43 protein-coding genes and 1 rRNA gene (1 of these 44 only partly in view) are annotated in these 41,729 nt (G+C 31.8%); 39 read left to right on the forward strand and 5 right to left on the reverse strand.

What is annotated here, in order from left to right; genetic code table 11:
- From rpsM to rpsI, 10 genes are all read left to right on the forward strand, one after another.
- Positions 1 to 246 carry the 3' portion of a 30S ribosomal protein S13 gene (rpsM, locus tag BB045_RS06645; RefSeq protein ID WP_011275142.1) on the forward strand. 120 nt of this gene lie to the left of the window's left edge, so the window shows 246 of its 366 coding nt (coding positions 121-366); its start codon lies off the left edge, out of view; it ends in the stop codon at positions 244 to 246.
- Between the two features lie 22 nt (positions 247 to 268).
- Positions 269 to 658, forward strand: coding sequence for a 30S ribosomal protein S11 (gene rpsK / locus BB045_RS06650; RefSeq protein ID WP_000101625.1), 390 nt, complete (start codon positions 269 to 271; stop codon positions 656 to 658).
- A gap of 83 nt (positions 659 to 741) precedes the next feature.
- A complete protein-coding gene (locus BB045_RS06655) occupies positions 742 to 1,686 on the forward strand; it encodes a DNA-directed RNA polymerase subunit alpha (RefSeq protein WP_011275143.1) in 945 nt (314 codons plus the stop codon).
- A 21-nt stretch (positions 1,687 to 1,707) separates the two neighbouring features.
- Complete coding sequence (rplQ, locus tag BB045_RS06660; protein WP_011275144.1) at positions 1,708 to 2,079, forward strand: 50S ribosomal protein L17; 372 nt, start codon at positions 1,708 to 1,710, stop codon at positions 2,077 to 2,079.
- A 445-nt stretch (positions 2,080 to 2,524) separates the two neighbouring features.
- Entirely contained in the window at positions 2,525 to 3,337 is an 813-nt protein-coding gene (locus tag BB045_RS06665; RefSeq protein WP_070442774.1) for an energy-coupling factor transporter ATPase, read from the forward strand.
- Positions 3,334 to 4,197 (forward strand): energy-coupling factor transporter ATPase, encoded by an 864-nt coding sequence (locus BB045_RS06670; protein ID WP_070442771.1) that lies wholly within the window; start codon positions 3,334 to 3,336, stop codon positions 4,195 to 4,197. Before BB045_RS06665 ends, BB045_RS06670 begins: the two co-directional genes overlap by 4 nt.
- Positions 4,187 to 4,993, forward strand: coding sequence for an energy-coupling factor transporter transmembrane component T family protein (locus BB045_RS06675; RefSeq protein ID WP_070442768.1), 807 nt, complete (start codon positions 4,187 to 4,189; stop codon positions 4,991 to 4,993). The genes BB045_RS06670 and BB045_RS06675 overlap by 11 nt, the downstream gene beginning before the upstream one ends.
- A gap of 4 nt (positions 4,994 to 4,997) precedes the next feature.
- A complete protein-coding gene (gene truA / locus BB045_RS06680; protein ID WP_075140604.1) occupies positions 4,998 to 5,801 on the forward strand; it encodes a tRNA pseudouridine(38-40) synthase TruA in 804 nt (267 codons plus the stop codon).
- Positions 5,802 to 6,053: 252 nt separating this feature from the next.
- Positions 6,054 to 6,491, forward strand: coding sequence for a 50S ribosomal protein L13 (gene rplM, locus BB045_RS06685; RefSeq protein ID WP_070442762.1), 438 nt, complete (start codon positions 6,054 to 6,056; stop codon positions 6,489 to 6,491).
- 19 nt (positions 6,492 to 6,510) lie between these two features.
- A complete protein-coding gene (gene rpsI, locus BB045_RS06690; protein WP_011275150.1) occupies positions 6,511 to 6,903 on the forward strand; it encodes a 30S ribosomal protein S9 in 393 nt (130 codons plus the stop codon).
- 166 nt (positions 6,904 to 7,069) lie between these two features.
- Here the strand turns inward: rpsI and BB045_RS06695 are convergent, their stop codons facing one another.
- Positions 7,070 to 7,801 carry an NAD-dependent protein deacylase gene (locus BB045_RS06695; RefSeq protein WP_080497799.1) on the reverse strand — a complete coding sequence of 244 codons (732 nt, stop codon included), beginning with the start codon at positions 7,799 to 7,801 and terminating at the stop codon, positions 7,070 to 7,072.
- Positions 7,802 to 8,049: 248 nt separating this feature from the next.
- On the opposite strand from BB045_RS06695, the gene BB045_RS06700 reads away from it, so the two are divergent.
- The 9 genes from BB045_RS06700 to BB045_RS06740 all read left to right on the forward strand — a co-directional run bounded on the left by BB045_RS06700 (position 8,050) and on the right by BB045_RS06740 (position 16,536).
- Positions 8,050 to 8,805, forward strand: a complete 756-nt coding sequence (locus BB045_RS06700; protein ID WP_070581234.1) for a DeoR/GlpR family DNA-binding transcription regulator — start codon at positions 8,050 to 8,052, stop codon at positions 8,803 to 8,805.
- A 232-nt stretch (positions 8,806 to 9,037) separates the two neighbouring features.
- Complete coding sequence (gene lacA, locus BB045_RS06705; RefSeq protein ID WP_002455017.1) at positions 9,038 to 9,466, forward strand: galactose-6-phosphate isomerase subunit LacA; 429 nt, start codon at positions 9,038 to 9,040, stop codon at positions 9,464 to 9,466.
- Positions 9,467 to 9,481: 15 nt separating this feature from the next.
- Positions 9,482 to 9,997 carry a galactose-6-phosphate isomerase subunit LacB gene (lacB, locus tag BB045_RS06710; RefSeq protein ID WP_002448324.1) on the forward strand — a complete coding sequence of 172 codons (516 nt, stop codon included), beginning with the start codon at positions 9,482 to 9,484 and terminating at the stop codon, positions 9,995 to 9,997.
- 12 nt (positions 9,998 to 10,009) lie between these two features.
- A complete protein-coding gene (locus BB045_RS06715) occupies positions 10,010 to 10,942 on the forward strand; it encodes a tagatose-6-phosphate kinase (RefSeq protein ID WP_075140605.1) in 933 nt (310 codons plus the stop codon).
- A gap of 3 nt (positions 10,943 to 10,945) precedes the next feature.
- Positions 10,946 to 11,923, forward strand: a complete 978-nt coding sequence (lacD, locus tag BB045_RS06720) for a tagatose-bisphosphate aldolase (protein ID WP_070581235.1) — start codon at positions 10,946 to 10,948, stop codon at positions 11,921 to 11,923.
- Between the two features lie 19 nt (positions 11,924 to 11,942).
- Complete coding sequence (locus BB045_RS06725) at positions 11,943 to 12,257, forward strand: PTS lactose/cellobiose transporter subunit IIA (protein WP_002448512.1); 315 nt, start codon at positions 11,943 to 11,945, stop codon at positions 12,255 to 12,257.
- A 5-nt stretch (positions 12,258 to 12,262) separates the two neighbouring features.
- Positions 12,263 to 14,014, forward strand: a complete 1,752-nt coding sequence (locus BB045_RS06730; RefSeq protein ID WP_070581236.1) for a lactose-specific PTS transporter subunit EIIC — start codon at positions 12,263 to 12,265, stop codon at positions 14,012 to 14,014.
- 15 nt (positions 14,015 to 14,029) lie between these two features.
- Entirely contained in the window at positions 14,030 to 15,442 is a 1,413-nt protein-coding gene (gene lacG / locus BB045_RS06735) for a 6-phospho-beta-galactosidase (RefSeq protein ID WP_141751064.1), read from the forward strand.
- 245 nt (positions 15,443 to 15,687) lie between these two features.
- Positions 15,688 to 16,536, forward strand: coding sequence for an alpha/beta hydrolase (locus BB045_RS06740; RefSeq protein WP_070581238.1), 849 nt, complete (start codon positions 15,688 to 15,690; stop codon positions 16,534 to 16,536).
- A 42-nt stretch (positions 16,537 to 16,578) separates the two neighbouring features.
- Here the strand turns inward: BB045_RS06740 and BB045_RS06745 are convergent, their stop codons facing one another.
- Positions 16,579 to 17,580, reverse strand: coding sequence for an LLM class flavin-dependent oxidoreductase (locus BB045_RS06745; RefSeq protein WP_070581239.1), 1,002 nt, complete (start codon positions 17,578 to 17,580; stop codon positions 16,579 to 16,581).
- Between the two features lie 144 nt (positions 17,581 to 17,724).
- Between BB045_RS06745 and BB045_RS06750 the strand changes: the two genes are divergently transcribed.
- The 5 genes from BB045_RS06750 (at position 17,725) to BB045_RS06770 (ending at position 21,955) form a co-directional block, all read left to right on the forward strand.
- Positions 17,725 to 18,735, forward strand: coding sequence for a zinc-binding alcohol dehydrogenase family protein (locus BB045_RS06750; protein WP_070581240.1), 1,011 nt, complete (start codon positions 17,725 to 17,727; stop codon positions 18,733 to 18,735).
- A gap of 120 nt (positions 18,736 to 18,855) precedes the next feature.
- Positions 18,856 to 20,406, forward strand: coding sequence for a BCCT family transporter (locus BB045_RS06755; protein ID WP_070860899.1), 1,551 nt, complete (start codon positions 18,856 to 18,858; stop codon positions 20,404 to 20,406).
- Positions 20,407 to 20,582: 176 nt separating this feature from the next.
- Positions 20,583 to 21,119, forward strand: coding sequence for an alkaline shock response membrane anchor protein AmaP (gene amaP / locus BB045_RS06760; RefSeq protein WP_037536063.1), 537 nt, complete (start codon positions 20,583 to 20,585; stop codon positions 21,117 to 21,119).
- A 12-nt stretch (positions 21,120 to 21,131) separates the two neighbouring features.
- Complete coding sequence (locus BB045_RS06765) at positions 21,132 to 21,371, forward strand: DUF2273 domain-containing protein (protein ID WP_011275167.1); 240 nt, start codon at positions 21,132 to 21,134, stop codon at positions 21,369 to 21,371.
- 56 nt (positions 21,372 to 21,427) lie between these two features.
- On the forward strand, positions 21,428 to 21,955 hold the full coding sequence (locus BB045_RS06770) for an Asp23/Gls24 family envelope stress response protein (protein WP_070581242.1): 528 nt from the start codon (positions 21,428 to 21,430) through the stop codon (positions 21,953 to 21,955).
- Positions 21,956 to 22,033: 78 nt separating this feature from the next.
- Here BB045_RS06770 and BB045_RS06775 read toward each other — a convergent pair whose 3' ends face one another.
- A complete protein-coding gene (locus BB045_RS06775; protein ID WP_075140606.1) occupies positions 22,034 to 23,983 on the reverse strand; it encodes an IucA/IucC family protein in 1,950 nt (649 codons plus the stop codon).
- A gap of 114 nt (positions 23,984 to 24,097) precedes the next feature.
- Here BB045_RS06775 and BB045_RS06780 point away from each other — a divergent pair, with 114 nt between their 5' ends.
- The 7 genes from BB045_RS06780 to BB045_RS06810 all read left to right on the forward strand — a co-directional run bounded on the left by BB045_RS06780 (position 24,098) and on the right by BB045_RS06810 (position 32,927).
- Positions 24,098 to 25,267: an MFS transporter gene (locus BB045_RS06780; RefSeq protein ID WP_070581244.1), complete on the forward strand. Its 1,170-nt coding sequence runs from the start codon at positions 24,098 to 24,100 to the stop codon at positions 25,265 to 25,267.
- Between the two features lie 3 nt (positions 25,268 to 25,270).
- Positions 25,271 to 27,031: an IucA/IucC family protein gene (locus BB045_RS06785; protein ID WP_070581245.1), complete on the forward strand. Its 1,761-nt coding sequence runs from the start codon at positions 25,271 to 25,273 to the stop codon at positions 27,029 to 27,031.
- Positions 27,032 to 28,099 carry an alanine/ornithine racemase family PLP-dependent enzyme gene (locus tag BB045_RS06790; protein WP_070581246.1) on the forward strand — a complete coding sequence of 356 codons (1,068 nt, stop codon included), beginning with the start codon at positions 27,032 to 27,034 and terminating at the stop codon, positions 28,097 to 28,099.
- Positions 28,100 to 28,337: 238 nt separating this feature from the next.
- A complete protein-coding gene (locus BB045_RS06795; protein ID WP_070442714.1) occupies positions 28,338 to 29,336 on the forward strand; it encodes an ABC transporter substrate-binding protein in 999 nt (332 codons plus the stop codon).
- 11 nt (positions 29,337 to 29,347) lie between these two features.
- Positions 29,348 to 30,379, forward strand: a complete 1,032-nt coding sequence (locus BB045_RS06800; protein ID WP_070581247.1) for a FecCD family ABC transporter permease — start codon at positions 29,348 to 29,350, stop codon at positions 30,377 to 30,379.
- The gene (locus BB045_RS06805; RefSeq protein ID WP_037549677.1) at positions 30,376 to 31,341 is read left to right on the forward strand and encodes a FecCD family ABC transporter permease; all 966 of its coding nucleotides are present in this window, start codon (positions 30,376 to 30,378) and stop codon (positions 31,339 to 31,341) included. The genes BB045_RS06800 and BB045_RS06805 overlap by 4 nt, the downstream gene beginning before the upstream one ends.
- A 269-nt stretch (positions 31,342 to 31,610) precedes the next feature.
- Positions 31,611 to 32,927 carry a YjiH family protein gene (locus tag BB045_RS06810; RefSeq protein WP_276311122.1) on the forward strand — a complete coding sequence of 439 codons (1,317 nt, stop codon included), beginning with the start codon at positions 31,611 to 31,613 and terminating at the stop codon, positions 32,925 to 32,927.
- Between the two features lie 75 nt (positions 32,928 to 33,002).
- Here BB045_RS06810 and BB045_RS06815 read toward each other — a convergent pair whose 3' ends face one another.
- Positions 33,003 to 33,317 carry a heme oxygenase gene (locus tag BB045_RS06815; RefSeq protein ID WP_053025024.1) on the reverse strand — a complete coding sequence of 105 codons (315 nt, stop codon included), beginning with the start codon at positions 33,315 to 33,317 and terminating at the stop codon, positions 33,003 to 33,005.
- 154 nt (positions 33,318 to 33,471) lie between these two features.
- Entirely contained in the window at positions 33,472 to 33,732 is a 261-nt protein-coding gene (locus tag BB045_RS06820) for a SunI/YnzG family protein (protein WP_037549668.1), read from the reverse strand.
- A gap of 176 nt (positions 33,733 to 33,908) precedes the next feature.
- Here BB045_RS06820 and BB045_RS06825 point away from each other — a divergent pair, with 176 nt between their 5' ends.
- The 8 genes from BB045_RS06825 to BB045_RS06860 all read left to right on the forward strand — a co-directional run.
- Positions 33,909 to 34,427 (forward strand): metal-dependent hydrolase, encoded by a 519-nt coding sequence (locus BB045_RS06825; protein ID WP_070442702.1) that lies wholly within the window; start codon positions 33,909 to 33,911, stop codon positions 34,425 to 34,427.
- Between the two features lie 55 nt (positions 34,428 to 34,482).
- Positions 34,483 to 35,670 carry a UTP--glucose-1-phosphate uridylyltransferase gene (locus tag BB045_RS06830; protein ID WP_037549662.1) on the forward strand — a complete coding sequence of 396 codons (1,188 nt, stop codon included), beginning with the start codon at positions 34,483 to 34,485 and terminating at the stop codon, positions 35,668 to 35,670.
- 16 nt (positions 35,671 to 35,686) lie between these two features.
- Entirely contained in the window at positions 35,687 to 36,370 is a 684-nt protein-coding gene (gene trhA / locus BB045_RS06835) for a PAQR family membrane homeostasis protein TrhA (RefSeq protein WP_070581249.1), read from the forward strand.
- 138 nt (positions 36,371 to 36,508) lie between these two features.
- Positions 36,509 to 37,837 (forward strand): multidrug efflux MFS transporter SdrM, encoded by a 1,329-nt coding sequence (gene sdrM, locus BB045_RS06840; protein ID WP_070485054.1) that lies wholly within the window; start codon positions 36,509 to 36,511, stop codon positions 37,835 to 37,837.
- A gap of 124 nt (positions 37,838 to 37,961) precedes the next feature.
- On the forward strand, positions 37,962 to 38,429 hold the full coding sequence (locus BB045_RS06845; protein WP_070442693.1) for a SepA family multidrug efflux transporter: 468 nt from the start codon (positions 37,962 to 37,964) through the stop codon (positions 38,427 to 38,429).
- A gap of 75 nt (positions 38,430 to 38,504) precedes the next feature.
- Complete coding sequence (locus BB045_RS06850; RefSeq protein WP_070581250.1) at positions 38,505 to 39,956, forward strand: MDR family MFS transporter; 1,452 nt, start codon at positions 38,505 to 38,507, stop codon at positions 39,954 to 39,956.
- Between the two features lie 144 nt (positions 39,957 to 40,100).
- Positions 40,101 to 41,168 carry a P-loop NTPase gene (locus BB045_RS06855; protein ID WP_037536100.1) on the forward strand — a complete coding sequence of 356 codons (1,068 nt, stop codon included), beginning with the start codon at positions 40,101 to 40,103 and terminating at the stop codon, positions 41,166 to 41,168.
- 455 nt (positions 41,169 to 41,623) lie between these two features.
- Positions 41,624 to 41,729: ribosomal RNA gene (locus BB045_RS06860) — 16S ribosomal RNA — on the forward strand; the annotation flags it as partial.

A 41,729-nucleotide genomic window follows, 5' to 3' on the forward strand; every position in this document is an offset into this window, starting at 1 on the left:
GCAGACACACGTGTAAAAGATTTAACAGATGATGAATTAGGTCGTATTCGTGAAGTTGTTGACAGTTATAAAGTTGAAGGTGACTTACGTCGTGAACAAAACTTAAACATTAAACGTTTAATGGAAATTTCTTCATACCGTGGTATCCGTCACCGTCGTGGTTTACCAGTTCGCGGTCAAAAAACTAAAAACAACGCACGTACTCGTAAAGGCCCAGTAAAAACTGTAGCTAACAAGAAAAAATAATAGGTAAAGGAGGCAAATATAAATGGCACGTAAACAAGTATCTCGTAAACGTAGAGTTAAAAAGAATATTGAAAATGGTGTGGCTCACATCCGTTCAACATTCAACAATACAATCGTAACTATCACTGATGAATTTGGTAATGCTTTATCTTGGTCATCAGCTGGTGCATTAGGTTTCAAAGGATCTAAAAAATCAACACCATTCGCAGCTCAAATGGCTTCTGAAACTGCTTCAAAATCTGCAATGGAACATGGTTTAAAAACTGTTGAAGTAACAGTAAAAGGACCTGGACCAGGTCGTGAATCAGCTATCCGTGCATTACAATCAGCTGGTTTAGAAGTAACTGCAATCAGAGACGTTACTCCAGTACCTCATAACGGTTGTCGTCCACCAAAACGTCGTCGCGTCTAATTTATAATAGATTGTTATTGTTACAGGTCACTGAGCGAAACAGTTTAAAATTAAGTCGACGTAATTAAGGAGGATTTTTGTAAATGATAGAAATTGAAAAACCTAGAATTGAGACAATTGAAATTAGTGAAGATGCTAAATTCGGTAAGTTCGTTGTTGAACCACTAGAACGTGGCTACGGTACTACACTAGGAAACTCCTTACGTCGTATCCTACTATCTTCATTACCAGGTGCAGCCGTTAAGTACATTGAAATCGAAGGTGTTTTACACGAATTCTCAGCTATAGATAATGTTGTTGAAGATGTTTCTACAATTATTATGAACATCAAAAAATTAGCACTTAAAATTTATTCTGAAGAAGATAAAACATTAGAAATCGATGTTCGAGATGAAGGCGAAGTTACTGCAAGTGACATTACTCACGATAGTGATGTAGAAGTTCTAAATCCAGAACTTAAAATCGCAACAGTGTCTAAAGGTGGACATTTAAAAATTCGTCTAGTTGCTAATAAGGGTAGAGGTTACGCATTAGCAGAACAAAATAATACTAGTGATTTACCAATCGGTGTAATTCCTGTTGATTCACTATACTCACCAGTTGAACGTGTTAACTATACAGTTGAAAACACACGTGTCGGTCAAAGTAGTGATTTTGATAAATTAACTTTAGATGTTTGGACTAATGGTTCAATCACTCCACAAGAGTCAGTATCATTAGCTGCTAAGATTTTGACTGAACATTTAAATATTTTTGTAGGTCTTACAGATGAAGCTCAAAATGCTGAAATCATGATTGAAAAAGAAGAAGATCAAAAAGAAAAAGTACTTGAAATGTCTATTGAAGAATTAGACTTATCAGTACGTTCATACAACTGTTTAAAACGTGCAGGAATCAATTCAGTTCAAGAGTTAGCTGATAAATCTGAAGCTGATATGATGAAAGTTCGTAATTTAGGTCGTAAATCTCTAGAAGAAGTTAAATATAAATTAGAAGATTTAGGATTAGGATTAAGAAAAGAAGATTAATAAGTTAAAGGAGGTCAACTCATGGGTTACAGAAAATTAGGTCGTACTTCTGATCAACGTAAAGCTATGTTACGTGACTTAGCTACTTCACTTATCGTTAGTGAGCGCATTGAAACTACAGAAGCTCGTGCAAAAGAAGTTCGTAGTGTTGTTGAGAAATTAATCACTTTAGGTAAAAAAGGAGATTTAGCTTCTCGTCGTAATGCTGCAAAAACATTACGTAATGTTGAAATTTTAAATGAAGATGAAACTACACAAACTGCACTTCAAAAATTATTCGGTGAAATTGCTGAACGTTATACAGAACGTCAAGGTGGTTACACTCGTATTCTTAAAGTAGGTCCTCGTCGCGGAGACGGTGCTGAATCAGTTATCATCGAATTAGTAGATTAATTCAAGATATAAATACACTAACTACTTATATGTAAAGCAAATGAGTGCAACGATAATGTTTGCCACATACAAATATTGTCTAGCTCAGAGTGCCCCATCAATTAAATATATTTCAAAGCGTGAACTCAACTAAAATATGATGGGGTGCGCGCTTTTTTATTTTCAAAGAAGCAATTAGCTTCTATTCAACCAATAAATTATTATATATAATACTAAGAACTCAAATGGTCATAGTTTATATTGAAAAATCGCATTAGTTGACCGAAATGAAAGTTTTTATTTAGTTTTTCAGTTTTAGTCATCTTTAATAGGGGGCGGGACAATGGATTCAAAATGAATTCTGTCCGGTCCTTTTTTATTTTGAAAAAATGAAATAAAACAATAATATACATGCAATTCATATTCATGTAAACTATACTAGTACAAAGTTTTAGGAGGGATTCTAGTGAAGGCGAATAACACTAATATTATTGAACTTAAGCAAGTTGACTTTCAATATCAAGGCGATGCAGCCTTCACATTAAATAATGTATCCTTTAAGATTCCTAAAAATCAATGGACTTCAATTGTTGGACATAATGGGTCAGGAAAATCAACAATAGCTAAATTAATAGTTGGTATTGAAATTGCGACCAATGGTACGATTTTTTTCAATCAATCACCAATCTCCAATAATAATTTCAAAGATATACGAGAACACGTTGGAATTGTCTTCCAAAATCCAGAAAATCAATTTGTAGGTTCGATTGTTAAATACGATGTTGCGTTTGGTTTAGAGAACTACGCTGTTCCAACTGAAAAAATGAAAGAAATAGTAGCACAATCTATTAGTGACGTTGGAATGACCGATTATGCTGATAGTGAACCACATTCATTATCAGGAGGACAGAAGCAACGAGTAGCTATTGCAGGTGTGTTAGCATTAAGTCCTTCAGTCATTATATTAGATGAAGCGACATCTATGTTAGATCCTCAAGCCAAGAAATCATTGATAAGTTTAATACAAGAAGTTAAAGCAACTAAAGATGTAACAATTATTTCGATTACGCATGACTTAACTGAGGCGCTTGAAGGTGATCATGTCATAGTAATGAATCAAGGAACAGTTTATAAAGAAGGAAATCCACAAACAATATTTAAAGATATAAAAATGTTACAAGAAATTGGACTAGATTTACCTTTCTCAATGAAAATTAATCAACTTTTAGGATTTGATGACCACTTTATTACTTACGAAGGGTTGGTCGAAAAGCTATGAAAATTAAGTTTAATGATGTTACATACACCTATCAACAGGGTACACCATATGAGTATAAAGCATTAGACCACATTAATTTAACTATTGAGCAGGGGAAATACTATGCAATTGTTGGACAAACTGGAAGTGGAAAATCAACTTTAATTCAGCATTTCAATGGGTTATTAAAACCTACTAATGGCAATATTGAGCATGATGAACTTATGATTCATTCTAAAACTAAAGATAAATTTATTAGACCAATCAGACAAAAAATTGGACTAGTTTTTCAATTTCCTGAATCACAATTATTTGAAGATAATATTGAAAGAGAAATTGAGTTTGGACCTAAGAATTTTGGAATGAATGTTGAAGAAGTGAAAGAAAGAGCTTTTGATTTATTGTTAGAGTTAGGTTTTCCAAGAAATGTTATGTCTTTGTCACCATTCCAGATGTCTGGTGGCCAAATGCGTAAAATTGCAATTGTTTCAATCTTAGCTATGAACCCGGATGTCATTGTTTTAGATGAACCTACTGCTGGATTAGACCCAAAGAGCCGTCAACAAGTAATGGAGCTATTTAAAGAAATACAGCTAAAACAAAATAAAACAATCATACTTGTATCTCATGATATGAATGAAGTTGCGAAATATGCTGAAGAAATTATCGTGATGAATGATGGAAATATTATCGAGCAAGTCACACCAAAAGAGTTGTTTAGACAAGGTAGTAAACTTGAAGAGTGGCATATAGCCTTACCAGATATTGTTCAGTTACAACGTGATATTGAAATTAAACATGGTATTAAATTTAAGACAACCGCACTTACTGAGAAAGAATTTGTAAGTATGTACCAGGAGTGGCAACATCATGAAGAATAAATTAATTATAGGTAGATATTTACCAAATAACTCTGTAATTCATCATCTAGATCCACGAGCTAAAGTTTTATTTGTATTTATGTTTATTATTTTAATATTTTTTGCTCATTCTTTTGCAACGTTTGGGTGGATTATTTTATTAATTCTAATGTTTATGTTTTTAGCGAAGATTAAATTATGGTTTTTAATAAAAGGGTTAACACCAATATTTATTTTTACTATATTCACATTCTTCATGCATATCTTCTTCACACATGGTGGTACAAGATTAGTTGATTTTGGAATTATTAAAATTGATAGTGCTGGTATTTTAGAAGGTATCTTTATTTCATTACGTCTCATCACAATTGTTATGGTTGCAACAATAATGACGCTATCAACGAGTCCAATCGATTTAACAGATGCTTTTGAAAAATTGCTAACGCCATTAAAATGGTTTAAATTGCCTGTGCATCAATTAAGCATGATTATGTCAATCGCTTTAAGATTCATTCCAACTTTAATGGATGAATTAGATAAAATCATACTAGCTCAAAAATCACGAGGTTCTGAGTTAAGTTCGGGTGGCTTAATGACACGTATAAAAGCATTTATTCCTTTAATGATTCCATTATTTATCTCAGCTTTTCAAAGAGCGGAGGAATTAGCAATCGCTATGGAAGTACGTGGTTATGATGCTAATGTAAAACGAACAAGTTATAGAAAGCTACAATGGCATATTGGAGACACGATGTGCTTAATAAGTATCATCCCAATAGCCATAGTATTATTAGTATTAAAATATATTGGAGTGTAATACAGTGCGTATACTCGTTAATATTTCTTATCAAGGAAGTCAATTTCTAGGGTTTCAAATTCAACAGCAAGGGAGAACTGTGCAACAACAATTTGAAAAGATATTGAAGCGTATGCATCGGCGACATGTTCGCATTCATCCTTCTAGTCGTACGGACAGAGGTGTACATGCATATGAACAATTTTTTCATTTTGATACAGACTTAAATATTGAACCACAGCAATGGAAGTATGCGATGAATAGTGCTCTACCTGAAGATATATACGTCAAAGAAGTTCAACAAGTCGATGATCATTTTCATTGTCGTTATGACTGTCTAGGCAAGCGATATCGTTATAAAGTATATCAAGCAACACATCGTAATCCTTTTGAAAGTGGCTTAAAGACATTTATTAAGGAAGATTTAAATTATTCAAAAATGAACGAAGCTGCAAAACACTTCATTGGAACACATGATTTTACAGGATTCTGCTCTCAAAAGACTGAAGTCAAAAGCAAAGTACGTACGTTATATCAAAGTGAGATCATCCAAACAGATGTAGGGTTTGACTATGTTGTGACAGGGTCAGGCTTTTTATATAATATGGTTCGCGTGTTAGTAGCGTTTCTAATTGAAGTAGGAAAAGGTAAGCGTCATCCAAGTGAAGTGTCAACGCTATTAAATGAAAAAAATAGAGATAGTGTACCATTTACAGCACCTGCAGAAGGTCTCTATTTAGAGAAGATATATTTAACAGAAAAAGAATTAACAACAGACTTTGGAGACAATATTAAAATTCATCGTAAAAAATCATTACAAAATGACTAAATTGCATTGACAAACGGAGCTATAAAATATAACATAGTTAACGGTATTGTTTTATATCCACCCCATGATAAGCCCCGGAAACTTATTGTGTTACAAGATATATAAGCAAATTATACAGGAATAAAATAAATGAACATTTACGCTTTGAAAATCGTAACAGAATGAATAGATTGCAGGCCTCGTTCGTAGGTTCGACTGCGATACGTACCTGTAATCTAAAACGAAGCATTTATTTTTAGGAGGACAATTATTATGCGTCAAACATTTATGGCAAATGAATCAAACATTGAGCGCAAATGGTATGTTATTGATGCTGAAGGCCAAACATTAGGTCGTTTATCATCTGAAGTAGCATCTATCTTACGCGGTAAAAATAAAGTAACTTATACACCACACGTTGACACTGGTGATTATGTAATCATCATTAACGCTTCTAAAATCGAATTAACTGGTAAAAAAGAATCAGATAAAATTTATTATCGTCACTCAAACCACCCAGGCGGTATCAAATCAGTTACAGCTGGTGAGTTAAAACGTAATAATCCAGAACGTTTACTTGAAACTTCAATCAAAGGTATGTTACCAAGTTCACGTTTAGGTGAAAAACAAGGTAAAAAATTATTTGTATATGGTGGCGCTGAACATCCACACGCTGCACAACAACCAGAAAACTACGAGTTACGTGGTTAATTAGAAGGAGGAAATTACATTGGCACAAGTTGAATATAGAGGCACAGGCCGTCGTAAAAACTCAGTAGCACGTGTACGTTTAGTACCAGGTGAAGGTAATATCACAGTTAACGAACGTGACGTACGTGAGTACTTACCATTCGAATCATTAATCTTAGACTTAAACCAACCATTTGATGTTACAGAAACTAAAGGTAACTATGATGTATTAGTTAACGTACACGGTGGTGGTTTCACTGGACAAGCACAAGCTATCCGTCACGGAATCGCACGTGCATTATTAGAAGCAGATCCTGAATACAGAGGTTCTTTAAAACGCGCAGGTCTATTAACTCGTGACCCACGTATGAAAGAACGTAAAAAACCAGGTCTTAAAAAAGCACGTCGTTCTCCACAATTCTCAAAACGTTAATGCTGGAATTGTTGCAAACTTGTTTGCTTACAAGTTCTGTATGCAAATTGCGTTAGCAATTTGTGTTCAACTGAAATGTTTAAAGCACTTCTCAATTTCGAGAAGTGCTTTTTGTATGCAATAAAAGCTAGAGATTCATAAAACCTCTAGCTTTTGAACTTTATATTTATTTTTTAAATACTTCTTCAACAACTTCTGTCATGTCATTATGAATAACTAAACTTGCTTGTCTATCATACGGTGTAGCGTCTCTATTAATAATTACAAGATTATCTCCTGTAAAGTTAGAAATAAAGCCTGCAGCAGGTTGTACGACTAAGGATGAACCTAACACAATGACAGTATCTGCTTTTTGGATTTTATCTAATGCTCTAAAGACAGTAGGTTGATCGAGCATTTCACCGTATAATACGATATCAGGGCGAATCACATCACCACAGTTCTCACAATATCTTAATTTGTGTCCCATAACATATGATTTCGTATATTCTTTTCCACAATTGATGCAATAAAAGCGATTCAGTGTACCATGAATTTCATCAATCTGTTCACTTCCGGCATCTTCATGTAACCCATCGATATTTTGGGTAATCACACCTAAAGATTTGCCTTCTTTTTCTAACTCTGCAATCCACTCATGGACGATGTTAGGTTTTTTATCTGCTACTAGTAGTCGTTTATGATAAAAGTCGATAAAGCTTTCTTTATTATCATTTAAATGATCAACACTTAATAAATATTCAGGTGAATAACCTTCTTTTGAAATTTCATCAAATAATCCACCCATTGAACGGAAATCAGGTATACCACTTGCAACCGATACACCTGCACCAGTAAAGAATACAATTTTGTTTGATTTATCAACAATTTCTTTTAATTTTTCGATTTTATTACCCAATCGGAGCACCTCATTTATCATCAATACTGTATAGTTTTTTTTAAAAATAAATCTTATACTATTATTACAACATATTTTGCTATTTATTTTCTAGTTTTCAAGAAGCAATGAATGTTGAAAAACAATAAATAATAGTGTTAAAACATATAATAGTATAGAATGAAATTGCGTTTAAAATCTTTATAAAAAATCAATTGTTCTTATAAAAAGAACTTTTTAATAAAATAGAGTTGGATGTGAGAATTTGAATGAATAAATACGATCGTTTAGAAGAAATTACTAAACTCGTAAATCAAAAAGGAACGGTTAGGACGAATGAAATCGTTGAGGAACTTAACGTATCTGATATGACAGTACGTCGTGATTTAGCTGAACTAGAAGAAAAAGGATTACTAACTAAAATACATGGCGGTGCACGTAGTAATTCAGCTTTTCAAATTAAAGAAAAGTCTCATCAAGAAAAGCACACAGAGAATATTGAAGAAAAACGTGCTGTCGCAAGGAAAGCTGTTAACTTAATTGAAGAAAACGATACGATTTTTTTGGGACCTGGAACAACAATCGAGTTACTGGCTCAATTAATAGATCGAGAGTCATTAACAGTGATTACGAATTGTTTTCCAGTATTTCAAATATTATTTGAAAAGCGTTCGCTAAATTTTAAAGTTTACTTATTAGGTGGAGAAATGAGAGAACTTACTGAATCATTTGTAGGTGAAATGACGAATACGCTTCTTAAAACAAAACGATTTAGTAAAATGTTTTTTAGTTGTAATGGAATAAAAGATGCAGATGTGCTCACTTCTACAATTGACGAAGCGTATACACAACAACTTGCACTTCATCGTTCACTTGAAAAATACTTATTAATTGATACTTCAAAAATTGGAAAAGAAGATTTTACCCAATTATGTCATTTAGAAGATTTAACAGCAGTTGTTGTAGATAAAAATTATGAAGATAATGTACAAAAATTAAAAGCTTATACAGAAGTGATACATTAATTGAATGATACCAAGATTGTTTATTTAAACAATCTTGGTATTTTTTTAGATAATTGAACGTAATTAAACATAAAAATGAAATGTTTTGTTTAAAAAAACAAAATTTTAAACAACATTCGAACATTTATTGTTGATTATTTGTTTATTTATGTTTATAATTTAGGTGTAAATATTTGAAAGCGCTTTTTCAAACACATGTGTTTAATTATCTTATTTTCAAAGGAGAATCATTATGACAATTTTTATTGGTTCAGATGTCGCTGGTCAACGTCTTAAAGATGTTATAAAAACATTTTTAAAAGAAAATAACCATGATGTAGTAGATGTAACAGAAGGAAAAGAATTAGACTTTGTTGATTCAACATTAGCAGTTGTACACGAAGTACAAAAGAACGATGATAATTTAGGAATTGCAGTGGATGCTTATGGTGCAGGTAGTTTTATTGTCGCTACAAAAGTAAAAGGAATGATTGCTGCTGAAGTATCAGATGAACGTTCAGCATATATGACACGTAGTCACAACAATGCACGCATGATTACAATGGGCTCTGAAATTGTAGGCGATACATTAGCAAAAAATATTGCTAAAGAATTTGTAAATGGACACTATGATGGCGGACGTCACCAAATCCGTGTAGATATGTTAAATAAAATGTGCTAATTGGAGGAATAAATAATGAAAATTGCTATAGGTTGCGATCACATTGTAACTGATACAAAAATGGAAGTTTCACAACATTTAAAAGCTCAAGGACATGAAGTTATTGATGTAGGTACGTATGATTTTACACGTACACATTATCCTATCTTCGGTAAAAAAGTAGGAGAAAAAGTAGCTAGTGGAGAAGCAGATTTAGGCGTATGTATTTGTGGTACAGGCGTTGGTATTAGTAATGCAGCAAACAAAGTCCCAGGTGTAAGAACAGCATTAGTACGTGATATGACATCAGCACTTTATTCAAAAGAAGAATTAAATGCTAATGTTGTTAGTTTCGGCGGTAAAGTAGCAGGCGAATTATTTATTTTCGATATCGTTGATGCATTTATTAAAGCGGAATACAAACCTACTGAAGAAAATAAAAAATTAATTGCTAAAATTAATCATTTAGAAGCACATAACGATAATCAAGCTAATCCTCATTTCTTTGATGAATTCTTAGAAAAATGGGACAAAGGTGAATATCACGATTAAGGAAGATGTGAAATGATTCTAACATTAACTTTAAATCCTTCAGTTGATATCTCTTACCCATTAGAACAGTTTCATCTAGATACTGTGAATAGAGTTAAAAAGACGAGTAAAACTGCTGGAGGAAAAGGATTAAATGTAACACGTGTATTATCAGAATTTGGCGAAAATGTGTTAGCAAGTGGCTTTTTAGGTGGCGCATTAGGTCAATTTATTGAAGAACAATTAACGGATGCTCAAATTGAACAGTCTTTCTTCAAAATAAAAGGAGAAATACGAAATTGTATCGCTATTCTACATGAAGGACAACAAACTGAAATACTTGAACAAGGACCAACTATTGGCAAGGAAGAAGCAGAGAGCTATAAAACACATCTTTTAGAACTATTTAAAAGAGCTAATGTTATAGCGATGTCTGGAAGTTTACCTAAAGGTCTTAATACAAATTACTACGCTGATATTGTGAAATTAGCAAATAAACAAGGTCTACCTACGATTTTAGATAGTTCTGGTCAATCATTAATGGATGTATTGTTAAGCGAGAATAAGCCTTCAGTGATAAAACCTAATATTGATGAATTATCTCAATTATTACACACTACTGTCACTACAGATATCGATAGTTTAAAAGAAGCGGTTACTCAACCCATATTCAAAGGTATTGAATGGATTATTGTTTCTTTAGGTGGCGATGGCGCTTTCGCTAAACATCATCAAACATTTTATAAAGTAAATATTCCAAAAATAGAAGTCGTTAATCCTGTAGGGTCTGGTGATTCTACAGTGGCAGGTATTGCATCAGGTCTTGTTCATCAACAATCCGATGAAGATTTACTGAAAAAAGCTAATGCATTTGGAATGTTAAATGCAATGGAGCATCAAACAGGTCATATTAATGTAGATAAATTTAAAGAACTATTCAAACAAATTGAAGTTATAGAGGTGTAATTCATGACAAAATCACAACAAAAACTAGCATCAATCGAACAATTAAGTAATCAAGATGGGATTATTTCAGCTTTAGCATTTGATCAACGTGGAGCATTAAAAAGAATGATGGCTGAACATCAAACAGAACCTCCTACAGTTGAACAAATTGAACAATTAAAAGTACTTGTATCAGAAGAGTTAACACAATATGCATCTTCTATTCTTTTAGATCCTGAATATGGCTTACCTGCTTCTGATGCACGTAATAAAGAGTGTGGTTTATTACTTGCATATGAAAAAACTGGATATGACGTGAATGCAAAAGGTCGTTTACCAGATTGCTTAGTAGAATGGTCTGCTAAACGTTTAAAAGAACAGGGTGCCAATGCAGTTAAATTCTTACTTTATTATGATGTAGATGATTCAGAAGAGATTAACATTCAAAAGAAAGCTTATATTGAACGAATTGGTTCAGAATGTGTTGCTGAAGACATTCCATTTTTCTTAGAAGTGTTAACTTATGATGATAATATTCCAGATAATAAAAGTGCTGAATTTGCAAAAGTAAAACCTCGTAAAGTAAATGAAGCAATGAAGTTATTCTCTGAAGATCGATTCAATGTTGATGTGCTTAAAGTTGAAGTACCCGTAAATATGAATTTTGTTGAAGGATTTACAGAGGGTGAAGTTATATACACAAAAGAAGAAGCAGCACAACATTTCCGTGATCAAGAAGCAGCGACACATTTACCTTATATTTATTTAAGTGCTGGTGTATCAGCTGAATTATTCCAAGAAACATTAACATTTGCACATGATGCAGGTGCACATTTCAATGGTGTGTTATGTGGGCGTGCGACATGGTCTGGTGCAGTTAAAGTTTATATTGAACAAGGAGAACAAGCTGCAAGAGAATGGTTACGTACAACTGGATATAAAAACATTGATGATTTAAATAAAGTACTAAAAACAACTGCAACATCTTGGAAAGCAAAATAACTTAGGGGAGGTTATTCATATGAACAGAGAAGAAGTACAATTACTTGGTTTTGAAATTGTCGCATATGCAGGAGATGCACGTTCGAAATTATTAGAGGCATTAAACGCTGCTAATGAAGGTGATTTTGATAAAGCTGAACAACTTACGGAGGAAGCAAATGAATGTATTGCAAATGCACATAAAGCTCAAACAAACTTATTAGCTCAAGAAGCGCAAGGTGATGACATTGCATTTAGTATTACAATGATTCACGGTCAAGACCATTTAATGACAACGTTATTATTAAAAGATTTAATGAAGCATTTAATTGAATTATACAAAAAAGGGAGCTGACCCCTATGAATAAGTTAATAGCATGGATAGAAAAAGGAAAGCCGTTCTTTGAAAAAATATCTCGTAATATTTATTTAAGAGCGATTCGTGATGGATTTATTGCAGCAATTCCAATTATCTTGTTCTCAAGTATATTTATTTTAATCACATATGTACCTAACGTGTTTGGCTTCACTTGGAGTAAAACGATGGAAGGTATATTGATGAAACCATATAACTATACCATGGGAATTGTTGGTTTGATTGTAGCTGGAACAACAGCTAAGTCTTTAACCGATTCCTACAACAGGAAATTAGATAAAACCAATCAAATTAACTTTATTTCTACAATGATGGCTGCGATGAGTGGATTTTTATTCTTAGCAGCAGATCCTATTAAAGAGGGTGGATTTTTAAGTGCATTTATGGGCACTAAAGGATTATTAACAGCCTTTATTTCAGCCTTTATTACCGTAATTGTTTATAATTTCTTTATTAAAAGAAATATTACAATAAAAATGCCTAAAGAAGTGCCACCAAATATTTCTCAGGTATTTAAAGATATCTTCCCGTTGTCAGCGGTTATTATCATTATTTATGCATTAGATTTATTATCAAGGAAATTTATTCATACAAATGTAGCGAACGCCGTATTAAAAATCTTTGAACCATTATTTACTGCGGCAGATGGCTGGATTGGTGTCACACTTATCTTCGGTGCTTTCGCATTCTTCTGGTTTGTAGGTATACATGGTCCATCTATTGTTGAACCAGCAATCGCTGCAATTACTTATGCAAATCTTGAAACAAACTTAAATTTGATTCAAGCAGGAGAACATGCAGATAAAATTATTACCCCTGGTACACAAATGTTCGTTGCAACTATGGGGGGTACCGGTGCTACATTAGTCGTGCCATTTATGTTTATGTGGTTAACTAAATCAAAAAGAAATAAAGCAATTGGTAGAGCATCAGTTGTACCAACATTCTTTGGAGTAAATGAACCAATTTTATTTGGTGCACCACTCGTATTAAACCCAGTATTTTTCATACCATTTATTTTTGCACCAATAGCAAACGTATGGATCTTTAAATTCTTTGTTGATGTACTTAAAATGAATAGTTTTAGCATCTTCTTACCATGGACGACACCAGGTCCTCTTGGTATTGTGATGGGCACAGGATTTGCATTTTGGTCATTTGTGTTAGCAATTGTATTAATTGTAGTTGATGTTATGATTTATTATCCATTTTTAAAAGTATATGATGAACAAATTCTTGAAGAAGAACGAGGTAATAAAGAAGTAAATAATGAATTAAAAGAAAAAGTATCAGCAAACTTTGATACGAAAAAAGCAGATGCAATTTTAGCAACTGCTGGTGCAAATGAAACGACAACAACTGAATCAGCACCTTCAGATGAGGAAGTATCGGCTAAAAATTCATCAAATTCAATTAACGAACAAACTAACGTTTTAGTCTTATGTGCCGGTGGCGGTACAAGTGGATTACTTGCAAATGCGTTAAACAAGGCTGCAGAAGAATATCAGGTACCTGTAAAAGCGGCAGCTGGTGGTTATGGTGCACATATGGATATTATGAAAGACTATCAATTAATTATTTTAGCGCCTCAAGTTGCTTCTAACTATGAAGATATAAAACAAGATACAGATCGACTAGGTATTAAATTAGCTAAAACACAAGGTGTTGAATACATTAATTTAACTCGAGATGGCAAAGCAGCATTAGACTTCGTTCAACAACAATTTGAAATATAATTAGGAGATGAAAGTATAATGAAAAAATTACCAGAAGATTTTATATTCGGTGGTGCAACAGCAGCTTATCAAGCAGAAGGTGCGACTCAAACAGATGGAAAAGGTCGCGTAGCATGGGACACTTATCTTGAAGAAAACTATTGGTATACAGCTGAACCAGCAAGTGATTTTTATAATAAATATCCTATTGATTTAGAATTAAGTGAAAAATTTGGTGTGAATGGCATTCGTATTTCGATTGCATGGTCACGAATATTCCCTAAAGGATATGGTGAGGTTAATCCTAAAGGTGTTGAATACTATCATAATTTATTTAAAGAATGTCATAGAAGACATGTAGAACCATTTGTAACGTTACATCACTTTGATACACCAGAGACACTACATAGTGATGGTGATTTCTTAAATCGTAAGACAATTGAGTACTTTGTTGAGTATGCAAAATTCTGTTTCGAAGAATTTGAAGAAGTAAATTATTGGACTACATTTAATGAGATTGGCCCTATCGGTGATGGCCAATATTTAGTAGGTAAATTCCCTCCTGGAATTAAATACGACTTTGCTAAAGTGTTTCAATCACATCACAACATGATGGTCGCACATGCGAAAGCAGTTAAATTGTTTAAAGATAATGGCTATAGTGGTGAAATAGGTGTCGTGCATGCTTTACCAACTAAATATCCTTATGATCCAACTAATCCAGAAGATGTTAGAGCGGCTGAATTAGAAGATATTATTCATAACAAATTCATTTTAGATGCAACTTATCTAGGTAAATATTCTCGTGAAACTATGGAGGGCGTTCAACACATTTTATCAGTAAATGGTGGTAAATTAGACATACCAGAAGAGGATTATAAAATATTAGAAGCGGCTAAAGATTTAAATGACTTCCTTGGTATCAATTACTACATGAGTGATTGGATGAGAGGTTACGATGGCGAATCTGAAATTACACATAATGCTACTGGTGATAAAGGTGGTTCTAAATATCAACTTAAAGGTGTAGGTCAACGTGAATTTGATGTTGATGTACCACGTACTGATTGGGACTGGATGATTTATCCTAAAGGCTTATATGATCAAATTATGCGAGTAGTTAAAGATTATCCTAATTACCATAAAATTTATATTACTGAGAACGGACTTGGTTATAAAGACCAATTTGATGAGGAACGTAAAACTGTAGATGATGATGCACGTATAGATTATGTGAAAAAACATTTAGAAGTCATTTCTGATGCTATTCGTGATGGTGCGAATGTGAAAGGGTACTTCATTTGGTCACTCATGGATGTATTTTCTTGGTCAAATGGTTATGAAAAACGATACGGTCTATTTTATGTCGATTTTGAAACGCAAGAACGTTATGCTAAAAAGAGCGCATATTGGTACAAAGAACTAGCGGAAAGTAAGGAAATAAAATAATTGCATTTAATATAACTTTGTAACAAACAGCAATGATAAATACAATTGTAAGGTAGGATTGGGAAATGCTAAAATTTAGCTTTTCTCAGTCCTATTTATTTTTTCTTGGCTTGATCACATGAAAAAATAATTCAAAAATATATATTCAAATTATTACCACATATGCTTAAACGTACAATTTAACTTAATTTTCATTTTTGTAATTACATCATTTATACTTAAAGAAAACAAATTGGAGTATTATTATGAGAATTTTTAAAAAGATAATATTTAGTTTGATTATTAGCCTAATGATTTTTACATTAGTAGGATGTCAATCAAAGAGTAACAATTCATCTCATTATCAAAGTAATGATAAAAAGAAAGTTGCAACTTTATTTATGCATGGATATGGTGGAACCAATAATTCTGAAAAATATATGGTCAATCAAGCTGTAAAAAAAGGTGTCATCAAGGATGTAGTTACAGCATATGTTTTATCAAACGGAAAAGTACAGTTTAGTGGCAAAATTTCAAAGAAGTCTAGGAATCCAATTATAAAAATATTATTTGAAGATAATAAAAATGGTGACATTATGCAAAATGCTCAAAACATAAAAAATGTACTTACAAAAATGAAATCAAAATACAATATAGATAATTATAATTTTGTAGCGCATTCAATGGGAAACTTATCTTTTGCGTATTTTATGAAATATTATGGAAATGATAAACAATTACCTCAACTTCAAAAAGAAGTAAATATAGCTGGTACATATAACGGTGTTTTATATTTAAATGAAAAAGTAAATGAAATTACTGTCGATAAAGATGGTAAGCCTAGTAAAATGAATGCTGATTATGAAAAATTATTAAATCTAAAAGATGTCTATAAAAATAAAAACATAGAAGTACTAAATATTTATGGTGATTTGAAAGACGGAACACACTCTGATGGAAGGGTATCTAATAGTTCGTCTCGCTCCTTAAAATACTTGTTGGGCAATAGTCCTAAAACATATAAAGAATCTGAATATAAAGGGGAGAAAGCGCAACATAGTGCGCTACATCATAATAAAGAAGTGTCAGATGAAATCATAAATTTTTTATGGTAGTAGTAAGTAATAACATAACTTGAACACTAAAATAATCAAAGTTTAAAGTGAATTATTGGCGACTAATTGAATCAATTCCAATCTTGCTTGTTCCCCATATACATGAGGCATTATTATGATTTCATCCACTTGATACGTATTTAATAAAGAAGTTAATTTTAGATGAATATCTTTAGGCAATCCACTTATGACACGACTTTTATTTTGCTCAATTTTATTACGTTCACTAGTGCTATAATTACGTTGTTGAGCAGTATTAATAGAAGGATATGATTTAGGTTGGTTGAGATAATTAATGCGTAAAAGCCATAAATGTAATGCATCTAATAAATCATCAACTTTATTAAGCGTGTTTGCAGTAACTACAAATGTCGACATAATTACATATGGCTCATTAGATTTTGAAATGTCATTCAATTGTTTGTATCGTTTTCGATAATATTCTATTAGGCTATTAATCTTGGTTTGAGTTTGTCCCATAAATGCAATGACGAATGGTAGCCCTTTTTGAGCAGCTAATTCCGCACTTCTTTCACTCATACCTAGAATAAACATTTGTGGAGAAGTATTAATTTCAGGTGTTGCTTTGATAGACATGAATCGATGTGGGGCTTCATATTTGTTGCTAAAGTAGTGTAGTAAGTCCTCTATTTGATTGTCTAAATTTGGTTTTGTTGATTTATACTCATTAAGTGCTTCATTTACTTGCTTGAAACTCGGAGAACGACCTAAACCCATATCTACTCTATTAGGATGGCGAGCTTCCATTATTCTAAATTGTTCTGCCACTTTGTAGGCACTGTAGTGCGGTAACATGACGCCTCCGCTTCCTATTTTAATCGTTTGTGTTTGTTCTAATAGCATCATCATTACGATTTCAGGTGCACTTGACGCAACAGAGAATACATTATGATGTTCTGCAACCCAATATCTTGTATAACCTAATTGTTCAGCAGTTCGGGCTAACGTAATGCTATGATTAAATGCATCATTGGCGTTTCTACCTTCAAAAATTGGAACATAATCTAAAATACTTAATTTCAATTTTTATATGCTCCTTTCAATGATTTTTATAGGAAAAATTAGATTTAGTTGTATTTTAAATTGAAGGCTTCTATATTGCTATATATTTGTTTGAAATATTATACTTAGTTTAATATTAGATTTGAAAAAGGTGGCGGATGAATAGTGAAAGCAATTGGATTTGAACAACCGTTTAAACTATCAGATGGAAATTTATTTAAAACTTATAATTTAGATATACCAGAACCAAAAGGACATGAATTATTAGTTAAAATTCAGTCTATTAGTGTCAATCCCGTTGATACAAAACAACGATTAATGAACGTGTCAAAAATACCTCGTGTACTAGGATTTGATGCGATTGGTGTGGTTGAATCTGTTGGAAGTGAAGTTACTATGTTTAATCAGGGTGATGTAGTATATTACTCTGGTTCACCTGATCAAAACGGATCAAATTCGGAATACCAATTGATTGATGAGAAATTAGTAGCTAAGGCACCTAAAAATATTAGCGCTGAGCAGGCAGTAAGCTTACCATTAACCGGTATAACAGCATATGAAACATTGTTTGATGTGTTTGGTATTTCACGCAAACGTAGTGAAAATGAAGGTAAAACGTTGTTAATTATAAATGGCGCAGGTGGTGTAGGAAGTATTGTTACTCAAATTGCTAAGTTCTATGGTTTAAGGGTGATTACAACAGCATCGCGTAATGAAACGATTGAATGGACTAAAAAAATGGGTGCTGATATTGTACTCAATCACAAAGAGAGTTTAATAAATCAATTTAAGACACAAGGTATTGAACTGGTTGATTACGTATTCTGTACATTTAATACGGATATGTACTATGACGACATGATTCAATTAGTGAAACCTAGAGGTCATATTGCTACTATTGTAGCTTTTGAAAATGACCAAGATTTAAATGCTTTGAAACCAAAAAGTTTAAGTTTCTCACATGAATTTATGTTTGCTAGACCATTAAATCAAACTGATGATATGATAAAGCATCATGAATATTTAGAAGACATAACAAATAAGGTTGAACAGAATATTTATCAACCTACAACAACTAAAGTTATAGAAGGATTAACCACTGAAAACATCTATCAAGCACACCAAATATTAGAATCCAATACAATGATTGGCAAATTGGTCATTAATTTAAATTAATAAACTATATATATTTCTTTATAAATGGCGTTTATTCTTATAAAAAAAGGCAATAGGATAAACGTCATTTTATTTTGACTTAAATGCTTTATTAACCATTTTATTGAAAGGAGTATTATGTTGCGAAAAAAATCAATTAGTTTTGTGTTTTGGACAGCATTAGCTATTTGTACTCTATTTGTTTTATATGGCGCTTTTATGCCGAAACAATTAGAAACAGGAACCCAAAACATTACTTCATTTATAGCAAAGAATTTTTCTTGGTATTATTTGTTACTGGTTTTACTCATATTTTTTGTTTGTGTATATTTATTGTTTTCAAGATATGCATCGATAACACTTGGTGAAGAAGGTGAAGATCCTGAATTCTCACTACCTTCTTGGTTCGCCATGTTATTTAGTGCTGGTATGGGTATTGGACTAGTATTTTGGACTACTGCAGAACCAATAAGTCACGCATTTACGTTACCCCCTATACATAAAGCAGGTACACAATCTGCAATCAATGATGCATTTCAATTTTCGTTCTTTCATTGGGGATTACATGCATGGGCAGTATATGGAATTGTAGCATTAGTCTTTGCATATTTTAGTTTCCATAAAGGCTACCCTGGATTAGTAAGTGCAACCTTAGTTCCTATATTTGGTGAAAAATCAATGAAAGGCCCTATAGGTGGTGCAATTGATGTATTAGCTGTTATCGCCACTGTTACAGGTGTCGCAGCAACTCTCGGATTTGGTGCACTTCAAATAAATGAAGGCCTAAATTTCCTATTTAATGTACCAAACAATTTTGGTACACAGGTAATATTAATTATTATTGCGACTATATTGTTTACGTGGTCTGCTTGGTCAGGTATAGATAAAGGGATTAAAACGCTTAGTAACGTCAATATGCTGTTAGCCTTTATTGTATTAATTGGCTTATTTATTGTTGGCCCAACACTTTATATTCTAAATACATTTACAAATGGTTTAGGTAATTATATCTTTAATTTCTTTAGTATGAGTTTACGTATTCCAATGAATGGAGGAGAAAAATTCCAATGGCTCCAAAACTGGACAATATTCTATTGGGCTTGGTGGGTATCATGGGCACCATTCGTGGGTATCTTTATTGCTAGGGTATCTAGAGGTCGTACAATTAAAGAATTTATACTTGGTGTTCTATTTGTACCTTCACTTGTATGTTTCTTCTTCTTTGCTGTATTTGGAGCATCTGCCGTTTATTTACAAGATAAAGGCATTGCTAACATTGCAAAAGAAGCTACTGAAACTGCAACATTTGCTACGTTGGAACATTATCCACTAGGATTTATTCTTAGCATAATTACTCTCGTAGTTATTATGATCTTCTTCGTGACTTCAGCCGATTCAGCAACATACGTATTGGGTATGCTTAGTTCTAAAGGTGACATCAATCCTGCATCATTTGTGAAAGTAAGTTGGGGTATTATTCTAGCCTTATTTGCAATGATTATGATTTATACAGGTGGTACACAGGCGATTCAAAACTTATTAATCATTGCCGCTTTACCATTTTCAATAGTTATTATCTTAATGATTTGGTCATTGTTTAAATCATTAAGTATCGATCATCCAAGAACTTCTAATAAGTTTCCAAACATATTACAGTATAAAAGTTCAAAGCAAAAAGAATTGAAAAAATAATAATAAAATATATGTTTTTATTGTGCTAAATTTGGGAATATTCTATCTAGAAAGTAAAACTTTAATAAATATTTATATAATTAAATTAATAGTTTTTCATTAATGTTTTGAAAAATGTTTAAAGGGTATTATTTTCTATATAATAATTCAACAATAATTTAGGAGGTGCATACGAGGTGAAAAGGCTAAAAAACTTTATCCTCGGCCTATTAATAGTTGCTATTGTTGGATTCCTATTGTTTATGTACATCAAAGATAGTCGTATATCTAAGTATCAAGACTTCTTCTTACAATTCAATTGGTTCCAACCACTATTAATTGGTTTAGCTGCTCTACTTATATTGATAGGTTTAATATTAGTATTCAGCATCTTTAAACCAACATATAGAAAACCAGGATTATACAAAGATTATGATGATGGTCATATTTATGTATCTCGTAAAGCAGTTGAAAAATCAGCTTACGATACACTTACTAAATACGATCAAGTAAGACAACCTAATGTTGTAGCTAAGCTTTATAATAAAAAAAGCAAATCTTACATTGATATCAAGGCTGACTTCTTAGTACCAAATGATGTACAAGTTAAGTCACTAACTGAAAGTATTCGTTCAGACATTAAGCATAATGTAGAACATTTTACTGAATTACCAGTGAGAAAACTTGAAGTAAATGTCAGAGATCAAAAAACTGCTGGACAACGTGTTCTGTAAGGGAGGGATAACATGGCTGATAATAATAATCAAAATGGACAAGATGCAAGTCAACAAATCATTGACTTCATTAAATCATATAAATGGCGTATCATTGGTTTCTTTGCATTTTTAATTATAGCAATCTTATTCCTAACTTTAGGATTTTGGAAAACAATTTTGGTTATTGTTTTATGTTTAATCGGAATTGGTGTTGGGTATATTAAAGACCGTACACAGGATTTCATGAATTTCTTAAATAGATGGAGTTAAATAATTTATTTAAGAACTAAATAATAAAAAAATTCAATTATAAAGGAGAATGTAATATGTCAGTAGATAACAATAACAAAGCTAAACAAGCTTACAATAATCAAACTGGAGTTAATGAAAAAGAAAGAGAAGAACAGCAAAAACAAGCAGAACAATACAGAGAACAAAATGAACAACAACAATTTGAAAACAAATTAACTTTCTCAGATGAAGTTGTAGAAAAAATTGCTGGAATCGCAGCTCGTGAAGTTAAAGGTATCTTAGATATGAAAGGCGGTTTCGCTGATAACTTTACTAATGCATTCTCTAGTGGCAACAATGTAACTACTGGTGTTTCTGTTGAAGTTGGCGAAAAACAAGCAGCAATCGACTTAAAAGTAATCTTAGAATATGGTGAATCAGCACCAAAAATCTTCCGTAAAGTTACTGAATTAGTTAAAGAGCAAGTTAAATATATCACTGGCTTACAAGTTGTAGAAGTTAACATGCAAGTTGATGATGTTATGACTAAAAAAGAATGGCAACAAAAAAACGAAAAAAACAACAATAATAATAACAACTCTGAAAGATCAGGATTACAATAATAATAGATTTAACCCTTTAGGTTTATATAGCCTAAAGGGTTTTTTATTTTAGAATTAAGCTTTGATTTCTAATATCGTTTAACCATGTAGTGGATTACTTACTTTAATATAAGTATAGTGATGTGCTTCATCTTCTAAACGCATCGTTGTCACGCATTTATAATCAATGTCTCTATCAAATATAATTTGTTTAATTTCTGAAATGTGGCTTGTATTAATATTCGTTAAGCTATTTAAAATGTTATGAATAATTTCGCTTACGCTATCCCACAGTTTATATTCAAATTCTTCATCCTCAATGAATTTTGAAACAGTTAATATAAGTTCACCTATGTGATTTTGAACTGTCGAGTAAAAGACTTTATTAAATACTGTTGTTTTAGAATCGGTCAAGATTCTAGATTTTTCGTGAAAATGATTTGTCGTATATCCAGATTCATTTAAAAATTGTTCATCAATACGTAAGCCTTCAAAATCACGAATATAAATAGTATTTAATCGTCCATCAGCGTTAAACGTTGCAATTGAATTTTGTAAATGGGCTTCAAGTGCAATGCCATATTTAGCATATAAAGGAATCACTATGCCTAACAATTGAGAAATGTAATCTGACAACCATTCTTGAGCTGCGATATCAAGATTTGATTTGTCGTAATGATGTTTATAACGTTGAATTAAACTAATAATTGGTGGTTCTTCATTATATTTATAATTAACCACTAAACTTGAAGGAATCATAGGAATACTATCTTTTTCAGTTAGATTGTACACATTGTCCCTAAAGAGCGTTCCTAATTGCTCACTTCGGTCTGTTTGAATAGCTTCTTCGTCATTTATATTATAAAAGTGAATACCAACAAATTCATTTAAAATACCAACTCTATAATGAGTGAAATCTTTATCTTGCTTTAAAATGTCATTTAAGATTTGAGTAACTAAAGGACCATTGTGAGTTGTTTGTTCAGATAAAGTTCTAATTTCACCAGTAATATGTACATTGGTAGATAATTTAATATGTGGCAACGTGCTTGGGAATTTTGGCATTAAAGTTCTAAAAGATAAACCAGCGTAATAAGGTATTTCTATCTTTAGTGGAATCATTAAATTATTATTTATTTCCTCTTCGTATTGACTTAATAATACATTATCTAACTGCCAAGGATGAACAATCATTAAATGATATTCACTCAGATTACTCAAATTATCACACTCAGTTTTAATTTGGCTATATAGTTCTGGAAATTGCGCTTCTAATTCAGCATTATAAGTAAACGATAAAGATTGTATTCTAGCGACACTTTGGTGAATAAGCACACACTTTAAATGAATTTCTTTATTGTATTCTGAACTATATTTAATATTCTCATTAGCATTAAGGCCTTTACGCAATTTAGCTCCAGGATGAAGCGGGTGTCCCTCTATAACTGCCTGCTCTGAACGCAAATAACTATCTTGTTCATTAAGAATTATTTCCAATAAAGGTTCATTTGAATGTTGCATCTCATATGCTTGATATGCAAGTGCTAACGCCATATTTGCAACACTGTTTTCCATATCGTCTTTGAATTGAGAACTTGCCTCATTATCAAGCTCTGGATTTTCCTTTAAGATATCAGCTAATACTTCATTAGGATGAAGTATACGAACACATTGTCTACCATCACTATCACAATAATAAAATGGACCTTCAACATCTACACGGCCAAATGCATGAGTTCCGGAAACTTTTGCGAATAAATATTTATCGCTTTCGGGAAAATGCACGCGCATAATTTGGTGTTCTCCATTTATTGGAAAGTTTTTAATATCACATGACGAGAAAAAGGTACTATTTGATTTAGCGTTGACTAAATTTTCTCTGTAAAGGGATGTAATTAAGCGTTGAGAAATTTTATCTCGTGCAACGAGCAATTCATTTTTAATGTAGTTTACTAAATGGGGCATTTCTTGCTTTAAAAACGATAAAGCTCCTAATTCTTCATCAGTTAAATGTAAATCTATATTGTCTATTGAAATTAAATTATCCATATTGCACCTCAAATTCATTTTACAAAAATCTAAATCATTTGTATAATCCATAATATCGATAATGATATTCATTATCAATTATGAAGTTTATTATAAATAAGTAGGTGGAATACTGTGGCGAAATTTTTCTTCTCTAGTTCCTTTTTATTATTTCTAGGGAATTGGATAGGACAAATTGGCTTGAATTGGTATGTACTTACTAGTTATCATAACGCAGTCTATTTGGGATTGGTTAATTTTTGCCGACTCGTGCCAATTTTGTTACTAAGTGTCTGGGCTGGCGCTATAGCTGATAAATTTGATAGAGGAAAATTATTGAAAATTACCATTTCATCTTCATTTTTAGTGACAAGCACACTATGTGTTTGTACCTTTTTATTAGAACAAGTGCCGATTATTATCATCCTTATTTATGCCACACTTCGAGGTATGATCAATGCGACGGAAACACCAATAAGACAAGCTGTATTGCCAGATTTATCTGTACATTTAAATACAAGCCAAGCCGTTTCATATCATTCTTTTATCATAAACATATGTCGCTCAATAGGTCCGGCAATCGCAGGATTGATACTCTCAATTTACCATGCACCGTTTACTTTTCTAGCGCAATCAATGTGTTACTTCATTGCTGTCCTATTGTGTTTACCATTAACCTTCAATACAGTTGGTGAGACAAATAAAGCTAACCAAGGGTTTTCATTTACGGTTGTGTGGGAATACTTTAAGAATAATATGCAAGCCTCAAAAATATTTATTACGTCATTGATTATCATGGCTACTGGGTTTTCGTATACTACACTAGTACCAGTATTAGTACATGATCTCTTTCCTGGTCGCTCGGAAATCTTTGGTGTGTCAATGACCTTTTGTGCTGTAGGTGGTATGATTGCAACACTTATACTACCCATAATTTTGAAAAAGTTCACCACTGTGCAAATGTATTATTTAAGTACTTGTCTATTTGGATTAGCGCTTGTAGGTGTCATTATGCATAACATTATATTTATGTTTATCTGCATGTCACTTGTAGGTTTATTTGGTCAATTAGCTAGAACATCAAATCGTATATATTTTCAAGAGGATATAGCATCAGAGCATCGAGGAAAAATATTAAGTATCGTCATGATGGATAGAGGGATGATTCCTTTAGGTAGTTTAATATTAACAACATTATCAGAAATAATAGGACCTATTAATACATTTATCATAATGGGAATATTTACTTTTGTAATTGCCTTTATTGCATATATAATTCAAAGACCAATTAAATTGGAGGAGTAAAGTATGATTCTAAACGCATGGCAAAATGCGGATACTAATATACAATATCGTATTTTAAATGCTTTAATAAAAGAAGGCATTTGGAAAGAACAAACTATTATTACAACTAAAGATGATCAATTAGATATACAATATCATGGATGTATACTTTCTACTCACTTTAATCATAACAGTGTAATGTCAAGGTATGAATTTGTAGGACCAATTGCATATCAATGTGGTGCTAATATAATGGAAGTATCAACAGTAGAAACTTTATTAGAAATATTAAGTAATCATTTTGACATTAATATACATCAGCAATTAATAGATGAAATAATACATAGTAGAGATAGTTTTGTTGAAATTTATAAACAATTTTATCAACGTCAACATAATGTGCAATCTAGTATGCAATTTTCTGGTATGCCAACAACTTTAAATTTTTTTGCATGGTTACAACATTTGAGTGACGCGAATGAAATCAATGATTTGATATATTCAGAAAGCTTAGTATTAGAAGGTCATCCTACACATCCACTTACTAAAACGAAACTGCCATTAACTATGGATGAAGTTAAAATGTATTCACCTGAGTTTGAAAAAGTAATACCGTTAAAAATTATGTTAATCCATAAAGACTGTGCACAAGCTACGTGTATAGATAATGATGAAGATTTCATATTGAAGAAAGTAATACCTGAATATCAAATAAGAATTAGAAAATATGCACAGTCTATTCATATTTCGTTAGAAGACTATTTTGTGATATTAGTACATCCATGGCAATACAACCATACTATCTACGATAAGTTTGCGAATTGGATTGCTAATAAGTTTTTATTAACAACACCATTTGATGTCGATTCGAAAGCAACACTATCATTTAGGACGATGGCACTCATCAATAAGCCATATCATATAAAATTACCTGTCAATGTACAAGCAACGAGCGCTGTCAGAACAGTTTCAAGTGTTACAACGGTAGACGGACCTAAATTAAGTAGCGCTTTACAAAATGTATTAAATCAATATCCACAACTAAATGTTGCAATAGAACCTTATGGTTTATGTGCGAAAACAAATGACGAGGATGCTAGACAGTTAGCATGCATTGTCAGAGAAACACCTTATATTGCAAACAATGGGGTGACTATTGTTACTGGTGCATTGGTTAATCCTAATCCAATTGATCGACATATTACTGTTGATAGTTATATCGAATGGGTTAATGGTGAGTTAAATAATAGAGGTATATTAACCTTTATTCAAAATTATAGTCGACAACTTATTACGCCTTTAATCAATTTAATTCAAGAGTATGGCATAGCTTTAGAAGCGCATATGCAAAATACTATAGTTAATTTAGGACCTAATTATCAAATGAATTTTATTGTGCGTGATTTAGGTGGGTCTCGAATTGATTTAAATACACTTACTCATAAACTGAAAAATATCAACGTGTCCAATCAAAGTTTATTGGCAGATTCAATTGAAGAAGTTATTGCGAAATTTCAGCATGCTGTTATTCAGAATCAGTTAGCTGAATTAATTCATCACTTTTCAAAAACGGAATTTGTAACTGAAGAAGAATTGTTCAATCTAGTTCAAAATGAAGTTAAATTAGCAATAAGTGATAATAAACCACATGCTCAAGCTTTAAAAGATGTGCTCTTTGGTTCAAAGATTACTGTTAAGGCATTATTACGCATGCGTATGAACAATAGAGTGAAAAAATATTTAAATATCGAACTTGATAATCCAATTAGAGATGAGGTGAGATAATTGGCTCAAATCAATATAAACTTATCTAAAATTGAATATAATGCATATGCACTAAGAACGTTATTAGAAAATAATGATATACATTTAACCCCAGTAATTAAATGTGTAGCTGGTGATAATCGAATTATCAAAACATTAATTCAATCAGGGTTCACCCATTTTGCAGAATCAAGACTTGAAAATATAAATGAAGATTTCAAGGGGCAATGCGATTATCTTTTACTAAGACCAACATCTAAAAAACATTATACTCAACTGATTAAATCAGTGAAAATGAGTATGCAAACTGAAATTGAGTCAATTAGAGAGATAAATGACATTGCTAAACAGTTAAATCAAAAACATCAAATTATGTTAATGATAGATTGGAAGGATAGACGTGAAGGGGTCATAACTTATGATGTACTAAATTATATTGAAGAAATCATCAAAATGACTCATATTCAATTAATAGGTATTGCATTTAACTTTATGTGTTTCAAGTCTTCGGCTCCAACTGAAGAAGATATATTAAAGATAAATCAATTTGTTGATGCTATTGAATATAATTTAGGGTTTAGATTAAAAGTTGTATCAGGTGGAAACTCAAGTATGATACCACAATTAATGTACAATGATTTGGGTAAGATTAATGAGTTACGAATAGGTGAGGCATTATTTAGAGGGATAGATACTACAACAAATCAATCTATACCAATGCTATTTCAAAATGCAATTACAGTAGAAGCGGAAATTTTAGAGATTAAACCACGTCTATCTGACAATAACCAATGCTATTTACAAGCGATTGTAGATATTGGCTATGTTGACACAGACGTAAATAAAATTAAACCTATTAAGAATGATGTTAGCATTATTGGTGCATCAAGTGATCATCTAATGATTAATTTAAACAATCAAGATTACTATAAAGTTGGTGATATTATAGAATTTGCTATGGAGTATGAGGCGCTTTCTCAAGTAATGTATCATAACCACATGACAAAGCACTATTTTAAGGATAATTATATTCACTCTTTGAATAGTAAGATGGTCAATTCTCCATTATTGATTAATAAAAAATGTTAATCAATTCTTTGTAGGTATTAATAATCATATAAACTTTAATAAATATTAGCCTTTAATTTTGAATTTATTCTGATTAATGGCTTTTTATTTTATCATTTCTAGGTAAAATCCCATAATAATTAAAATTCTAATCTATTTTTATAAAAAAATTAAAAAATATACTAAATAATATTGACATTGATAATCGTTATCAATAAACTATGTATTGTAAACCTATACATATTAAGGAGTGGAATTCATGAAAGGCTTTAAGTTTGCAGGTATAGTCGCATTATTATTTGCATTAGTTTTAGTTACTGCTTGTGGTAATGTTAGCAATAATGGTTCAGGTGATTCAGGTAATAAATCGTCATCGAAAGATTCTATTAAAATTAAACACGAATTAGGCACAACTAAAGTTCCTAAAGATGCTAAACGTGTCGTAGCGTTGGAATTTTCATTTGTAGATGCTTTAGCGGCACTAAATGTTAAACCTGTTGGGGTTGCTGATGACAACAAACCAAATCGTATTATTAAACCATTAAAAGAAAAAATTGGAGATTATAAATCTGTTGGTGCTCGTAAACAACCCAACTTAGAAGAAATCAGTAAATTAAAACCAGATTTAATTATTGCAGATAGTAACAGACACAAAGGTATTTATAAAGAATTAAGTAAAATTGCTCCAACAATTGAATTAAAAAGTTTTGATGGAGATTATAATGATAATATAGAAGCTTTTAAAACAATTGCCAAAGCTTTAAATAAAGAAGATGAAGGTAAGAAACGTTTAGAAGAGCATAAAGAAAAACTTGCAAAATATAAAGATGAAATTCAATTTGATAAAAATGAAAAAGTATTACCAGCTGTAGCGTCTAAATCTGGATTATTAGCTCATCCAAGTGAATCTTATGTAGGTCAATTCTTAAGTCAACTTGGCTTTAAAGAAGCTTTAAATAAAGACGTCACTAAAGGGTTAAGCAAATATTTACAAGGACCTTATTTACAACTTAATGCAGAAACGTTAAAAGACGTTAATCCTGAACGTATGTTTATAATGACTGATGGAGCAAGTCCTAAAGAACCATCATATCAAGAAATGAAAAAAGATCCGGTTTGGGACACATTAGATGCGGTTAAACATAATCGTGTAAGTATCGTTAGTCGTGATACTTGGGCAAGAGCTCGAGGGTTAGTATCTTCTGAAGAAATGGCTAAAGAACTTGTAGAAATTTCAAAAAAAGATAAAGAAAAGTAAGGTGGCAAAAAATGACTATTAGATCTACTGATAGTCAATCTGCTTTAGATAAAGCAAATAAGAGACGCACTGCACTCACATTTATTGTGAGTGGGTGCTTTCTTTTTATTTTTGCTTATTTTAATTTAGCGATTGGCTCGTCTGAAATTCATGCTAAACATATTTTTGAATACTTTTTTACATCTATAAATAATAAACAAACATTTCTAATTCATAATGTAAGAATGCCAAGAATGATTGGTGGGTTATTAATTGGCGGTGCGTTAGCCTTAGCTGGCCTCTTAATGCAAGCGATTACTAGGAATCCATTAGCGTCTCCACAAATATTTGGTGTTAATTCCGGTGCATCATTTGTAATAGTATTAGTGACGATATTAATACCCTCACTAGGTAACTATGCAACATATTTAGCCTTCTTAGGGGCATTTATTGGCGGTCTAACTGTATATATACTATCTGGTTCAACGAAAAAAATAACGCCAATTAAATTAGCTCTTGCTGGAATGGCAATTCATTTATTTTTCAGTAGTTTAACACAAGGTATCATAATACTAAATGAAGATTCTAATACTACTGTTATGTTTTGGTTGGTAGGATCTCTTAATGGATTGAAATGGACTGCAGTATTGTCGGTTATGCCTTGGTTAATATTATCACTTATTTTAACTATGTTATTAGGACGTCAATTAACCATTATGGAATTAGGGGATGACATAGCGAAAGGATTGGGGCAAAAGACACAATTGATTAGAATTGTAATAGGTATACTTGTAATTGTATTAGCAGGTGCATCTGTTTCAATAGCTGGACCGATTGGATTCATTGGTTTAATCGTCCCTCATATAGTTAAACGTTATATAAGTAAAGATTACTTCTTAATGGTGCCTTTAACTTTTTTGATAGGTGCCGATTTATTATTACTATCAGATATGTTAAGTAGACTTATTACATTTCCTTACGAATCTCCAGTTGGTATTGTCACTTCATTTGTTGGGGCAATTTACTTCCTATTAATAACTTTAAAAGGGGTGAAACGAGTATGACAAAACGACAATTATCTATTCGTTATACTGTTGTAATCATCTGCTTAATTGTAAGCATATTTGTAAGTTTATGTGTTGGTTCAACAATGTACAGTCCTTTGAAAGCAATTCATGGAATTCTAAAATTTGATGATTTTATATTAAACGAGTACCGAATTCCAAGAACGTTACTAGGTTTAGTTGTAGGAAGTAGTTTGGCCATTTCTGGAGCGGTGATTCAAGGGGTAGTTAGAAACCCACTAGCATCTCCTGATGTTATAGGTATAACTAAAGGCGCAAGTTTGGCAGCTATTATAGTAATTATGCTATTTCCTTCAGCACCGCTATTAGTACTACCTATTGGTTCGTTCATAGGTGCATTATTTATTAGTTTGATTTTGTCATTTTTAATTGCTAAATATAATATTAAAGGCTCAACTTTAGCTTTAATTGGGTTAGCTATCGGTGCTATATGTACCGCTGTAGTTCAATTTTTACTTATTAGAAACCCTATGGATGCAAATAATGCGTTAGTTTGGTTGACAGGGAGTTTATATGGTCATACTATTGAAAATTTTTATTCAATCATACCCTGGTTTGTTATAACTTTACCACTCGTATTATGTTTAAGTTATCAATTAGATATTTTAAATTTAGGAGAAAATATTGCTACGGCGCTTGGTGCAAGAGTACAAAGACTCAAAATGATCTTACTTATTTTGTCGGTTATGCTGGCTGGCGCCTCAATTTCAGTAGTAGGCGGTATAAGTTTTCTAGGCCTAATTGCACCACATATCGCTAGATCTATTGTAGGTCAGCGTTACTTCCATGTTGTAATTATGTCTGGTTGTATAGGTTCAATTTTAATCTTGTTCAGTGATGGGTTAGCGAGAGGAATTCATCCACCATTAGATATACCTGTGGGTGTAATAATTGCTATCATTGGGGTGCCATATTTCTTATTTTTATTAAGACGAATTTAATGAAATTTAAGAGCTAATTATTCTCATATTTATGATGAAAATTAGCTCTTTTTATATTGCATATCAATTAAAAATGATATATAGTATTTAACATGCTATTTATAAAAATGCATATATTCTTATATTTATATAAAAGTTCGCTGTTTTACTTAATATATTTACATAATCAATGAATATAAAAGCATCAATAATGAGAAAGAAAGAGGTTATTAGTGGTGGAAGGTTACTCAAAGCAACAGATTGCCAAAGGTAGAGCGAAATTCATAACTATGTCTATTATTGGAATTATACTTTTCTTAATTCCAGTCCCATTTATACAAGATGGTGAGAAACAAACTACATTACCTGTAGCCTTTTTAGCAAATTGGCTAAAAGGTCTACTTGGTGATGCAATGCCAATTATCATAATTTTAATTATTACATTGTCTGCAATATTAACAGTACTTTATTCGACAATTTTTAAAAATAAAGTTAAACCAGGCGGATTATTAGATAGTGCATTTAAAGTTGGTCCAGTCTGGATGACATTAAGATTATTAGCCGTCATCTTTGTATGGATGACCTATTTTAAACTTGGTTCAAAGGTTATTTATTCAGAGGATACTGGTGGTTTAGTGTTTTATGATCTTTTACCTACATTGGTTGCAGTATTTTTATTTGCTGCACTATTCTTACCTTTTTTAATGGAATATGGTTTATTAGAATTTTTAGGACCCTTATTTAGACCAATTATGAGACCATTATTCACATTGCCAGGGCGATCTACAGTAGATAATTTAGCTTCGTTTATTGGTGATGGAACTGTAGGTGTCCTAATAACAAGTCGTCAGTATGAAAGAGGTATATACTCGAGAAGGGAATCCATAGTGATTTCTACTACGTTTAGTGTCGTTTCAATTACTTTTGCTATCGTTATTGCAGAAACTGTGGGATTACAACATAAATTTTTTGCGTTTTATTTAACTGTAATTATTTCATGTTTTGTTGCTGCAATGATCATGCCACGTATTTGGCCATTAAACAAAATACCTGATGAATTTACTAAAGAAGTTTCTGAGAATACTAGATTAGAAAAACTACCTGAAGGTAAAACGGCACTGGGATATGGTTTTGAAGAGGCAACTATTGTTGGATTGAAAGCACCAGGGTTTAAAGAGTTTTGGAAATCCGGTTTAAAAACTGTAATAGATATGTGGTTTGTTATCCTTCCAGTCGTTATGAGCATCGGAACGCTTGCGACTATGATAGCTAATTATACGCCAGTATTTTCAATTATTGGTCAACCTTTTATTCCAATTCTTGAATTATTGCAAATACCAGAAGCGGCTAAAGCCTCTGAAACATTATTGATTGGTTTTGCAGATATGTTCTTACCATCTATATTAATTGCTGATGCGCACAGTGAGATTACAAGATTTGTAATTGGTGCCTTAAGTATTTCTCAATTAATATATTTATCAGAAGTTGGTGGTGTAATATTAGGTTCTAAAATACCAGTAAGTTTAGGTAAATTATTTATGATTTTCCTAATTAGAACTGCAATCACTTTACCAATTATAGCGTTAATGGCTCATTTATTATTATAAAATAGTAAAGGCAATGAAGTTAGAGGTTAGAAATGTTGAAATAAACAATTCCTATCTATACTTCATTGCCTTTTTTTAATTTAATGTAGATAACACCGTAGCTTTAACAATTTCACTGCTAATCACCGGTGAAGATTCAGACGATGTTTTGTCTCTGTTTTGATGTGCTTCTTTAAATGCATCGCTTTTAGTCCAAGCTTCAAAGTCTTTTTCAGTCTCCCACCATGTATTTACATACATGTCTTCACTTTCATGATCTCGTACTACTTTCCAAACTTCAATTTTATGAAAACCTTGCAATGTTTCAATTTTTCCACCTTTAGTGAATCTTGGCGCCATTTTTTCTGCAAATCCTTTTTTTACGGTAATTCTATTTGTAACAACAAACATAATTTTAACCTCCTTGTCTAAGTGTAGTTTAATTAATATTGAGAAAAATACAAAGTAATACAGTATTTATTATTTTAGATTAAAAAACTGTCAACTACATAGCGGAAGTTGACAGTTTTTTTATAACTTTGCGAATGAAAAATGTATATTGTTATTATTTAGTTAATTCGTTATAAACCTTTTGGTCGTTGTGCGTATAAATAATGTATTCATGATCATCTGTATCAATAAGCACTCTATTAGTTTTACCAAAGGTAGAACCGATACGTGAAATATTTTTAGAATCTAAATCTGGAACGGCATGAATTTCTTGGTCTTGTGAAATATTTTTAATTTCACTAGTAGGGATTTTGATATCAGCTACTCTCCATTGAATTCTAACTTCATTATTATCTTTCTTAACAGTCATTGCCATTAAAGAACACATCCTTTATGTTATTTATGTCTATATCATATATCATTGTGTAATCGTTTTCAAGTATTAATGATATACTTTTTAAATTTTGTGATACACTATTTAGCTAACACCGAAAATATGTTCGTATTTTAGAGTGATTTATGTTAAAATGTTCTCTATAAAGGAGAAGGTTTATGACAGGCAAAACTCACGTATCTGCTGGGTTACTAGTAGGTGCATTAACAACCGAACACTTTCAAACAGATTTGTTCTCAACTGTTACAGTAATATGTTTATCTATAGTTTCAAGTTTATTACCAGACATTTGTCACACTGGTAGCAAAATTGGTAGAAAATTAAAGTTGCTTAGTTTAATTATTAGGCTGTTATTCGGTCATAGGACATTCACTCACTCTTTGTTATTTATAGGTATCATTATATTTCTCCTTAATTTGATTCAAACTCCTACTTACTACTTGGTTTCTATTATCGGTGGTATGGCCTCTCATGTTATACTAGATATGTTAACGCCAAGGGGAGTAAAGTTACTTTATCCTATTCCTCTTACTATTAAGTTCCCGTTTGCCTTTAAAACTGGTGGCTTAGTCGATGTATCACTGGCTACTGCATTAAGTATTGGTGCATTATACATATTATTTCAAACCTCTATTAGTCATTTATTAAAATATATAAGTCAATCCATTTTAGGGTAACTATCAAATAATGAGAGTATGAATACATATTGAATTAATTACAAGGAGAGTTAAAATGTTAGATCAAAATCAATTAAAGAAATATAATCAAGAACATTTGAGTGAATATGAAAAGTTAATGAGCAGTAATGAAAAAGAAAAATTAGAATCGAGAGTGAATGAATTAAATTTAGAAAGTATTCAACAATTATTTCAAGATTTATATGTTAACCGTCAATCAATTTCTGATGTGTCATCTGTTTCAGAAGTAAAATATCTACGCAAGACTGAATTGACTAATCAAGAAAGTGCTAAATATGAACAAAAAGGCATAGAAGCAATACGAAACGGTGAATTTGCAGTTTTATTAATGGCTGGTGGTCAAGGGACGCGTTTAGGTTATAAAGGGCCAAAAGGTTCATTTGAAATAAAAGGAGTTAGTTTGTTTGAATTACAAGCACGACAATTACTTAAACTTAAAAAGGAAACAGGTCATTTAATCAATTGGTATATCATGACTAGTGATATCAATCATGAAGAAACGTTATCGTACTTTGAACAACATGATTATTTTGGTTATAAACCTGATAATGTACATTTCTTTAAACAAGAAAACATGGTCGCATTAAGTGAAACTGGGCAATTGGTACTTAATGAACAGGGATATATAATGGAGACGCCAAACGGAAATGGTGGTGTATTTAAATCATTAGAAAAAAATGGTTACTTAGATAAAATGGCATCTGATGGTGTGAAATTTATTTTCTTAAATAACATTGATAACGTATTAGTTAAAGTATTAGATCCATTATTTGCTGGGTTTACAGTGGTAAATGATTGCGATGTAACTTCTAAATCAATTCAACCTAAAGATGGTGAAAGTGTCGGACGATTAGTAAATCAAAATAGTAAGGACACGGTTCTTGAGTATTCTGAATTGGATGAAGCGGTCGCTAATACGTTTGATAATGCAAATATTGGAATTCATGCCTTTAAAGTTGCATTTATTAAACAAGCAGTAAATAATGATTTACCATATCACTTAGCAGTGAAAAAATTAAAGCAATTAGATGAAGATTTTGGAGTTGTTGAAAAACCAACATTAAAATTTGAATTGTTTTACTTTGATATTTTTAGATATGCAACAAGTTTTGTAACGTTGCAAGTTAATAGAGAAGATGAATTTTCGCCACTTAAAAATAAAGAAGGTAAAGATAGTGTTGAAACTGCTACATCAGATTTAGAACGTTTGAATTTAATTTAAAAGGTGGTGGGGCCAGATGTCTAACTCAACTAAGAATGCAAAAGGTACTGTTGTCGAATCATTTAAAGACATCATTCCTCTATCTTTCGGTGAAGAAATTGGTAACTCAGTTTCACATGGTGTAGCTGCGTTACTTACACTTTTTTTACTACCATATGCTGCAGTTCATAGTTATATAGCACATGGAACGTTAAGCTCAGTTAGTATTTCTATATTTGTAATTAGTATTTTTATGATGTTTATCTCTTCAACTATATATCATGCAATGAAAAATAATACTGCTCACAAATATATTTTAAGAATCATCGATCATAGTATGATTTATGTTGCTATTTCAGGAACTTATACGCCAGTTTTATTAACTGTCGTAGGAGGATGGATTGGTTGGTTTGTATTCATATTACTTTGGGGTACTACAATTTGGGGGATTTTGTATAAGTCCATTTCTGTTAATGTGAATCCTAAATTAAGTTTGGTTGTCTATTTAGTAATGGGATGGGTTGGTATTATTTTTCTACCTATTATCATTATGCGTACATCTTGGTTATTTATCTTATTCATTGTACTAGGAGGCTTATCTTACACTATTGGTGCTTGGTTTTATGCCCAAAAAAAACGTCCATACTTTCATATGATTTGGCATATTTTTATCGTGATCGCTTCAATGTTTCATTTAATAGCAATACTTTATTTTATATAGAGAATTCAAAATAAGGTTGATGATTTTATCGGTCATCAGTCTTATTTTTTAATTAAAGTAATCATTCTATTGCATATAAAATAAAATGTTGATTATCCTATTAAAGAATCTGAAATTTATTTAGGAGGAATAATGTTCATGAACTTTAAATCAATAGGTATCGTCGTAACTTTAGTTTTAACTATGTTTATGGCTGCAATAGAAAGCTCAATTATCTCATTAGCGATGCCCACTATAAGAACTGATTTAAACGCTGGTGCATCTATATCATTAGTATTTACTGTTTATTTCATAGCGCTTGTAGTTGCGAATCCTATTGTTGGTGAATTATTAACAAGATTTAAAATATTATATATTGCAATGATAGGCGTGTTTTTATTTGGTATTGGTAGTTTAATGTCAGGAATGAGTGGCACATTTATAATGCTTATTATCTCTAGAATCGTTCAAGGATTGGGAGCAGGAGTTATGATGTCACTGACTCAAATTGTTCCAAAATTAGCATTTGAAATACCATTTAGATACAAAATTATGGGAATAGTAGGAAGTGTCTGGGGAATTTCAAGTATTATTGGACCGTTATTAGGTGGGGCAATTTTAGAGTTTGCAACATGGCATTGGTTATTTTTTATAAACATTCCAATAGCGGTTATTGCAATTATACTTGCATTTATTACTTTTCATTTTCCAGAAGAATCAGAAGTTAAATCCTCAAGCTTCGATGTTAAGGGACTTTCTTTCTTTTACATATTTATAGGATTATTTATGTTTGGTTTATTGAATAAGTCATCAGTAGTATTAAATATTATTTCATTGACGTTAGCATTCATTTTTATCTTTATTTTATTTAAATTTGAGAGCAAAATAAAAAATCCATTTATCCCAATTTCAGAGTTTAATCGTTCAGTTTCACTAGTGTTTGTAACAGATTTATTAATAGCTATGTCTTTAATGGGATACAATTTATACATTCCAATCTACCTACAAGATCATTTACATCTTTCACCACTTCAAAGTGGTTTGGTAATATTTCCGCTGTCAGTAGCTTGGTTAATTTTAAATTTTAACTTAGCAAAGGTAGAAGAGAACTTAACTCGAAAAGCATTATATATTAGTGCTTTTACATTATTATTGATTAGCAGTATCATACTCATGTTTGGTCTCAAATTACCGTTATTAATAGCAGCAACAGTAATTCTTGCTGGGTTAAGTTTTGGATTTGTTTATACAAAGGACAGTGTCATCGTTCAAGAAGAAACAGATCCTAGACATATGAAGAAAATGATGTCTTTCTATGCATTAACTAAAAATTTAGGTTCGTCAATAGGTTCAACTGTAATGGGATATTTCTATGCTATGTCAGTTGGAATCATGGATGGGCATTTTTACAATATATTATTTGCAGTATCATTAGTCGCTATTCTTCTCATTATTATGTGGTCAACGCTTAATAGATCCGATGTATAGAGTGTTTAATCATTCAAATGAAATATAATTGAAGAATAATAAAGTTTTAGACTAACGTACTTTAAATTTTATATCGTGATTTATTAATGATAAAATGACCGTGTATAAAAAGGAGGACAGAAGGATGAAGTTTTTTAAAAATAATTATAAAAATATTTTATCAACTTTACTTGTCCTCACTATCTTTATCATTTCAGGTGCTATTTTTTTAATGTTTTTAGGATTCGGTTTATTTGGATTAAGTCGAATTCTAATTTTTTGTAAGCTAGGTTATTTTACCTACAATAAAAATTTAGTAGATAATTTAGTTTATTATGGTAGCTATATTGTTTTTGGTTACTTCATTTTATTTGCCATTGAACATTTAATGGATTATTTTAGAAAACAATTGCCCAATAATCCATATTTTAATGGCAGTTTGTATCACTTGATTTCATACGTTGTTACTACGATACTCTTCTATTTTATTATTCACATACATTACGTTTATATCGAGATTGATTTTTGGGTTATTTCAGTCATCATAGGATTGTTATATATATTTAAAATTATATTTTATCCAGATAGTGAGAACCTTAATAATAAGAAATAGCAAGCATTTAGTTTGCTTGGCATACTAAAGTTTGGTTGAATATAAAAATATGTATGAAATAAAAGGAGTTTTTATATGGCGAATATAGAAGTATCCACAAAAAAACGGAACCTCATAGTAGCGGTAATGCTATTAAGTGCATTTATCGCTATTTTAAATCAAACTTTACTAAATACGGCTTTGCCACACATTATGAGCGAATTAAATACATCTGAAAATACTGCTCAATGGTTAGTAACGGGCTTTATGCTTGTTAATGGAACTATGATTCCTTTAACTGCCTATCTGATGGATCGAATAAAAACAAAACCATTATATTTAGTTTCAATGGGAATTTTCTTAGTTGGTTCAATTGTAGCTGCCATTGCACCTAGTTTTGGTGTTCTAATGTTTGCCAGAGTGATACAAGCAATCGGTGCCGGAATTATTATGCCACTCATGCAGTTCACATTGTTTACATTATTTTCAAAAGAAAAACGTGGATTTGCAATGGGATTGGCTGGTTTGGTCATACAATTTGCTCCAGCAATAGGTCCTACGTTTTCTGGGTTAATTATTGATAATACAAGTTGGAGAGTGCCTTTCATTATAGTTGTAGGCATTACGCTCGTAGAATATATATTTGGTGCTATCACGCTATCTAGTTATAACGAAACTAAAAAGACAGCGTTAGATAAAAGATCAGTTGTTTATTCAACATTAGGATTCGGATTAATGCTTTATGCGTTCAGTAGCGCAGGTAATTTGGGGTTCACTAATCCAATTGTTATAATCTCTGCCTTTATTGGTCTTCTAATAGTTATCACATTTATTAGAAGACAGTTAAGTATCACTAATCCCTTGTTAAACCTCAGAGTTTTTAAAAGCAAAATATTCACTTTCAGTACTATAACCTCAATGATTGTAATGATGTCAATGGTAGGTCCAGCCCTCTTAATTCCTTTGTTTGTTCAAAATGGACTTGGGTTGAGCGCATTTATGTCTGGATTGGTCATTATGCCCGGAGCAATTTTAAACGGTATAATGTCTGTTTATACAGGTAAAATATATGATAAGTATGGGCCTAGACTTTTAATTTTAATTGGTTTCATTATTCTTATCGCAACAACGGCATCTTTAAGTTTCTTGAAATATGATTCATCATACACTATGTTAGTTGTTGTTTATGCTATAAGAATGTTTGCAGTTTCATTATTAATGATGCCTATCAATACTGCAGGCATCAATGCACTTAGAAATGAAGATATATCACATGGTACTGCCATCATGAACTTCGGTCGTGTTATGGCCGGCTCTCTAGGAACAGCTTTAATGGTCACTTTCATGAGTATTGGTGCAAAAATACTAAGCACTGGTTCTTCAGCAAGTTCGAACCATGAAATCTTACAAAGACAGAGTGTTGCAGCTGGTGTAGATTTATCGTTTGCAATAGTAACTGGTCTTGTAATTATTGGTTTTATTTTCTCTTTATTCATCAAAGAGGAAAGACACTATAATAAAAATTCAAAAAATACACGGGATATGTAATTCTCATATTGATAGAAGTTAGCCAACAAATAGTGAGCTAACTTCTTTTTTTATACATTTAAAAAATATATACTAATTTAGAAAGTCAATACATATTAATATTTGATATTATAGAGGTATAAAGAATAATAAGGGGGATTTTCATTGTTAACGGTAGATCAAGTGAAAGAAATAGTTGGAGCATTAAAAGATCCAATTATAGATGTACCACTTAAAGAGACAGACGGTATTGTAGAAGTAACTATTAAAGAAGAAATAGAGCATGTTAGTGTCAAAGTGGCAATGGCACAATTAGGCGGACAACCGCAATTAGATTTACAAATGGCAATAGTTAAAGCGCTTAAAGATAATGGTGCTAATACTGTTGGCATAAGATTTGAAGAATTACCTGCCGAAACGGTTGAGCAATATACTGGTAAGAAAGAAGAACAACCTAAGACCATTGAAGGGCTTTTATCTAAAGACAATCCTGTAGAATTTATAGCGATCGCTTCAGGAAAAGGCGGTGTAGGTAAATCTACAGTAGCAGTAAATTTAGCAGTAGCCTTAGCCCGCGAAGGTAAACGTGTTGGTTTAGTTGATGCGGATATTTATGGTTTTAGTGTTCCAGATATGATGGGTATTGATGAGAAACCAGGAGTTCAAGGAAAAGAGATTATTCCAGTAGAACGTCATGGAGTGAAAGTTATATCAATGGCCTTTTTTGTAGAAGAGAATGCACCAGTAATATGGCGTGGACCTATGTTAGGGAAAATGTTAACCAATTTCTTTGTAGAAGTGAAATGGGGAGAACTTGATTACTTACTATTAGACTTACCTCCAGGAACAGGGGATGTAGCTTTAGATGTACATTCAATGCTACCAAGTAGTAAAGAGATAATTGTAACGACACCGCATCCTACTGCAGCATTTGTTGCGGCTAGAGCAGGGGCAATGGCAAAACATACCGAGCACTCTATTCTCGGTGTTATCGAAAATATGAGTTATTTTGAAAGTAAAGAAACAGGTAATAAAGAATATGTCTTTGGTAAAGGCGGAGGACGTAAACTAGCAGATGAATTAAATACTCAATTATTAGGAGAACTACCATTAGAACAACCTACTTGGAATCCTAAAGATTTCTCACCCTCTATTTATCAAGCAGATGATCGTTTAGGGAAAATCTACACATCTATCGCCCAAAAAGTGATAGCATCTACAATTAAAAAATAAAGATAGATTTAGTGTAAAATTGACGCATGAAATTTTAAATTTCATGCTTTTTTTCTATTGCAAAATATCTTGAATCTGATAGAATACATTCTTGTGGGTAACACATGCAACCGAACCATATTTTATTTAAAATTTAGTTCAAAAAAGTGTTGACGTAATACTTTTATCTTGATATTATATAAAAGTCGTCAAAAACAGATGTTAATTCTTTATAAAGTTTGTTTCGATGGTGTAAAAGTTACCATTGCAAAACAAATTAAGATGACTTAAAATATTAAAAGTAATCAATAAAAGTTATTGACTTTGTTAAATAAAAGTTATATAATCAAGAAGTTGATTTTTAAAAAATGAACATTGAAAACTGAATGACAATATGTCAACGTTAATTCCAAAAACAGTAACTTAAATGTTACAAACACTATTTAGTATTATGAGCTAATCAAACATCATAAATTTTTATGGAGAGTTTGATCCTGGCTCAGGATGAACGCTGGCGGCGTGCCTAATACATGCAAGTCGAGCGAACAGATAAGGAGCTTGCTCCTTTGACGTTAGCGGCGG

Origin of the sequence: Staphylococcus sp. MB377 (assembly GCF_001922505.1) — a bacterium.
In the GTDB taxonomy this organism is placed as follows: Bacteria; Bacillota; Bacilli; order Staphylococcales; family Staphylococcaceae; genus Staphylococcus; species Staphylococcus haemolyticus.

Bases quoted from the DNA above. Each gene is read 5' to 3' on its own strand.
- rpsK (WP_000101625.1), top strand. From the start codon at position 269: ATGGCACGTAAACAAGTATCTCGTAAACGTAGAGTTAAAAAGAATATT.
- BB045_RS06655 (WP_011275143.1), top strand. From the start codon at position 742: ATGATAGAAATTGAAAAACCTAGAATTGAGACAATTGAAATTAGTGAA.
- rplQ (WP_011275144.1), top strand. From the start codon at position 1,708: ATGGGTTACAGAAAATTAGGTCGTACTTCTGATCAACGTAAAGCTATG.
- BB045_RS06670 (WP_070442771.1), top strand. From the start codon at position 3,334: ATGAAAATTAAGTTTAATGATGTTACATACACCTATCAACAGGGTACA.
- BB045_RS06675 (WP_070442768.1), top strand. From the start codon at position 4,187: ATGAAGAATAAATTAATTATAGGTAGATATTTACCAAATAACTCTGTA.
- rplM (WP_070442762.1), top strand. From the start codon at position 6,054: ATGCGTCAAACATTTATGGCAAATGAATCAAACATTGAGCGCAAATGG.
- BB045_RS06700 (WP_070581234.1), top strand. From the start codon at position 8,050: ATGAATAAATACGATCGTTTAGAAGAAATTACTAAACTCGTAAATCAA.
- lacA (WP_002455017.1), top strand. From the start codon at position 9,038: ATGACAATTTTTATTGGTTCAGATGTCGCTGGTCAACGTCTTAAAGAT.
- lacB (WP_002448324.1), top strand. From the start codon at position 9,482: ATGAAAATTGCTATAGGTTGCGATCACATTGTAACTGATACAAAAATG.
- BB045_RS06715 (WP_075140605.1), top strand. From the start codon at position 10,010: ATGATTCTAACATTAACTTTAAATCCTTCAGTTGATATCTCTTACCCA.
- lacD (WP_070581235.1), top strand. From the start codon at position 10,946: ATGACAAAATCACAACAAAAACTAGCATCAATCGAACAATTAAGTAAT.
- BB045_RS06725 (WP_002448512.1), top strand. From the start codon at position 11,943: ATGAACAGAGAAGAAGTACAATTACTTGGTTTTGAAATTGTCGCATAT.
- BB045_RS06730 (WP_070581236.1), top strand. From the start codon at position 12,263: ATGAATAAGTTAATAGCATGGATAGAAAAAGGAAAGCCGTTCTTTGAA.
- BB045_RS06740 (WP_070581238.1), top strand. From the start codon at position 15,688: ATGAGAATTTTTAAAAAGATAATATTTAGTTTGATTATTAGCCTAATG.
- BB045_RS06765 (WP_011275167.1), top strand. From the start codon at position 21,132: ATGGCTGATAATAATAATCAAAATGGACAAGATGCAAGTCAACAAATC.
- BB045_RS06770 (WP_070581242.1), top strand. From the start codon at position 21,428: ATGTCAGTAGATAACAATAACAAAGCTAAACAAGCTTACAATAATCAA.
- BB045_RS06775 (WP_075140606.1), bottom strand. From the start codon at position 23,983: ATGGATAATTTAATTTCAATAGACAATATAGATTTACATTTAACTGAT.
- BB045_RS06785 (WP_070581245.1), top strand. From the start codon at position 25,271: ATGATTCTAAACGCATGGCAAAATGCGGATACTAATATACAATATCGT.
- BB045_RS06795 (WP_070442714.1), top strand. From the start codon at position 28,338: ATGAAAGGCTTTAAGTTTGCAGGTATAGTCGCATTATTATTTGCATTA.
- BB045_RS06800 (WP_070581247.1), top strand. From the start codon at position 29,348: ATGACTATTAGATCTACTGATAGTCAATCTGCTTTAGATAAAGCAAAT.
- BB045_RS06805 (WP_037549677.1), top strand. From the start codon at position 30,376: ATGACAAAACGACAATTATCTATTCGTTATACTGTTGTAATCATCTGC.
- BB045_RS06810 (WP_276311122.1), top strand. From the start codon at position 31,611: ATGTCTATTATTGGAATTATACTTTTCTTAATTCCAGTCCCATTTATA.
- BB045_RS06815 (WP_053025024.1), bottom strand. From the start codon at position 33,317: ATGTTTGTTGTTACAAATAGAATTACCGTAAAAAAAGGATTTGCAGAA.
- BB045_RS06820 (WP_037549668.1), bottom strand. From the start codon at position 33,732: ATGGCAATGACTGTTAAGAAAGATAATAATGAAGTTAGAATTCAATGG.
- BB045_RS06825 (WP_070442702.1), top strand. From the start codon at position 33,909: ATGACAGGCAAAACTCACGTATCTGCTGGGTTACTAGTAGGTGCATTA.
- BB045_RS06830 (WP_037549662.1), top strand. From the start codon at position 34,483: ATGTTAGATCAAAATCAATTAAAGAAATATAATCAAGAACATTTGAGT.
- trhA (WP_070581249.1), top strand. From the start codon at position 35,687: ATGTCTAACTCAACTAAGAATGCAAAAGGTACTGTTGTCGAATCATTT.
- sdrM (WP_070485054.1), top strand. From the start codon at position 36,509: ATGAACTTTAAATCAATAGGTATCGTCGTAACTTTAGTTTTAACTATG.
- BB045_RS06845 (WP_070442693.1), top strand. From the start codon at position 37,962: ATGAAGTTTTTTAAAAATAATTATAAAAATATTTTATCAACTTTACTT.
- BB045_RS06850 (WP_070581250.1), top strand. From the start codon at position 38,505: ATGGCGAATATAGAAGTATCCACAAAAAAACGGAACCTCATAGTAGCG.